We start from the raw sequence: 57,671 nt of genomic DNA on the forward strand, positions 1-57,671 counted from the left end.
ATAATAGAGCAAAATATAGCAAGTAAAATAATTTTCCATATTGGACTCAAACTAAAACATATGGAATATATAATTAATAAAAAAACCGTACCAATTATACCACCAATGGAACCTTCTATTGTTTTCTTGGGACTGATTTTAGGGCATAACTTTCTTTTTCCAAATAAATTTCCTGCTATATATGCAAATGTATCAGTACCAAACGCTATAATAAAAACTAACCAAATATACTTAGTTTTATCTAAATATATTATGTGAAAAAGTAAAAATGGAATATATATTATTCCTAAAATTGTTACGGAAATATCTTCTATAGTTATATTTTTATTAAACATTAATAATATAAGTAAAGTAATAATAACTATACTAAAAAAAAGACCCAAATAATCATTTTGTAAAATTGTATTTATAAAAAATCCTGTTGCTCCTAAATAGCCTGCAGTATAAATAGGATTTATATCAATTTCTTCTATTGCTTTATAAAATTCTCTTAAACCAATAATTGAAACTATATAGACAGCAAAAGATAATAAATATCCCCCTTTTGATACAATAAAAATTAATAGGACTAAGCCAATTAGACCACTAAAGAATCTCTTGCTTAAATCTTTCACTTATATTCCTCCAAATCTTCTATTTCTTTTTTGATAATCAATGATAGATAATAATAAATGTTTCTCTGTAAAATCTGGCCATAATATATCAGAAAAATAAAATTCTGTATAAGCAATTTGATATAGCATGAAATTACTAAGTCTAAGTTCCCCACTTGGTCTAATAAGTAAATCAGGATCAGGTTGACCTTTTGTATAGAGATAGTTAGAAAAATTAATTTCATTTAACTCATCTATATTAATTTTACCCATTTCCAACTCAATTAAAAGATTTTTAATTCCAAATATTATTTCGTCTCTTCCGCCATAATTTAATCCAATATTCAATATCATTCCAGTGTTTTTAGATGTTTTTTCTATAGCCCTTATTACTTCTTCTTTTGCAAACTGCGGTAATTTTTCAATATCTCCCATAACTTGTATCTTGACATTGTTTTTATGTAATTTATCTAATTCTCGTCTTATATATTGGACCAAAATCTTCATCAAACCTTGAACTTCTTCCATAGGTCTTTTCCAATTTTCTGTTGAAAAAGCATAGAGAGATAGATGTTGTATTCCCAAACTTGATGCAGCACCAACAATTTCAACTACTCTCTCCATCCCTTCTTGATGACCAAAGTTTCTTGGTAAAAGTCTTTTCTTTGCCCATCTACCATTTCCATCCATTATTATTGCAATATGCTTGGGAAGTTTTGTCATATCAATTTGTTTTTTTATTTGTTCTATAGTTTGATTAATATCTGCCATATATATCACCTCATCACTAAAAACCCCTTCCTATTAAGAAGGGGTTTTACTATATTTCCATTAGTTCATCTTCTTTTTTCTTTGTTACGTCATCTAGTTCTTCAATAAATTTATCTGTTATTTTTTGTATTTCTGCTTCAGCTAATTTTTTATCATCTTCACTAATTTCTTTATTTTTTTCCATCTTCTTTAGCTGCTCATTTAAATCTCTTCTTATATTTCTAATGGCAATTTTAGCATTTTCTCCATTTTTCTTAACTACTTTCGTTAACTCTTTTCTTCTTTCTTCTGTTAATGCAGGAATAACCAATCTTATTACTTTGCCATCATTTGAAGGATTTATACCTAGATCTGACTTTAATATTTCCTTTTCAATTATAGGAATCAACTTTACATCCCAAGGCTGAATAACTAATAATCTTGGTTCTGGCGCTGAAATACTTCCGACTTGTTTTAAAGGTGTTATTTGTCCATAATAATCCACTGTAATTTTATCAAGCAATGTCGGATTTGCTCTACCTGCTCTAATACTTTGTAATTCTTCTTTGTAAACCGAAATAGTTTTACCCATTTTTTCTTCTGCTTCCTTGTAAAGTCCAGTAAACATAATTAATCCTCCTTTACATGTGTTCCAATTTTTTTACCTAAAACAACATTAATAATATTATTTGGTTCATCAATTCCAAATACAATTAGGGGAATCTTATTATCCATGCATAATGAAGTTGCAGTCGAATCCATTATTCCTAGTCCTAAGTTCAATATATCTATATATTTTAATATGTCAAATTTTTTGGCATTCTCATTTAAATTCGGATCCGAATCATATACTCCATCTACACCTTTTTTAGCTAATAAAATTACTTCTGCCTCTACCTCAGCAGCTCTCAGGGCCGCTGTAGTATCTGTTGAAAAATAAGGGTTACCTGTACCTGCTGCAAATATAACTACTCTACCTTTTTCCAAATGTCTAACAGCTTTTCTTCTTATATATGGTTCGGCTATCTGTCTCATTTCTATTGCAGATTGTACCCTTGTATCTACTCCCAATTGCTCAAGAGCATCCTGTAATGCTAATGCATTCATAGTTGTTCCAAGCATTCCTATATAATCTGATGTAGTCCTATCCATTTCATTAGTTGATCTACCACGCCAAAAATTTCCTCCACCTACTACTATAGATACTTGTACACCTAAATTGTGTAATTCTTTGACTTCCATAGATATTTGATTAATTGTATCTATATCAATTCCAGTACCCTTAGAACCTGACAAGGCCTCGCCACTTATCTTTAAGACTACTCGCTTAAATATTGGGTCCATTTAATTCACTCCTAATATTAAGTTTAGTGTTATTTAAATGGAGAACAATATTTGTTCTCCATTTAATTACATATTAATTTGCTTTGCAACCTCGTCAGCAAAATTTTCTTCTCTCTTTTCGATTCCTTCACCAACTTCGAATCTTGCAAATCTTCTAATTTTTAAATTTTCACCTATTTTAGCAATTTTCTCGTTTAATAAATCTTTAATCTTAACATCTGAATCCTTTATAAAATTTTGATCTAATAAACATATTTGTTCGAAGAATTTTTCTAATCTTCCTTCTACCATTTTAGCAGCAACATGCTCAGGCTTACCTTCATTAATAGCTTGCTGAGTAAGTACTTCTTTTTCTCTAGCTATTTCTTCCTCAGGTACTTCTTCTCTTGAAATATATTTAGGATTTGAAGCAGCTATTTGCATAGCTATATCTTTAACAAATTGTTTAAATTCATCAGTTTTAGCAACAAAGTCAGTTTCAGAGTTAACTTCTACTAAAACTCCAATTCTGCCGCCATGGATATATGCTTCTACTAAACCTTCTGCTGCTACCCTACCTGATTTTTTTGCAGCCTTTGATAATCCTTTTTCCCTTAATAAATCAATAGCCTTTTCTATATCTCCATTTGTTTCTACCAAAGCATTTTTACAGTCCATCATTCCAGCGCCTGTTCTCTCTCTTAATTCTTTCACTGTTGAAGCACTTATATTCATTCTATCCCTCCTATATTGTTAAAAATGGTAAGAGTATAAGGGAACAACCCTTTTAACCCTTACCCTTTTATTTACTCTTCTGTATTTTCTATTTGTTCTCCTTGTCTTCCTTCTAAAACTGCATTAGCCATAGTTTCAGTTAATAGTTTAACCGCTCTTATTGCGTCATCATTACCAGGTATAACATAATCAACTTCATCTGGATCACAGTTAGTATCTACTATAGCAACAACAGGAATTCCAAGAATTTGAGCCTCTTTTACTGCTATTCTCTCTTTTCTTGGATCTACAACAAATAGAACATCTGGTATTCTATTCATATTTTTAATTCCACCTAGGAATTTTTCTAATCTTTCTGCTTCATGTCTCAATTTTATAACTTCTTTTTTAGGTAATAAATCAAAGATACCATCTTCTTCCATTTTAGCTAACTCATGAAGTCTGTCAACTCTATTTCTAATAGTCTTATAATTTGTTAACATACCACCAAGCCATCTTTGATTTACAAAATGCATATTGCATCTCTTAGCTTCACTTTCAATAGCTTCTTGTGCTTGTTTTTTTGTACCTACGAATAAAATCTCGCCACCATCTGCAATAACATCCTTTATAAAATCATAAGCTTCTTCTACTTTCTTAACTGTTTTTTGCAAGTCAATAATGTAGATACCATTTCTCTCAGTAAAAATATACTGAGCCATCTTAGGATTCCATCTTCTAGTTTGATGTCCAAAATGAACTCCCGCTTCTAATAAACCTTTCATTGTAATTACTGACATACTGCCACCTCCAAGTTTTTTTCCTCCATTCCCTTCATACATTAAAGGAACCTATAGGCACTACCTTCAATGTCTAGGAATGTGTGTAATCACTATAGTAGTATAACATACGATTAATTTTAAAGCAATCATTTTTATACAAATTTACCTATTTTTTATTTTCATGCATCTTCAATATAATTTCTATTTCCCTAATACCTTTATCTAATTTTCTAGCAATTTCTTCTTTTGTTAATCCAATACTTTCTAATTCTATTATCTTATTATGGAGTGGGTTTATATTAAAATTGTTTAAATTATCTTCCTCTATATTATGCAATTGTCTCTCAATACTTTTTTTATTTTCCATGTTTATTATTTCCAGCTTAGAATGAATTATTTCACTAAATTCTTCAACCATATTTTCAGTTAAATTATAATACTCTTTTACTCTTTCTTCTATTAAGTTTAGATCATTATTCTTATCCTTACTATTTATTAAATCTTTTCTTATTATATGAATTGAATAAATAATTAAAATTAAACCAATTGTACTTAAAATGATAGATATCATCTCACACCTCAATTATATACGTATATCAATTTTATTTCCTATATTTTTATCTTGGGATATATCTTCATTAGAAGACTCTTCTGATTTTTTCCGTTTATTATATTGTGAATTGTTTTGTTTTTTAGAATTATTATTGTTATAAATTCTAGACTTATTGCTTTTTTCTGTATTCATAACCTTTTTTTTATTTTTGTTTATAGTTTTCTCTTGTTGAACAAATCCACTTTCTACTATATTTCTATTTTTAATATTTTCTATATATTTTGCACTTGATACTTCTTGGGTTTTTGGAAGCATAACATTATAATCAATGGGTTTAATAGACATACTATCACCTCTTAATATGATCCAATTCTTATATCTCCATCTTCCTTATAAAATGTGCATCTTTTCATTTCATCCCTTATATACATAAAACTATTTCCAATAATAATTTTTACTCCTGGATAAATAATATCTGCCACCTTTATTTGTCCTCTTGATAAAGTATTCATTTGATTTTTCAATTCTTCCAATTCTCTATCCATCTTGCTAACCTCTAGAGTTAATGATAATTGTGCTTTACTAAGCTCATTATATAGTTCCTCTTTTTTAACATCAAGCTTATTTGCTCTTTTTAATACTTCCAATACCTTAAGAGATTGATTTATTTTTTCTAAATTCTCTTTAGACACCTTAAATTTTTCGTCTATTTCATCATATTTTTGTTTAATATATGTATCAACCCCTACTTCCAAAACCGTTGTTGTGGCCATTGTAGAACCAATTACTCTAGCTCTAATTTCATATCTAGCTCTGCAGATCCCACCTACTATAAGTCCCTTTTTTCCAAGAACAAGTATATTTGATCTAGAAGACACCTCACTATGCATAATAGCTTCTGCAGTTATATTTGCTCCAACATTCACTACAGAATTTTCAATAAATTTAGTAGATAAATTCCCTTTAGTATTTATGGTTAACCTGTTGTAACCTTGAATTCCTTGACGAATTAAAACGTCTCCTTCGGATTGAATTAATCCACCTTCTATTGCACCTTTTACCTCAACAGAACCTCCTGTAAGTAAAGTAAATCCATTTAAAATATCTTTATTTACAATTACATTACCTTCAAATCTAACATTTCCAGTGCTACCATCAATATTTTCTACAACTAATAATTCTGAAACACTAATCTTTCCATTCTTAAACTCAATCAATCCATTAATGTCTGATTGTAAGAACATTCCATCAGATGAAACCTTAACATTCTTCCCATATTTAAATTTAGGTGTTCTTCCTTTAACATATGGAATTACATCTCCATTAACTTTTATTCCTTCTTCACCTTCAGTAGGAGATATAATTTCTGCTAAAATATCATCCTCCTTAGTTGTATTGATGGAATCTAGCTCTTTATAATCTACTGTACCATCATCATTTAATTTTGGTAATAGTGGTTTTTCTAAATCAAAATGATATTTAATACTTCCATCTTTCCCAGGTACTGGTTGTTTTCCTTCAGCTATACAAAGTTTTTCGCCAGCTATTTTATTCTTTAAAAAACTTATTAATAAGTTTTCATTTAAACCGTATTTAATATATTGCTTTACTTTATCTAATATATCTTTAACATTGAATTCAATTTCATTTTCATCTTCATCTTTCAATAGAGTAATATATCCATATAGTCCATCTTTACTAATTTCAAGTATTATGTTATCACCTATATTGTACATATTCCACCTCCTAAGATCCTTTAACTATGCCTTCTCTCTCCAAAAAAATTTTAATATTTAAAATGGCTTTGCTATGTATTTGTGAAATTCTCGATTCAGATAATCCCATAATATTTCCAATTTCTTTATAGGTCAATTCTTCATAATAATACAAAGAAATTACTAATCTTTCGTTTTTGTTTAATGAATCAATTGAAATAGCTAGAATGTTCTTTATTTCTTCTGCCTCATAAATTTCTTCTGGAAGATTTGTATTGGTTTGGCTTTCTAAAAAATAATCACCATTTGTCAATAACAATTCTTCTAAAGAAGAAACATTGAAGGTTGATATATCAGATAATATTAATTCCAATTCATTTAATGAAATATTTAAATGGTTAGAAATTTCATCATTTGTTGGACTTCTACCTAGTTTGTTTTCAAGAAAAGATATTGAGTTTTGAATGTCTTTAGACTTTTTTCGTAAAGACCTAGGAATCCAATCCAGCTTTCTAATATTATCAATAATGGCACCTTTTATTCTTATCTGAGCATAAGTTTCAAATTTAATATTCTTTGTTATATCAAATTTATCAATGCTATCTATTAGCCCAAGAACGCCATATCCTAACAAATCGTCATATTCTATTTTACTTCCATAAAAATTATACATCCTTCCAGCAACGATCTTAACCAAATTTATATAATTTTCTATTAATATTTTTTTTAATTCCTTATCTTTGGTATTATTGTATTTTATCCATAAATTCTCAATATCCATTTTATTCCCTCCCATGGAAATTATATTGTCTTTTCTCCATGGCCAATAGTTTTCACCTGCAATAATCCATCAATAGAATTCAATATTATGGTTCTACCAAAATTTCCTCCCGTATCTTCCGAAACAATTTTTATATTTAACTCTTTCAGTTTATCCTTTGTTGCAATTACATTTCTTTCACCAATTTTTAAAATACTGTTGTTTGAATTAAAGTTAAACATTTGTGACCCGCCAGCTATCTTGGCAACCAAATTAGTTTTATTTGCACCAGACTTCAGCATTAAATCTAATAATTCTTCAATTCCAGTATCGGCAAATTTAGCTTTGTTATCATTATTTTTTATTTCTCTACTTGAAGGTAACATAATATGAGCTAGTCCAGCAATTTTATTGATTTTATCATATAACGTAATACCTACACAAGAGCCTAGTCCCAATGTGGTTAATAAATTAGGTGCTTTTGTTATATTTAGATCAGCCATTCCAATTTTAATAATTTTAACATCCATTTCATTTTACCCCTAACGCTATTAATATTTTATCGAATGAAGATAAATCTGGAAGGAAAAATAAATTTCCAGCAACAAGATTTTCTTCCTCTTCAAAAATTGTTTCTATCATCAATGCGTGATCTGACACATGACCATATTGAATTGCTGGCACACTAAGAATAGCACCTGCCATATCTATTGAAATAGATGGAATAGAAATAAATACCTTTAATCCAGTAAGGGCAGACAAGGAATTCGCATATGAAGATGCTATAATATTGCCGACTTCAGACAGTGCTGATATATCCATATCATCAAGTTCTTTGTTTTCTTTCTTTCTATTATATAATATATTAGTCAAGTTTATTGCAGAATCAATATCTAAAGCAAACATCATATTTCCAACTACATCTTCCATCAGCTCAAAATAGATCCCTATTACTAAGTTTTCTTCTCCACCTAATATTTCAGCCACATCTTTAAATTCCATTATACGAACATTTGGAACTTTCATATCAATTTTCCTAGATATCATTCCTGCTAAAGCAGTAGCTGCATTTCCGGCTCCTATATTTCCCAATTCTTTAAGTATATCTATCATAAAATTATTTAAATTATCAACATTTATTGTCATTTTATTGCCCCCTAATTCTCAAAAACCTTTGACAATTCAAGTAGTATTACTAATCTATCTTTGATTTTCCCAATTCCTTGAATATAGTATAAGTATTCATTTTCATAAGAAGTAGGCGGAGCATCGATATCCTCATTGTTTATTTCAATAACTTCAGATGAAGAATCAACTATTAATCCAGATACAATGTCATCATTTGAAACAATTATAATACGAGAGTTGTTATCTATCTCCTTAGGCTCCATATTAAATTTCAACCTTAAATCAATTAAAGAAATAACCTCACCTCTTAAGTTAATAACTCCTTTAACATAATTTGGAGCATTAGGTATCCTAGTTGATTCTTGCATTTTTTCTATAGATATTACCTTATTAATAGGAACTCCATAATATTCTTTGCATAATTTAAATACTACATATTTATTATCTATTACCTCCGACACTTTAACCCCTCCTTATATTAGAGAATTAATATCTAAAATCAATGAAATATTACCATTACCAAGAATTGTAGCACCTGATAAATATTTAATACCAGACAAATATTTTCCTAAGCCTTTAATAACTATTTCTTGTTGTCCAATTAGGTTATCAACTATTAAACCAGCCTGTTTATCTCCTTTTCTAACTACAACTACGATCAATTCATCATTTTCTCTATTATCGTTAATACCTAATATATCTTTTAATCTTATAATTGGTAAAGTCATATTTCTATATAATACAACTTCTTGCCCTTGGACATCAGTTATTTGATTACTTGAAATATTGATTATTTCAGTAATAGAACTTAAAGGGATTGCATATATTTCTTCGCTTAATTTTATAAGTAAAGCTTGAATTATAGCTAATGTTAATGGAATCCTAATTATAAACTTGCTTCCCTTACCTTGTACACTTTCTATTTCTACATTTCCATTTATTGATTCTATTTTACTCTTAACAACATCTAGTCCAACCCCTCTACCTGAAACATCAGATATAGTGTCTGCTGTACTAAAACCAGGTTTAAATAGTAAATTAATACTATCTTCTACTGACAAGCTTTCTGCTTCTCTTTCATCTATTATTCCTTTTTCAATTGCCTTTCTTCTAATTAAATTAGGATCCATTCCTTTCCCATCATCTTCTACTTCAACTACAACATTATTACCGTCTGGATAAGATTTAAGTATAACTGTACCAGTTTCAGATTTTCCTGCCTTTATTCTATCTGCGGGAAGTTCTATTCCATGATCTATGGAATTCCTAATCATATGGATTAAAGGGTCTCCTATTTCGTCAATAACAGTTCTATCTACTTCTGTTTCCTCTCCGCTCATTTGTAAATCTATTTCTTTCCCTAACTCTTTAGATAAGTCTCTCACTAATCTTGGGAATCTATTAAACACCCTTTCAATTGGAACCATTCTAACCTTCATTACTGCATCATGTAAATTAGTAGTTATTCTCTCTAAATATTCAATTGCTTCTGTCATATTTTCACCAGTTGATTTCTCACTTAAATCATCCATTCTGGTTTTTATTATTATTAATTCACTAACTAAATTCATTAAATTATCTAATCTATCTATATCCACTCTAACCGTTTTACCTATTTTACCTACATTTCCTTGAGTTGTTTTTTGACCTTTATCATTATTTTCATTTGTCAAAACCTTAGATTCGCTAGACTTCTCAAACTCATCAGAAATAGTTTTGCTATCAGAATCAATTTTACTATTAGAATCAATACTTATAAAGTCCGATAAATTAATTTTTTCTAATTCAGATATTTGATTTAATTCTTTTAGAATATTTGATTTATCATAACCACTTACTAACACAACAGAAAATTCTAAATCAAATTTCTCGTCTTCAATATCTTCTACCGATGGATTGGAATAGATTATTTCTCCAAAGTTTTCTAAAGTATTAAATATAATAAATGCCCTTGCTGATTTTAGCATACATGATTCATTTAATATGAAATCTATACTATAAATATTCAATCCATCTTCTCTAGCTTTATCAACTACTTCTAATACAAATTTATCTATGTTTAACTCTTTTGAATCACCATCATTATGTTTTGTATTTTTCTCCCTATTTAATAAATTTGTTAATTTATCTATTAATATTTGATTAGTATCATCATCCTCTGCTCCATAATCAATGATATGGTTTACTGAAGAATCTAAAGCATCAAAACATTCAAATAAAATGTCAATTATATCCTCTGATAATTCTATATCATTACTCCTTGCAGCTTGTAAAACATTTTCCATCTCATGAGTTAAATTAGCCATATTATGAAATCCCATAGTACCTGACATACCTTTTATCGTATGGGCAACTCTAAAAATTTCATTTATATTTCCCAAGTGAGAAGGATTTTTTTCTAATTCTAATAGAACATCATTCATACTCTGTAAATGTTCCTTCGCTTCTTCAACAAATATATTTATATATTGACTAATATCTAAATCCATAACTACACCCCCACTTTATCTATTATTTTAGTTGCAATTTTATCTATAGGCAATACTATATCTATACAATTTGTAGCACTAGCCGATTTAGGCATGCCATATACAACTGAAGTTGATTCATCTTGAGCTATAGTATAACTTCCAGCTTGTCTCATTTTAGCTATACCCTTCGCTCCATCTGACCCCATACCTGTTAAGATAATACCAGTTTTAGAATATCCATTTATTTTTGCTACTGATTCCATCATTTTATCAACAGTCGGTCTTAATCCCATAACTTGAGGCTCTTTATTTAATCTTATTATTAGATCTTTCGATTCCTCAATTACAGTCATATGATAATCTCCTGGTGCAATATACCCCCATCCTTTTGAAAGTATATCGCCATCTTCTGCTTCTTTTATCCTTATATTTGAAATAGAGTTTAATCTATCAGCCAAGGATTTAGTAAACTTAGGTGGCATATGTTGTACTATAAGAATAGCAGCATTAATATTAGCTGGTAATTCTGGTATTAAAGTTTGCAGTGCCCTTGGTCCACCAGTAGAAGTTCCAATAGCTACAATATTGTCAAATTTCTCCTGACCTATAGTAGACCTATCTTCAAATTCTTTCACTGCATTTACCTTTTTAATAGGTTGTCTCACATAAAATTTTGATTTTGCACCTGCTTTGATTTTTTCTATAATTTCTTTCTTTATATCCCCTTGACTTAGACTAAAAACATTTGTAGGCTTAGGTAAAAAATCAACCGCTCCTTCATCTAATGCTTTTAATGTAAGTTCTGCACCTTCTGAAGTTAAAGAACTAATCATAACAACTGGCAACTTACTATATTTTGATACAATATGTTTTAATGTTGTTAATCCATCCATTAGAGGCATTTCTATGTCTAATGTTACTATATCAGGCTTCAAAACCTCTATCTTTTCTAAAGCTTCTTTTCCATTCCTGGCAGTACCTACAACTGATATTTCTGTATCTGATATAAGTATGTCTGTTAAAATCTTTCTAATTAAAGCAGAATCATCTACTATTAAAACCTTTATCATTTAAATCAATCCTTTTAATCTTAAGATTCTTTGTCTTTCAAAAATATATTTGATAATTACATCCCTATCTTCTTCTTTTATTTCTAAAAATGAAATTCCAATACTAAATTTATAATTAAAACTATTTGTTTCTTCGACTCTTACAACTAATGCTTTTGCTCTTATAAAAGAATCTCCTATTTTAAGTGAGCAGATTACTTCATCACCTACCTTATGCTCATAATTGCAATAAAGTTTCATTCCTCCACCTGAAATATTGTTAGTTTCACAATGTTCTACTAACATTTCAGCATTATTTCCTTTAATAATTGAATGTTCTTTATCCACACTTAATGCTGTTAAAAGTCTATAATAGTTTCTTTGCTGAATTTTTCTAACTTCTGATATTCTTGATACTTTTAAAGAATATACTGGCGAATTATTTCTAGATAACACCTTAGCAATAAAATAATATTTCCCTATATTTTCAACATTATAACAAATGTCTATTTCTTCACCATTATGTATAAAAACTAAATTATTTTGTTTAATTGGACCACTAATTACTAAGTCTTGAGAATCAACTATATCTAAAACTTGTGATGGGTAAGAAATCTCCTTATCACCCCTTACCCTTATAATATCTATCTTTGTACCTATGCTTAAAGACTTAAAATCAAAATCCATTTAATCACCTCTCTTAAAAAAAACCTCTAATATTTTTTTAGCAAAACTTGTTTTTTCTTTTTCTTCCATAACTCCTTCTCCTAAGTAATCCATTGCTATAATATTTATTCTCTTTGAAATAGAATTATTAGGATGTGAAACTATAAATGGAGTTTGATTTCTAACAGCATAATTAACTAAATCATTTTTTTCTATATATCCTAAATATTCAATTTGAATCTTTAAAAAATTATTTGCTGCATTATATAATCTATCAAAGATTTCCATACCCTCTTTTCTATCCTTAACCATATTACAAACAACATTGATCTTTCCACTAAAACCAGTATAAACTATGGACTTAATTAATGTATAAGAATCCATAAGTGATGTTGGGTCTGGTGTACAAATAACAATTACTTCATTAGAAGTCATAATAAAATCAATTACAGAACTTGAAATACCTGCTCCAGTATCTATTATGATATAATCAGAAGAAACTTGCAACTTTTCAATCTCTTTAATTAATCTTGGAAAATTTTCATTTTTCAATAAATTCAATTCTTTTAAACCAGAACCTCCTGAAATAATCTTTATTCCCTCAGGGCCATTATTCATTATTTCAAATATATCTTTATCTGAATATATTATGTCTGATATTCTGTTTCTAACATTAGTACCAGTTAATATCTCAATATTGCTTAATCCTAAATCAGCATCAATTATAACAACCTCGTATCCCAGTCTTTTAAGAGATACTGAAAAATTAACAGCAAAATTCGTCTTACCAACTCCGCCTTTGCCACTAGATATTGCAATAACCTTTGCCTTATCTTCAGATGACATCATAATTTCATTATCTAAATCCCTTGACTTCATAATTTTTCTTAAGTTTTCTGCCTGATCAGTCATTTTTATTCTCCTCAATAAGCTTTTCAGCAATATTTTCAACATTAATAGTTTCAATATCATCTGGCACATTTTGACCTATAGTAAAATATGAAAGTTGCTTATTGGTAATATGCTTAATATTTAAAATATTCCCATAACTTTCAGTTTCATCAACTTTAGTAATAATTATTCTATAATCTTCTAAAAAATCATATTTCTCTATTAGAGTTTTTAAGGCTCTACAATCTATATTTGCATTAATTAATAAATAAATTTCTTTTGATTTAGTTGTATTGAGTATATCTTTAAGCTCTTGTAACTGTTCTATATCATTATGATTTCTTCCTGCAGTATCAACCAAAATAATATCTTTACTACTAAAATGATCAATTGCCTCAAGCATCTCTTTTTTATTATATACTATTTTTAAAGGTAGTTGCAAAATATCACTATAGATTTTTAATTGCTCAACTGCAGCAATTCTATATGTATCGGAAGTAATCAACCCAATATCATGTTTATTTTTAAGAACAAAATTTGCAGCTATTTTAGCTAAAGTTGTAGTTTTTCCTACACCTGTAGGTCCAACGAAAAAAACAATTTTTTGATTATTATCTAGAGCAATTGGCTCAGAACTTCCTAAATTTTCAATTAGATTATACTTTATTATATTTCTAATTGTATCATAATCTTTACCATCTATATCTATTTGATTTTCAATTTTTTTTAGTAGTTCTACAGAAATTTTAGAATCTACCCCATTTTTTATAAGTATGCTATGAAATCTCTTTAAAATAGGTGGGAAAACTTCCTCATCTATTTTATTTACCGGAAAATTCATCATAAATTTTTTTAGTTCAATTAGCTCTTGATTAATATCATTTAGCTTACCTTCATAATAATTAGTAATATTCTTATCCACTAAATCCTTATCTTCAAAAGCAGCTGTAATTTCAACTAAAGGTTTCTTAAAATATCCAAATAGCCCTTTATGTCTAATTGTTTTTGTATTCAACACAATTGCATCAGACCCTAATTCCATCTTTAATTTCAACATAGCTTCATGAGCTGTTTTTCCTACATACTTTTTAATTTTCATTATATACCTACCACCCCAACTGATTGAACCTCCACAGAAGACTCAAGCTCATTATAAGATATTACAATTACATCTCTAGTCATTTGCTCTGTTAATTTTTTAAAATATAATCTAACAATTGGTGCCGTAAGCACTATAGGCTGTTCACCAATAGAAGTAAGGTTTTGAATTGTCTTAAAAGTATTATTTAAAATTGTCTGTGCTTTATTAGGCTCTATTGATAAATAGGAGCCAGTCTCCGTTTTGTTAATTGAGTTCATAATAAGTTCTTCAACCTGATTATCCAAGGTTACTACGTTTAAATTATTATTTTCAACATATTTATTAGTAATATACCCAGACATTCTTTGTCTAACATATTCTGTAAGTAAATCTGTATCACTAGTAATACTTCCATAGTCTGCTAGAGTTTCTAATATTGAAACCATATCTCTTATACTTATTTGTTCTCTAAGTAAATTGGATAAAACTTTCTGGACTTCGCCAAGAGATAGAAGTTTTGGTACTACTTCTTCAACAACAGCAGGATATTCTTCTCTAACATTTTCAACTAAAGTCTTAACATCTTGTCTTCCAATAAGTTCGTAAGCTTTTTCTTTTATTACCTCTGTTAAATGAGTAGCTATTACAGAAGGTGGATCAACTACAGTATATCCAAATATTTCTGCCTTTTCTCGTTCTTTTTCTGTAATCCATTTAGCAGGTAGTCCAAACGCAGGTTCTATAGTATCTATACCCTCAATATTCCCTTCACCTACACCTGAATCCATTGCTAAATAATGATCAAAATAAACTTCACCTTTGGAAACCTTAACACCTTTTATTTTAATTATATATTCATTTGGATTTAACTGAATATTATCTCTCAATCTAACTATTGGAACCACTAATCCTAACTCCATGGCAATTTGACGTCTAATCATTACAATTCTATCTAATAAATCCCCGCCTTGCTCAACATCAGCCAATGGTATAAGACCATATCCAAATTCAAGTTCAATATCATCAACCTTTAGTAAACCTAGTACGTTCTCAGGTCTCCTTAACTCTTCTGCTTCTGATGTTTCTATTATTGGTTCAATTGTTTCAGATTTCATAACCTTTTTCGTTTTTAATCCAGCAGCAATAAATATACACCCTAATAAAATATTTGCAAGCTTTGGTAAAGGTGTAGACACCCCTAGTATAATCATAACTCCACCAATTATATATAAAATAATTGGATTATTAGAAAACAACTGTTTAATTAGGTCTTGTCCCAAATTTGATTCTGACGCTGACCTAGTAACCACCAAACCAGTAGCTGTTGAAATTAATAATGCTGGAATTTGACCTACTAATCCATCTCCAACTGTAAGCAATGTATATCTTTGAAGAGCTTGACTAAATGGCATGCCCTTTCCAATAATTCCAATAAGGAAGCCAGCACCAATATTTATTATCGTAATAATTATTCCAGCGATAGCATCTCCTTTTACAAATTTACTAGCTCCATCCATGGCACCATAAAAATCTGCATATCTTTGTACATCTTTTCTTCTTTTCTTTGCATCTTCTTCAGTAATTAGTCCTGAGTTTAAATCAGCATCTATTGCCATTTGTTTACCAGGCATTGCATCTAAGGTAAATCTAGCAGCTACTTCTGAAACACGTTCAGCACCCTTGGTAATTACTAAAAAATTTATAATTACTATTATAAAAAATATTATAAAGCCAACAACATAATTTCCTCCAATTACAAAATTTCCAAAAGCTTCTATAACTTTACCAGCATTAGCCTGTAAAAGAATACCTCTTGTAGTAGAAATATTGAGAGCAAGCCTAAACAGTGTTGTTAGTAATAATAAAGATGGAAAAATAGTTATCTGCAATGCATCTTCGGTATACATGGATAATAACAAAATCAATAAAGATAAAGCAATATTCAAACTTAATAGAAAATCTAGGAACCCTGTATTTATAGGTATTATAATAATAAGTATTATTCCAATTATAGCTAAAGCTACTAATATATCTCCTAATTTCATTTCCTATCCTCCTAGAATTCATCTTTTAAACTATAAACATATGCCAGAACTTCAGCAACAGCCTCATAAAGATCCTCTGTTATAACCTGACCTATTTCAATAGAATCATATATAGCACGAGCCAAAGGTTTATTTTCTACAATGGGTATCATGTTTTCTTTAGCTACCTTTTTTATATTTTGAGCTATTATATCTGCTCCTTTACCTAAGATATAAGGTGCATCAAATTTATCTTTATCATACTTTATAGCTACAGCATAATGAGTAGGGTTAGTAATTATTACATCTGCCTTAGGAATATCCTGCATCATTCTACTCATTGCTATTTTCCTTTGTTTTTCTTTTATTTTACCTTTGACAAAAGGATCCCCTTCTGTTTGTTTATACTCTTCTTTTATTTCTTGTTTACTCATCATAAGATTTTTCTCATGTTCTCTCCATTGGAAAAAATAATCCAAAATTGATAGAACTAAAAGTACTCCTAATATTCTTATAACAAAACTATAAATCAAATTAGAAAAATTTACAAATGATTCAATAGTTCCCATGCCAGAATATTTAATAACCCTAGTCATCTGCTTATTTGCATATTTAAAAGCAATATATCCAACTAAGGTAAGTTTTAAAATAGATTTAACAAGCTCTTTTAAAGCCCTCTTAGAAAATATTTTTTTGAAGCCTTCTACAGGATTTAATCTATTTAGTTTTATCTTTAATGTTTTAGTAGTAAATAAAAAACCTACTTGAAAATAGTTGATAAATAAAGCAGATAAAAAGGCAACTATTAGAATAGGTGAACTTATTATTATAAAAACCATTGATATTTTTAAAAAATTAATCATTAAATTATTATTATTAAAAAAGGCTTCAATATTACTTATTTCATTAAACATTTCAATCATAAACTTTTTTAATTGTGTATTCATTATCCCGCCAAAAATCTTTAATCCTAAAAAGCAAGAAAAAAGGATTATAACCGTATTAACTTCTTTACTTTGAAGTATTTGTCCTTCTTCCCTTGCATCTCTTCTTTTCTTTGGAGTAGGTTTTTCTGTCTTCTCAGAAAATAATTGCAAATTCATTTTTAATATCATATTATCAACCTTATGTCTTAATAAATTTATAAATATCGTTAATCATTAAATCAAAGATACCATTTACTGCAGTGAAAAAAATTGGCATACTGATTAGAATAATTAATAATCCAATCAATACCTTTAATGGCATACCAACAACAAAAACATTCATCTGAGGAATAGTTTTTGATATAATGCCCAAAACTAAATCCGTAAGAAATATTATAGCTACTATTGGTGTACTTAATTTAAATCCTATTTCAAAGGATTTAGATAAAGTATTTATGAGAATATTCACTGTATCTTCTGTATATTTAAATTCACCAATGGGTAAAAATTTATAACTATCAACTAAGGCTGATATAATAAAATGGTGTCCATTAATACTTAATAGCAAAAGAAATGATAGAATATAATAAAAATTTCCCATCAAAGGAACTTGTGTCCTGTTTTGAGGATCTATTACATTAGCCATTCCAAATCCAATTTTCATGTCAATAATTTGTCCCATTACATAGAAAGCTGAAAAAAAACCATAGGATATAAATCCTATTATTATTCCAACCATCAATTCTTTTATTATAAGTAATATTAATACCTCATTATTAATATTAGCAGGTACTGGTAATATTGATGTAATTATTAAAGCTGTTGAAAAAGATAAACCTATTTTCATTATATTAGGTATGTTTTGAGAACTAAAGAAAGGCGAGAAAATAAAAATTCCCGATGTTCTCACCATAGCCAATAAAAGTAACTGATACTGGCTAAAAATCAAATCTATAATCAAATCCATAATAGCCACCTTAATAAATATAGTTGTTAATATTTGTAAGTAATCCTGATGTAAACTGGATTATTAGTTTAATTATCCATGGACCAAATAAAAGTAATGATAAAAATACTGCTATAATTTTTGGTACAAAGGCAAGAGTTGCCTCTTGTATTTGGGTAACGGCTTGAATAACACTAACTATTAACCCTACAGCTAAACTAATTACCAACATAGGAGCAGACATAAAAAGTACAGTTCTTATAGCATCCTGTGCAAGTTTTAACATATCTACATTGTTCATATAAACACCCCTATTTAAATCCAAGTACTAATGATTTTACGATTAAATTCCATCCATCAACGAGTATAAATAGTAATATCTTAAAAGGCAAAGATATTATTACTGGTGGTAACATCATCATTCCCATTGCCATTAAAGTACTGGAAACTACCATATCAATAACTAAAAAAGGAATATATATAATAAATCCTATTTGAAATGCTGTTTTTAATTCACTAATTATAAAAGCAGGAATTAATACATGCGTTGGTATTTCATTTAAATTACTTATATTTGCAGTTCCCTTCATACTTAGAAACAATCCTAGATCTTTATCCCTAGTTTGTTTAAACATAAAGTTACGAATTGGGTTCATAGTCTTATTAATAGCTATATCTTGAGTTATCTCTTCCCTAATATAAGGTTGAATAGCTTCATTATTTATCTCAGTTGCAATAGGCGCCATAACAAAAAACGTTAGAAATAGTGCTAATCCTATAATTACATGGTTAGGGGGAGTTTGTTGAAGCCCTAGTGCATTTCTGATAAATGATAAAACAATAAGTATTCTGGTAAAACCAGTCATCATTATCAATAATGATGGTGCTAAGGTAAGAATCGTCAAAATAAAAAGTAATTGAATAGAAAATACATAATTTCCCGGATTATTATTGTTTTCTAAAGTAATAGATTTACCAAACAAGGATACAGATGGTTCTGCAAAGGCAATATTCGCAAATATAATTACCAAAACCATAGCTGAAATAATTATTTTAATGTTTTTCTTCATCTTTCTTGCCTTCCTTATCCTTTAAATTACTAAATAAATTTTCTAATTTTCTATTAATTTTATAACCATTCCTATTTTTACTTAAGCAACTGCTTAAGTATTCGTTAAACTTCTCTTCATGAATAGGAAATTCATCTACTTTAATTATATCAATAATATTAGTATTGTTATTTGTTACAGCTAAAATATATATCTTTTGATTTATCCTAGTTATAACAATTTTGCATCCACCAGTAAGATTCATTACATCTAATAAATCTATGTATTTACTAGATGTAAATCCCTTATAATTCTTCGCAACAATTTTAGTTCCCCATATTGTAAGAAATATAACCACTGTAAACATTGTTATATAAAATATTAATTGGAAAACTATTTTAATTGGACTACTTTCAATGGATTCCATAGCATAAACAGGTAGTCCATATAAATTTAAAAAAATTAACATCACTAATATATTGGTCTTTTTATTCATTCCCTAACTCAAAACCTTTTTTACAGCTTCAACAACTCTATCAGCTTGGAATGGTTTAACTATAAAGTCTTTTGCTCCAGCTTGTATTGCTTCTATTACCATTGCCTGTTGCCCCATTGCGGAACACATTACAATTTTTGCATTGCTATTTATCTTTTTTATCTCTTTTACCGCTTGAATTCCATCCATTTCAGGCATAGTTATATCCATAATAACTAAATCAGGATTTAATTCCTTATATTTTTCTACAGCCTTTAATCCATTCTCTGCCTCTCCTAATATTGTAAATCCATTTTTAGATAAAATATCCTTTATCATCATTCTCATAAAAGATGCATCATCTACTAATAAAATTCCATTTGCCATTTAAATAAACCTCCTATTAAAAAATATTAGATAATTTTTCTACTTGAACTTTCAATTTCTGTTACCCTAACACCAAAGTTGTCATCTATAACTACAACTTCCCCCTTAGCAATATATCTACCATTAGCATAGATATTTAAAGCCTCACCTACAAGCTTGTCTAATTCTACAACAGTTCCCTGCCCAAATTCTAGTATTTCACTAATCTTCTTATGAGTTCTACCTAATTCTACTGTTATTTCAACTGGAATATCTCCAACTAAGTCAATTGAGCCACTATGTGAAGAAGTAAAAGATGTATCAAAACTTTGGAATTCTGGCTTTTTAACAATAATTTTCTCCTCTTTTACATTGCTAATATCATTATAATTCATATTCTCAGTTCTAGCAATATCATTTGCTGGTATTTGAGGTATATTGTAAACCTCCTCTTTTGTTTTGTTCACTGGTGTTTCAATATATTGTTCTATAACATTATTTGGTTCAACAGAAACTCTACTATTTACAGGAGTTTCTTCTTGGGTACTAGATGAGCCCATTAATTTTTCAACCATAGATTTTCCAAACTCTAGTGGAACTAATTGCATAATATTGCTGTCGATTAAATCTCCTATTACCATTTTAAATGATATTTTAATAATGGGTGAAGAGGAATTTAATAAATCAATTTTGTTTTTTCCTTCAGCAAAAGTTATTTCCAAAGATTTTGGAGGTTCAATATCTATTTTTCTCATAAGCATCTCAGATAAAGAAGTTGAAGATGAACCCATCATCTGATTCATAGCCTCACTAACAGCACTTAAATCAAGCTCTGTTAGTTCCCTATCTGTATCAAAGCTATCTTTACCCATCATAAGATCAGTAATTATTTTAGCATCATCTGTATTAAGTATTAAAATATTTGAACCTTCTAAACCTTCCTTATAGCTAACATCTATTGCTACAAGAGGTAATTTATAATCATCTGCTAATTCATCAACAGTAGTTAGTTTTACTCTAGGAGTAGTAATATTTACTTTTCTATTTAATAAAGTAGATAAAGTTGTAGCAGCTGTCCCCATGCTTATATTTCCAATTTCCCCTAAAGCATCTATTTCAATATCTGACAATAAATCTTCATGATCATCTTCAAAAAAATCGTGTGTAACTTTGTCGGCTGAACTACCTGATAATAGAGCATCTATTTCTTCTTGAGATAACATATCACTTGTCATTTATTATTTCACCTTCCTTTAGAACTTCAACTATCTTAATAGCCATTTTTTTATTGATTACGCCTATTTCACCTTTAAATTTCACATTGCTTCCAATCCTAATTGGAGCCATTTTATTTTCACTATTCTCTAATTTAATTACATCTCCAACTTGTAAATTTAATATATCCCTTATAGAAACTTTTGTAGTTCCTAACTCCGCTACCAAAGGAACTATAGTTTGTAACATTCGCTCCTTTATGGCTTTTAGTTCCTCATTAGAATGTTCTTTTGTAGATGTTGTAAACCAAAACTTGGTATTTAATTTATCTAATATTGGCTCCAACAATATATACGGAATACAAACATTCATCATTCCCTCAATAGGTCCTATTTCTATATTCATAGTTATCAAGGCAATAGTTTCGTTAGGTGGAACTATTTGTGCAAATTGAGGATTGGTTTCAATTTTTTCTAATGTTGGCTTTAACTCAATAACATTACTCCATGCCTCTTTAATATCTCCTGCTATTTTTTGCATCATGTTTTTTAAAAGAGATAGTTCAATTTCTGTAAAGGCTCTTATTTCCTGCTTATCATTTCCATCTCCACCTAATAATCTATCTATTATTGTATAAATAATATTTGGGGAAATATCTATTAATATTTGCCCATTTAGTGGATTAAAATCTATAATTGTCAAAAAAGCAGGGTTAGATAATGCATTACTAAATTCACTATAAGCAAATTGATCTACCGTCAGTATATTTATTTTAGCCGGTGCCCTAAGATATCCGGTTAAGAATGTTTGCATATGCCTTGCAAAGTTTTCATGTATAACTTCTAGTGTCCTTAACTGTTCTTTAGAAATTTTTTGGGGATTTCTAAAATCATATTTCTTTATTTTCTTGGAATTATCAACTTCCTGAATTTCCTCGACATCCACCTCACCAGAACTAAGTGCATTGAGAAGGGCATCAATTTCAGATTGTGACATTACTTCAGACAATAGAACCCCTCCTCTACTGAATTATAAAATCATTAAAATATATATTTATAATACTTTGATCATTAAATAATTCTACTATATTAGTTTTTATTTGATTTTGTAAATTGACTTGTCCTTCCTTTCCTCGCAACTCATCTTCTGTTAAATTTGCTATTATTTTATTAACTTCATCTCTAATTAAAAATTGCTTTTCTGTTAATTTAGCAAGACTTTTTTCGTTGGTTGTTTCCAAAGTAACTCTTATCTTTAGAATTCTCTTGCTTTCTTTGATATTACAATAAAGGTCTTCTAATGTTATTGAATAAGTTTGAATTTCCTTTTCTCTTTTTTCTCCAGAACTATTTGAAAAGAAAAATATGCCTACAGCTATACCTGCGATTAATGCTAATAACAAAATAATGACTATTATTAAAATGGTTTTTTTAGACATATTATCACTCCATTCTATTTTACTATGGCTCTAATTCTTCATAGGAATCTTTCAATATAACAATATCTACTCTTCTATTTTTAGCTTTGTTTTCAGGAGTATCATTAGGTAAAATTGGTCTATAATAACTATATCCCGAAGAAGATACCCTATTCCCTTCTATATTTTCAACTTCTACTAAGTATCGTAATACATTAGTAGCTCTAGCAGAAGATAATTCCCAATTTGTTGGGAACTTTGACGATCTTATTATCTGATCTGAATCCGTATGACCTTCTACTTTAATCTGTCTATTTGAAAATTCTTGTCTATTGAGCATCTCTGCTACAGATTTTAATATCTCCAAAGACTGAGGTTTAATTTCTGCACTTCCAGAATCAAATAGTACATTATCCATAAACCTAATAACAATTCCTCTCTCCTCAGGTTTTATCTCTAGTCTTTCCCCCAATCCCAAAGTTTCAGCATATTCATCTAAATGTTCAATAAGGCTTTTAAGGTCTGCTTCTATATCAATATAATCTTCTATAGTATTTATAGGAATATCAAGCGAAGTACCTCCTTCTAGAACTCCTGACCCCCCTTGAAAACTAGCCATTATACTTCGGAACTTTTCAGCATCTACATTTGAAAAAGAAAATAAAAGAATAAAAAAGCACAGTAATAGTGTAACTAAATCGCTATAAGTGGTTAACCATTCAGGTGAACCTCCACCTGATTCTTCTTGTCTCCTACGCCTAGCCACTATGCCTCCTCCTTCCCAAATTCTTTTTTAATAGAAACTCTCATTTCTGGCGGAATAAAAGTCTTTAGCTTTTCTTCAATTATTCTAGGATTTTCCCCTGCTTGAATAGACAATAATCCTTCTATCATCAATTCTTTAACTAATACCTCTGATTTACTCCTAACTTTTAGTTTCTGAGCTAAAGGTAAAAATATAATATTAGCCAATGCAGAACCGTAAAAAGTAGTTATCAGAGCTACAGACATATTTGGACCTATTGCCTTTGGATCATCCATCTTTTGAAGCATGTTTATTAAGCCTATTAAAGTTCCCAGCATACCAAAGGCTGGTGCAAATGAACCCATAGCTTCTAGGGTTCCTTGACCTTGTCCATGCCTTTCTTCCAAAAACATAAGCTCAGTTTCTAAAATGTTTCTAACAAGATCCGGGTCTGTCCCATCTACAATTAGCATAATTCCTTTTTTTAAAAAATCATCTTCAAGTTTAGAAGCATATTCCTCTAAAGAGAGCAATCCTTCTTTTCTAGCCACATTTGCAAGATTAATTATGTTTTCAATTATTTCATTAGCCGATGTAGCTTTATGAGTAAATGCCTTTTGAAGAACTCTTCCTATATTGGATATATCTTTTAATGGATATGCCAAAAATGTAGCAGCTACTGTACCTCCTAATACGATAATAACTGAGGGAAAATCCCAATAATCTGATAAACTTCCTGATTGTAAAATTCCCCAGATGGTAAAACCAATTCCGAGAAACAAGCCTAAAATTGTTGCAATATCCAATCCTTACACCTCGTTTCCATTATATCTTCTTTCGAACATATGTATTTTAGCCTTATATCTTATTACTTTATCTATTATTTCATCAACAGAATCTGAAACTACAATTTTTTGTCCGTTAGTTAGTGTAATAACAGTGTCTGGAGTGGCTTCTATGTAAAGTATAAGTTCACTATTTACTACAAATTCTTTATCGTTTAACCTCTTTACCTTTATCATAATTATCCCACCTTTTTTATTAAATAGGGTAGATAAGTCTACCCTATTTAAATAGATTATCTCTTCATATTAACTAATTCTTGTAGCATTTCATCTGAAGTTGTTATAATTCTTGAATTCGCTTGGAATCCTCTTTGGGTAGTTATCATTTCAGTAAACTCAAGAGATATGTCTACGTTAGACATTTCAAGGTTTCCTGGACTTATTGCCCCAAATCCACTAGTGCTTGCCTTGCCAAGTTGTGGTTCTCCAGAGTTTCTCGTATCTACAAAGAAATTTCCACCAAGCTTCTGAAGCCCCATTGGATTATCAAATTTAGCAAGCATGATTTGACCTAAATTCTTTCTCTCACCATTAGTAAATACTCCTACAACAGTTCCTGTGGCATCTATGGAAAATCCTTCTAATGTACCAGAGGCATTCCCGTTTTGAGCATATGGTTTAATGTCCATTTCATTTGCATATTGATGTAGGTTTTTATAAGAATCTTGATTTTCTGAATCAAATAAAGTTATTTCTTTAAAAGTAGCTGATAGTGGGATAGATTCCTCAGTTCCAGTTGAATTTTTTATTTTTTCACCATCTTTATTTAAATCAAATTTAATACCATTTAAATCTAATTTTACTCCCTTAACAGTATTCGCAGTATCACCAATTGTAATTAACTTACCTTTATCATCAAACTCTAATTTTAATAAATTATTTGCAGCATCTAATGGATTATTGAATGTTTCAGTATAGTTTCCCGTTGCTTGATCCGTTACTCTCTTTAAAGTCATTTCCCATTTATGAACAGGCGGATTCGCAGTAGTTACTTCTTTCTTCGTCATTTCAAATGTTACTTTATATGAATTGCCAAGTGAATCTTTTACTACTGTATCTATAGGGTGTCCTTTATCTAATTCAAAGTTAGAATCTAAATTGCCTTTAAAATAAATCTTTTCAGTCGCAGTAGGTGCCTTAGTTTCTGATTTGTTAATTTTTATATTAGTTACATCTGACATTATATTTCCATCAGGATCTGCTGCATATCCTAATACTTTAAACCCATCAGCAGTAACTAAATTTCCATCCCTATCTAAAGAAAAGTTCCCTGCTCTTGTATAATATCTATTGTTAAAGCTTGTATCATCTGATACTACAAAAAATCCTTCACCGTCTATCATTAAATCTGTAGGGTTATCTGTTCTTTGTCCTGGTCCCTTAGTGTGGATTGTATTTATTGAGCCTACTGCTGCACCCATACCTATTTGTTGGGGGTTTGTACCACCTTTTCCACCTGTTGGTGCAGAAGCTCCCCTTGTTACTTGACTAAATACTTCCTGAAAGGTAACTTGTCCTTTTTTAAATCCCACTGTATTTACATTGGCTATATTATTACCAATTGTATCCATCTTACCTTGATGTATTCTCAGTCCTGATACGGCTGAGTACATTGACCTCATCATATTTCATTCCTCCATTTTTCTGAGCAATCATAGACCATCTATCAGTCCGGTCTATATAACCTCCTATAAGGTCCAGTTATATTATTACTGCTCCATCAATATTAGTAAATATACTTTCTTTCAATTGCTCTTTGTTAACTGTTGTAATTATTGTTTTATTGTTAATATTGGCTATGAAAGCTTTATCATCCATCAAAATTAAAGCATCTTTTACTCCTTTACTTTCAGCTTTATGAAATGCTGATTTTAACCTGTTAATTTCATCTATGGTTAAATTCATTTCTCTGCTATTTAACCTTTCAGTTGCATGCTTTGAAAACTTAATTTCTTCATCTTTATTTTGAATTTTTTCTAATATTTGATCAAAATCTTTATTTAAATTTACTTGTTTTCTTCCTGTGGATTTCGATGAATTAATTAATTGATTTTCAAGTTGCCTAATATCTATTTTATTCATAAAAACAACTCCATACTAATCTTCTATTTCATTCTTTTCTCCTACGTCTTTTGGTTCTTCTTTTACAGGCTCTTCACCTTTATAAGCTTCCATGGCTTTTCTTATACTTGTTAATTCCTTTAACATCTCTACATTGGCTTCTATTTGATTTAAGTTCATTAATTTTAACATTTCATTCATCTCTTTTGAATTATCAGCAAAAGTTTTATTTAAGTTTTGCATCTGCTCTAATGAACTAAACTGTGCCAGCTGTGCAATAAACTCTCTATCTTCTATTGGATTAAGAGGGTCTTGGTTAGCTAATTGTGTAGTTAACAATCTTAGAAAAGCATCTTTATCTAAATCATTAGTTTTTTTAGATCCTGTTTCTTCTTTTTTCTGGTCTTTAAATTTATAGATATATTCTTTATATTCTGTCTTAACTTCCATTTATATCCTCCTCTCTAGGCAAATAAATTCAATCCATCTTCCAAACCACTAATATTTCCCGTATTTTCTACAGTTTGCTCATCATATCCTTCTGCCACTTTTCTGTCCTGAGATTTTACTTTTATTCTTTTATTATTTTGCTTTAGATTAAATTGTCCAGAGCTATGTTTGTCAAAATCACTATTATTTCCTACGAAAACTTCAACTGTCTTAATTTCAAGTCCTGTGTCTTTTATACCTTCCTTAAGCTGTATTAAGTTTCCTTCAATAATTTCTTTAGCCCTTTGATTATCAACCATAATCTTGGCTGTAACAGTCCCCTTGACTACTTCAATATTCATAGTCATTTCCCCTAATATCTCTGGCTTCAGCTTGATTCTCATTTCATTCTTACTATCTGACAAGTTAAATTTAGCTTTTTCAACTATTTGTTGAATTACCTCTTTGTTATTTATTGTATCTAAATCCTCTAATTTAATCAGATTGTCTTTTTCGAATCTAATATCATTTTTATTCATTGAAATAAAAGACTCTATATCTAGTTCAGTATCTTTATCAGTTTTTTCTACTTCAGTAATATCAAAATTTTCCTTGGGGGAAGATGCACTATGATTATTGTTTTGCTCTAAATTAAATTCCATTTTCTCATCTGACTCTTTTACATTTACTAAATTATTTTCATTTAATATAACCATATTTTCATTATTTTCTTCCTTGCCTTCTTTTGAAAATAACTTAAAATTTGATTTTATCTCCTTATCAGATAGTTCATTTTTTTCAACATTGTTATCTACTACATTTTCTTTATAGGCTAATTGAAATTTATTAGTGTAATCAATTTCTATATCTTCTTTTATTATAGTATCTGAAATCTGATTTTCTATAATTACTTCTTTGTTTTCATCTAAATTATTTCCTAAAGTTTCTTCAAATTTCATTGGTTTTGTATCAATAGAAGTTTCTAATTCTATTACTTCACCATTTATAGAATCATCCACTGTACTGATTAATTTATTGAAGAAAAGAGGTATATTTCCATATACTAAAGAGTAATCATCTTTAGCATCTTCTTCTATTTCAATATTTTGATCTACATCTTTATTTTCCTTAGATACATCCTTATTCTTAGATATAGTATTTTTACTTTCGTTAGATTTTGACATATTGTCAGAAGAAATTTTACTATTTGTTTTATTATTTACGTTTTCTAAAGTAGATGAAAAATTTTTATTTTTTGACGTTTCTTTTCTAGTATTTTGATCAGAGCTTGTCTTTAATGAATTTTTGAAATCAAAAACTATAGCTTCCACTTTACTCACCTCCTTAATTACTATTTTTAGGCTTAGCTAAAAGCCTTGTAATTTGTGAAGCCTTATCTGGCTCCATAAAATCTAAAACCTTTGATAAGGTTTGATTTTTCATTTTAGATAGTACATCAATTATAATAATTCTATCAGATAATTCATAAGTTTCTTCTGAATTAAGCTCAATTAACGTTATAGTCTCATTATTCTTTATCATTTGTTCAGCAATCTTAGCTACTTTTTCTGAAGACATTTTTTCATAGACAATAACTAAGTTTTTTATCTTACTTCCATATTCATTTAAAAACTCCATGGCTTTACTAATATCACCAGTGATATTAGTATCAGATTTTGTCAATTCTTCTTCACGCATTATTGATGCAAATAATTCTTCTATAAAAGCCTCATCCTTTATATTTGACAATATCTCTGCCGATTTTATAACAGATAAATTCTTATATATAATCCCTAATTTATATAATGTATAGTTATCAGTATTTCCTATTGCGTTTATTGTAATATCTATTGGCTTTGTTTCAAACACCTTAGCTACATCTATTAAAGTATTCACTTCATTTGTTTTTTCATAAATAATTCCTTCTATTAATGTTCTTTTATCTTCTTTAAATGTGTCTAATATATAGTTTCTTATATCAGAATCTACATAATAAAGTATTTCACCCAATTTATCTGTATTTATTTCAGATATTATTTTTAAAAACTCCCTATCAGCAAATTTCTTTTCTATTTCCAATAAGGATTTTAAAACATCTTGCTTTTCAAACCTAGATACTTCTGATAATAGTCTTTCTTGCTCCTCTTTTTGTGCATCATCGTATATAGAAAATAATAAATCCTTCCTTAGTTCCATATTTCGAATTTTAAGTACTATTTCCTCTGTTTTAGGTACGGAAATTGAATTCATACCTCTAACAATATCTATATAAAGCTTTTCATCGTCTTTTTTTATTATATACATTTTATCAGCAGCCATATTTGGATCAAGATTTATAAAATAATTTGATAAATAATTTATCTTTTCATTTTTTTCTACTTCTGTAGGATAATGTTTAAAATGTTCTCCTATAAAACCAGGCATTTTTGATAATAATTTATTAGTATCATTCTTAAATTGTTTATTGCTATTGTAAATAAGACTAACAATAAATAAAGGAACTACAACCAAACTAATAAAAACTATGCCTATCATCTTAAATTTCTTATTTTTTTTATCCTTTTGTACTATATTCTTCTCGTTTTGTACTGTAGTTGTTTCCATAGATCTGCCCCCTATTTTTGGGTAGTACTATTAAATGTAACTATTCCATCAATAATTTTATCCTCATTTTTTTTAACTTCACAAAGAAATTCATTATAATCATTTTCTTTTAACTTTTCAAACACTTTTTTTTCCCTTACTGCAAAAAGTAACTCTTCTTTTGTTTTTTCAAGTTCTTCTTTAATATCAGAAATTACATTTTCTTGTTTTTTTATGCTAAAAGATATATCTTGTAAATAATTATTATATAATTTTAAATTTCCGACACTAGTATTTTTGGTGGATTCATTTTTTTTAACAAGTAAGTTTTCTTTATGGATATTATAATTTACTAACTTTTCTTCTTCTTGATTAAGCCTTCTATTAACATCTCCATATTCAGCTTTTTTTAAATTTTCCACATTTTCTTTATAATTTAAAACTTTTTCCAGCCTAAAACTATAACCCATCAATTAAAATTACCCCCTTTACTACTTATTTTATTTCACTGATAATTTCATTCATAGCATATAAAGTTTCCTCAAAAGTTGAAACTTTATATGTTTCTTGTTTTAAAAACCCTTCTATATCTTCCATTAAATCAATGGCAATATCAATTTTTTTATTTGATCCTCTTTTGTAAGCGCCAATATTTATTAAATCTTCTGATTCCCTATATACTGCCATAATATCTTTTATAGCATTGGCAGCCTTTAAATGTTCTTTACTTGATATATTAGGCATTACTCTACTAATACTAGCAAGGACATCTATAGCTGGATAATGATTAGCATTTGCTAACTTTCTAGATAAAACAATATGCCCATCTAATATACCTCTTACAGTATCTGTTACAGGTTCAGTTAAATCATCTCCATCTACTAATACAGTATAAAGTCCTGTAATAGTTCCTTTATCTGACGCTCCTGTCCTCTCTAGTAGCCTTGGCATAGTTGCAAAAACAGAAGGTGTATATCCCCTAGTTACAGGTGGCTCTCCTATAGCTAGTCCAATTTCACGTTGTGCCATAGCAAACCTTGTTAAGGAGTCCATTAACAGCATTACATTTAACCCTTTATCCCTGAAATACTCAGCAATGGCCGTAGTTACCATAGCTCCTTTAACCCTTATTAAAGCAGGTTGATCTGAAGTTACAACAACTAATACCGATTTTTTTAACCCTTCTTCTCCTAAATCATTTTGGATAAATTCATTAACTTCTCTTCCTCGCTCTCCTATTAATCCTATAACATTTACATCAGCTGTACTATTTCGCGAAATCATACCCATTAAAGTGCTTTTCCCTACTCCTGAGCCAGCAAATATACCAACTCTTTGTCCTTTTCCACATGTTAATAGTCCATCAATTGCCTTTACACCTATAGATAAGGGGTCCTCTATTACTTTTCTATCCAATGGACTTGGTGGAGCATTAGATACAGGATAATATTTATTTGACTTAATTGGTCCTAAGCCATCAATAGGATTCCCTAGGCCATCAAGAACTCTTCCTACTAATTCTTCACCTACATTTACTCTAAGACTTTTACCACTTCCCACAACTACACTTCCACTAGCAATCCCCTCCATTTCTCCAAGGGGCATAAGAAGTATCTTATCCTCTTTAAATCCAACTACTTCTGATAAAATTGGATTATTACTTCCATATGGATATATATAACATAATTCACCAATGGTAGCCATAGGTCCATTAGATTCAATAGTTAGACCAGTAACTTCGGTTATTTTACCAGTATATTTCATAAATCTTTTTTCTTTTACAGCAGAAATATATTTTTTTATATTAATCGTATTTTCCATATAATCACTCATTATTTAATATTGTTGTCAATAACTCTCTAACTTCAGCTAGCTGATTTTTAAGACTCACATCAATATTCCCCTTTGAAGTTTCCAAAATACAATCACCTTTTTCTAAAGAAATATCATATTTAATATCTAATTCAGAAATCATACTAGCCTTAGCCAATATTTCATTTTTAGCCATTTCTAATATATTAAAATCCTCTTTAGAAGTAATAATAGTTAATTTATCTGTTAAGTCTAAACTATTAATTCCACTTAAAACCAAAGAAATTATCAACTCACTATCTTCTTCATTTTTTTTATTTATTAATTTTTCATAAATACTTATGACTAATTCAATAATATCTTCTTCTAGCTCCTTTAATAGACTTTCTCTCTTGTATATATACCCATCCTTTATCTCAACTGCTTCATTTATTAAAGAATCAGATTTGATTTTCCCTTCATTATATCCTATTTCATGCCCTTCATTATATCCTATTTCATAGCCTTCACCATAACCTGTTTTTTTAGCTTCTTCTAAAATCTCCTTTGTCCTAGCATAGGCCATATTTATCATGGTTTCCTTCTGATTCTCAGCATCTTCTATTATTTTTAAAGATTCTTTTTTAGCATTATCCATGATTTCTTCATACTCTTTTTGTCCTTTAATTTTTACTTCTTCAATAATTGATTCTATAATACTTTCATCCAAATATGTTTTTTCATTATCTAAGTCATTTGTTGGTTCTATAATTTCTGATTCTATTACTCTAAAGGATTTTATAACATTAGACAATTATTTCATCTCCTCCTCTAGGAGTAATTATTTCTCCATCTTCCTCTAGTTTTCTAATAATATTAACTATGTTTTGCTGTGCATCTTCTATATCTCTTATACGAACAGGCCCCATAAATTCTATATCTTCTTTTATCATTTCAACTAACCGTTTTGACATATTGGCAAATATAAGATTTTTAACCTCTTCACTAGCACTCTTAAGAGCAATAGCCCATTGAGAATTATCAATTTCTCTAATAATCCTTTGAATACTTCTATTATCAAGTGTGATAATATCTTCAAATACAAACATACGCCTTCTAATTTCTTCACTTAATTCTACATCTCTAACATCTAAATCTTCCATTATATGTTTTTCTGTACCTCTATCCACAGAGTTAAGAATATCAACAACTGCTTGAATTCCACCAGTAGTTGTATAATCCTGAGCTAAAATATTTGAGAATTTACTTTCTAATATAGCTTCTATTTCTCTTACCACTTCTGGGGATGTCCTATCCATTATTGCTATTCTTCTCATTACATCTGCTTGCTTATCCTCTGATAAAGATGCTAATATCTGACCTGCCTGTGTAGGTCCTAAATAAGATAATATCAATGCAATAGTTTGTGGATGCTCATTTTGTATATAGTTTAAAAGCTGATTTGGATCAGCCTTTCTTACAAATTCAAATGGTCTTACATGTAAAGAAGAGGTTAATTTATTAATTATATCAAAAGCCTTATCAGAACCTAAGGCTCTTTCTAGTACATCCTTAGCATAATTAATTCCACCTTCTGATATATACTCTTGAGCTAAACATATTTGATAAAATTCCTCAATAACTATTTGCTTTTCTTCTGGAGAAACCATCCTCATGTTTGCAATTTGTAAAGTTAATTCCTCTATCTCCTCTTCATTTAAATGTTTAAATATCTCAGCAGATTTTTGAGGACCTAATGCTATAAGTAATATTGCTACTTTTTCTTTTCCACTGAATTGCCTCTTAGACATATTAACTCGCTCCTATTCATTTAACCAATTTCTAAGCAGTTGAGCAACCGATTCTGGCTTCTTTTCAATAAATTTATCAATCTGGGCCTTCATTTTTGATTCTTCTGCTTCAAAATCAAGATCTGCAACTTCCAATTCTATCGAAGACTTTTCTTCTAATATCCTTTCTAATTCATCAGCCGCAGATTTATTGTTCTTTGATCTAATATAAATAATTATAATTATACCTATTATTATTAATATTAATAAACCCATACCTATATATACCCATTTATTCGGTGTACTTTGAGCTGCATTACTATTTACAACTTGTTTATTGAATCCTACAGCCTTTACTTGAACTTGTTTTGTATCTAAACCAGTTGCTGCAAATATCAAATCAGAAAATTCCTTCTCCCTTTCAGGAGTCATTTCACCATCTACTAAGGCATCTTTATTTATAAGTACTGCCACAGTAACACTTTCCACTTGACCTGGCATTTTTTTAATTTCTTTATTTATTTCATTTAACTCATTATTTATTATTCGACTTGCTTTGTCATATCTACTCGAACCATTATCTATTGTAGCATAATCTTCCACATTGGTATCAGTTCCCGGAACACCACCTATTCCCCCACCTACCATATGCTCCTCCACTTCCTCTAAAGAACGAATTAATCCTTCTTCATTTCCTTCAATAGGGGGAGCAAACTCTACAATAGTTGTATTTTCTATATCCATATTAATCTTAACACTTGACATTACATCAACATTTTCTGGCCCTACTATATTCTCTAAAAACTTCTTTATACTCTCGTTTATCTTACTTTCCAGCTCATGTTTAACTGCAAATTGATCAATAGAAAAAACGTCCTCTTGATTTCCCTCTTCTAAAAGTTTTCCTTCTTCGTCAACTAATTTAACATTTTCTGGAGACATATTAATAGAACCTGCTACCAAATGTTTTATTGCTTTTATCTTTTCATCTGATAATGGTCTACCGTCAGATTTTTCTATAAAAACAGAAGCTGTTGTCTTATTATCATCATCATTATTTAGTACAAAATTAGTAGTTTCCTTTTCATCTATATATACTTGAGCACCACGTATACCATCAATTTCAGATATGGTAGATGCCAGTTCACTTTGTAATGCCATTTTCATCCTTTGCTTTTTATCATAGTCTGTCATAGTCCAACTACTATCATTAAAAGCATCCATATATGTATATCCATCTTTAGGAAGACCATATGTAGCTAATTCAATTTTAATACGATTTTTATTTTCCTGTGGAACTAAAATACTTTTTTGATCTTCTCCAGTTTTCCAAAGCACACCCATCTCATCTAATTTAGATGTTATTTGTCCCATATCCTTTAAACTTAGATTCCCATATAAAATATCATATTTTGTACGTGTTAATGTAAGAATAAGTGCAATTACAGCAAAAATAACAAATAAACTAATAAGCACCAGTCCGATTTTTTTCTTTTTATCCATTCCCTTCCAATATTCAGTTAGTTGTAATCTTACCTTATGTATTGATTCCTGCACAGTCGCACCTCTTCCCTATGAATTACTAAATTTGAATTCTCATGATTTCTCTATAAGCCTCTACGACTTTATTCCTTATGCTCATAGTAATTTGTAAAGCAACATTAGCCTTTTCAGCAGCTATTGCCACATCGTGGAGATTATCAACTTGTCCAAGTACCAACATCTGTTTATAATCATCACTCTCCAATTGCAGTTGGTTTACTTGATTTAAGGCTTTTGTTAATAAATCTCCAAAATTGTTTTTATCATTACTTTCTATGGGGTTAATCGAATTCTTATCAAAATCTAATACTTTCCCATAGCCATTAATTTTATTTATATTCATGACTTTTACCTCCTACCAATTTCTAATGCCTTCATAAGCATTGATTTAGACGCATTCATAGCAGTTATATTAGCATCATAGGAGCGATGGGCACTAATTAAATCGACCATCTCTTTTATTGTATCAACATTTGGCATTTTTACATAACCATTTTCATCTGCATCTGGATGACCTGGCTCATATACAAGTCTAAAAGGTGAATCATCTTCAACTATTTTACTAATTTTAACACCTTTTCCTTCGCTCTTATTCATATGTTTATTTAAATACTCTGAGAAAGAATCTGATTTGTTTTCTTCAAAAACAACCATTTGTCTTCTATATGGCATTCCTCCTGTACTCCTAGTAGTATTTACATTAGCCATATTCTTAGTAATTATATCAATTCTAGTTTTCTCAGCTGTTAATGCAGTAGCTGATGTATTTATTGAATTAAAAATACTCATAATTACTTACTCCCTTCAGTGATAACATTTTTTATTTTTTCAAATTCTCCAATTACTTGTTTAGTTAAGGCATCATACATAATAGTGTTTTTAGCTAAATCTGCTGTTTCAGTATCAATATTTACATTATTACCATCTAATCTATAGGATGTAGATTTGTCTTCTATGACAATAGGGTTAAAACTGCTTGTCCTATGACTAATATGATTTACATGAGTTTTGGTTAAACTAATCCTATTATCCTCAATTGATTGTTTTAATTGTTCCTCAAATGTAACAAACTTCCTCTTATAATTAGGAGTGTTATCATTTGCAATATTATTGCTTATTGCCTTATGTCTTTCCCAAGTTCCATCTAAAGCCTTTTTATAAAAATCAATATTATTATAAATACGATTAATCATTAAATCACTCCCCGTTCCTCGTTATATTAATATAATAGTTAAAAATATATTTATTAATACATTATAATACATAAACCATTAAAATATCTAATAACCTGATAAAACTCTTCTACTTTATATTACATATTTTAACATCCTAATGCAAGTATAAATTCAATCTATTACTTAATTCGCCCTAAAGTCCTATAAAAAAAAGAATAGTATAATACTATTCTTTTGATTTTAAAAGCTCTTCTGTTAGTTTATCATTTAAAATCCTTATATGAGTTCCTTTCATTCCTAAAGATCTAGATTCTATAACACCTGCACTCTCAAATTTTCTCAAGGCATTTACTATAACCGATCTTGTTATACCAACCCTATCGGCAATCTTACTTGCAACAAGCAAGCCTTCATTACCATCTAATTCATTAAAAATATGCTCCATTGCTTCTAATTCTGAATAAGAAAGAGTGCCTATAGCCATTTGAACAACAGATTTTTTTCTTGCCTCTTCTTCTATTTCCTCAGACTTAGCTCTAAGTATTTCCATACCTACTATAGTTGCACTGTATTCTGCTAATACAAGATCTTCTTCTGTAAATTCCTTTCCAAAACGCGCCAATACTAAAGTACCTAACCTTTTACCACCACTATTTATCGGTATAATGGTTGCAATCTTATCTGGATAAGGGCATTCTGAAACTTGGTCAAAAACACAATCTGTAATTTCTCTTAAATTCTCATTGGTTTCATTATATCTTAACAATTCCTCATTATATTTTTTTGGAAATCTCTTTTCCTTAACTATTTCGGCTTGAATTATGTCACAATCAAATCCAGTAGATAATTCGTATCCTAATACTTTCCCACTGGTACTGGCTATATAAACATTTGCTTCCAGCATATCACTTAGTATTTCGCTTAAATCCGAAAAAGAAACGGGTTTTGACCCATATCCCTGTAGTGTTTTATTTAGTTTTCTAGTTCTTTGCAATAAACTTTCCATAACTATTTCCTCCTTATTTAAATAAACTCAATTTATTATCTATAAGATTTTAAATCGATTATTTTTACATTTAGCTACATATATAATTCTACTACAAAAAAATAACATTGTACAGAAAATTTTAATTATTTATACTTTTTTGACATCCGTATATCCACATTCTTTATCCATACATTTCACTATTCTTTCTTTCTTATTCCTTTTTTCTACCATTATACCTCCACACTGAGGGCATTTTTCCTCTACTGGTTCATCCCATGAAACGAAATTACATTCAGGATAATTATTACATCCATAAAAAATCCTACCTTTTTTTGATTTCCTTTTTACAATACTTCCACTACATTTAGGACATTTAACATTGAGTTCATCTACAATGGCCTTAGTATTTTTACATTCTGGATATCCTGGACAGGCTAAAAACTTTCCAAATCTTCCATGTTTAATTACCATATTTCTTCCACATTTTTCACAAATTTCATCTGAAACTTCATCTTTTATTTCAATTTCTTTAATTTCTTCTTCAGCCTTTTTTAGAAATAACTCAAAATCTTTATAAAAATTCTCAACAACTTTAACCCAATGTAACTCTCCTTCTGCAATCTCATCTAAACTTTCTTCCAATTCAGCAGTAAACTCTTCATTTACAATATCCTTGAAATATTCTATCAATAAATCATTAACTAAAATCCCTAGTTCAGTAGGCATGAATGACTTTTTATCAAGGACAACATATTCTCTTGCTAATATAGTTGAAATCGTAGGTGAAAACGTACTTGGTCTTCCAATCCCCAATTCCTCTAATGTTTTTATTAAAGACGCTTCTGTATATCTAGGAGGAGGTTGGGTAAAATGCTGATTTGGAATAGTATTATTTAAAATTAATTTATCATCTATATTTAATAAGGGAATCCCTATATCCTTTTCCTCTTCATCACTAGTAGTATAAACTTTTAAGAAACCATCAAAGATTAACTTTGAACCACTAGATTTAAATAAAATATTATTACTCTCTATTGTTACAGAAATAGTATTGTAAATAGCTGGAGTCATTTGTGAACCTACAAACCTTTCCCAAATCATTTTATATAGTTTAAATTGGTCTTGGGTTAAAGACTCCTTAATCAAACTTGGTACTTTACTAATACTAGTAGGTCTAATGCCCTCATGAGCATCTTGTGAATCCTTTTTAGATTTATTATTATAATCTTTTCCACCATCTGTATATTTTTCTCCATAATTATCTTTAATAAATGAATTAGCCATTTCAATAGCTTCTTTGGAAATTCTTGTAGAGTCCGTCCTCATATAGGTAATTAAACCTACTGAACCTTCTCCCTTAATATCAATACCTTCATACAATTGCTGAGCTATAATCATTGTTTTTTTAGTTGTAAATCCCAATTTTTTTGAAGCATCTTGTTGTAACGTACTTGTAGTATATGGGGGATAGGGATTTCTTTTTTTTGTTCCTTTTTTAACATTCTTTACAACAAAATTGTTCTTATCTATTCTATCTAATATATTATCTACATCTAATTTAGTTTTTAATTCAATCTTTGTTTCTTTTCCATTTATATTTTCCCCATAGAAACTAGCTTCAAAATTCTCCTTATCCTTCCCTAAATTTACTTTTATACTCCAATATTCTGCTGGTATGAATTTTTGAATTTCATTTTCTCTATCACAGATTAATTTAACAACAACAGATTGCACTCTACCAGCACTTAAACCCTTTCTTATTTTTCTCCATAGTAATGGACTAATTTTATAACCAACAAGTCTATCTAATATTCTTCTCGCTTGTTGTGCATCCACTAAATTCAAGTCTATAGTCCTAGGTTTTTTAATAGCATTGGTTATGGAATCTTTAGTTATTTCATTAAACTCTACCCTTACTTTTTGACTTTCTTCTATTCCCAAAATATGGGCTAGATGCCAAGAAATTGCCTCCCCTTCTCTATCGGGGTCAGTAGCAAGAAATATTTTCCTTGACCTTTTTGCCTCATCTTTCAAATCCTTGATAACTGGTCCTTTACCCCTTATTGTAATATATTTAGGCTCAAATTCTTTCTCAATATCAATCCCTAAACTACTCTTTGGCAAATCTCTTATATGTCCTATAGAAGCTACAACCTTATAATTTCTTCCTAAAAATCTTTCGATAGTTTTTGCTTTAGCTGGGGACTCAACTATTACCAAATTTTTTTGCAATATTTACACCTCCACTAAATAAATCTAACAAATGGTAAATACTCTACCAGATAATTCTTTAATAGAACCTTTTAACTCCAATATGGTTAATATACTATTTAAAGTAATTATATCTATATTAGTTTTATATGCGATAGCATCTGAATGCAAAGGTTCTTGTTCTAAAAGTTTGATTATTTTAATTTCTGTTTCGCTATGATTTGAATAGTCTATACCTTTTCTTTTATTTAATATTATTCTTTCTTTTAGTTCATAGACTTCTTCAACTATATCATCAATTTCTAAAAGTGGTTTTGCTCCATCTTTTATTAGTTTATTTGTTCCAGCACTAAATATACTATTGATATTGCCAGGCAAAGCAAAAACATCTTTACCCTGCTCTAAAGCATGATGAGCAGTAATTAATGAACCTGACTTTTCTTGGGCTTCAATTACTATAACTCCTTTAGATAATCCTGATATTATCCTATTTCTCTGTGGAAAATTAAAAGCTAAAGGAGGGGTACCCAAAGGAAATTCTGAAATTATGGCACCATTATCTTCTACTTTCTTATATAACTGTAAATTTGTTTTTGGATAAATAGTATCAATTCCATTGCCTAAAACTCCTATAGTTCTTCCACCATTTTCTAAAGCAGTTTTATGTGCAATTGTATCTATACCAGAGGCTAATCCACTAATAATTGTTACTCCTAAACCTACTAGTTCTTTGGTGAATTTTTCACAAGCCCATTTTCCATATGTGGTCGCCTTCCTAGAGCCAACTATAGCTATTGCAATACTATCTTCCTCTTGTAAACTCCCCTTCATATAAAGTACTTTTGGACTATTATCAATATATTTCAATCCATTAGGATAATTTTCATCATATATAGTTATAATACAAGAATTCTCTTTTTTTATCTTAATAAATAATTTATTTATATATTCTTCATTACGATTTAATATAAGTTTTTCTTTTACTGAATCACTTAAGATCTTTATGGAGTTAATTTGACTATTATCACATTCCCATAAATTTTTTAAATCATAAAAATACTCAATGATTTTTTCTATATTACTATTTCCTATTCCTAGACTACTTAACCAAATTAAAATATTTCTTTCAGTAATATCCAATTTTATCTCCCCCAATACTTACTATCTAAAGTTCTGTATCTAATGGACTCTAAAATATGTCTATCCTGAATAATTTCTTCTCCGTCTAAATCTGCAATGGTTCTTGATACCTTTAGTAGTTTATTATAAGTTCTACCACTAAATTTATATTTCTCAAAAGCCTGGTTCATAATTTTTTCAGAACCAGTTGTAAGTTTACAATATTTCTTTATATCTCTGCTTGCTATCTGTGAATTAGTAAATATATTTTGATCTTTATAGCGATTAAGTTGAATATTCCTTGCTTTTTTTACTCTTTCCCTAATAGATAAAGACTTTTCTTCTTCATTATTTCCTTTCAAATCATTATATTCTACAGGTAATACTTCAATATGAATATCAATTCTATCCAGTAGAGGATTGCTTATTTTACCTAAATATCTATCAATATTACCTTGTGTACAAGTGCATTCATGTAATGGATCACCATAAAATCCACATGGACAAGGGTTCATACTAGCTATTAACATAAACCTTGCTGGATAAGATAAACTTGCATTTGCCCTAGCAATAGTAACAATTCCATCTTCCAATGGTTGTCTTAATACTTCTAATACATTCTTAGAAAATTCGGGAAGCTCATCTAAAAATAAAACACCATTATTAGCTAAAGAAATCTCTCCTGGTTTTGGAACTCTCCCCCCACCAATTAAAGATATAGTTGATGCTGTGTGATGTGGAGACCTAAATGGTCGTTCTTTTATCAGGGAGTTAGTTTTTAGCAATCCTGAAATACTATAAATTTTAGTAACTTCTATAGCTTCTTCAAAGGATAGCTTTGGTAATATAGTAGGTAATCTCATTGCAGCCATGGTTTTCCCAGCCCCAGGAGGGCCTATAATGAGAATGTTATGGGAACCTGCTGCTGCTACCTCTAAGGCTCTTTTAAGGCTAGCTTGCCCTTTTATATCTGCAAAATCCAAAGCATATTCATAATCATCATCAACTGTATTTATATTCCCTATATATGGATCTATATGTAATTGGTCATTTAAAAAATCAACTACATCTCTTAAGCTTCTTACAGGTATTATTTCCATATCTTCTATAACAGAACATTCATCTTTATTGCCATATGGAACTATACATCTTGAAACATTTAGTTCTCTCATGGAAATAATCATTGGCAATGCTCCTTGAATTGGATTTATCTTACCTTCTAAGGAAAGTTCTCCGATGAAAATTGTATCCTTAATATTTTTTTCTAATAAAATACCAGATGACTTTAAAATACCTATGGCAATTGCTAAGTCCATCTGAGAGCCTTCTTTTTTTAAATTAGCTGGTGCTAAATTTACAGTGATTCTACTAAGAGGAAATTCATATCCACTATTTTTAATTGCTGCTCTTACTCTCTCTTTTGATTCTTTTATAGAAGTGTCCGCAAGTCCAACAATATTGAATACTGGTAGTCCCCTAGATAAATCAGTTTCAACTTCAACAATATTTCCATTTAACCCCTGTAATACACAAGTATTGATTCTTGAGTACATAATAGACCTCTTTTCTATATATGATTTATCTACACCCTTTATTAATCCTTTACCCTATTACCTGGGTAATAGTGAAGATTCCCAATTTTCCAATCATTATCAACAAAAAGAATTTTCTATATGGTTTATTTTAATATGTGGTGTCAAATATACTTCTATTATGTCATATCTTATTTGATAATCTATTAAATTTTTTTGCCTTATATATAATTGTGAGCAATAAATAATTTTCTGTTGTTTTTTTCTATTAACTGCCTCATAGGCATATCCAAAGTTCGTACTTGTCCTTGTTTTAACTTCATTAAAAACCAGTATATTTCTATCCATAGCAATTATATCTATTTCTCCAATCTTATTTCTATAGTTCAAGTCCAAAATCCTATAACCTTTTGAAATAAGATATTCTTTGGCGAGCATCTCACCTTTCCTACCTTTTTGTATATTAGTTGCCATAACTTTTTCCTCTTTCCCTATCCAAATTATAGATATAAAAAATTATTTCTGCAACTGCATTATATAACTCCTCAGGTATTTCCTCATTAATTTCTAATCCAATAAGATTTTCTACTAGTTCTTCATCTTTATATACAGTAATATCCTCTTCTAATCCCTTTTCCACTATTCTATCTGCAATAACACCTTTTCCTTTTGCTACAACTTTAGGAGCTGTCTCTTTAGTATTATAAGATAAGGCTACAGCTTTACTTATATTCTTTTTAAATAATCCTTTCCCTTTATCCATTATTACACCTTCAAATCTAAAATATAAATTGGGTTTGAATTAGAAACTATAGTATCAATTATCCGAATACTATTATCTAATATAAAATCAATTCTGTCTAGACTATAACCTATTAATAAAATTTTTTCAATCAATTGTTTTTCTGTTGATTTAAATAATTCCAAATCTTCATTTCGTATATTCATTTTTACTTGTAAAACATTAGATAAAAGTTGACAAGAAACTTTTATATTTCCAAGATGATATGTTTCTACATTTATATAAATATTAGTCTTTCCATTATAATTTTTCTTTTTTCTACCTTCTTTTATTAAAGCTAGCACTCCATCAAGTTCTTTTTCCATATGCTTAATGGGGAAGAAAACAAATGATAAATCTTTATTTACATCTCTTAAAAAATCTATTTTATTGGTAAAATTTTTAATATCTTCTGCTAACTTCAAATCTTTTGTATTTCCAAAATTAGAAATATTCTTTTGTAGTTCAAGAATTTTAGTATCTTTATTAGACATCATATCTTTTATTTCATTATCTTCTAATTGAATTCCATTTATGTTCTTTGGATTATCTTTATTTAGTATCTTGTCTATTAACTCTAAATCCTTTACAAACTCAATAGGATTTTCATTAAGCTCACGTAAATTTTTTATATTATTAAGTGAAGGTTTAATATTATACTTTAAAAAAAAACTAATTATTTTAATATCTTCTTCCAAATCATTATTATCTCCATTTACTACAAATTCTTTAACTAAAGGAGTTATATCTTCACTCTCCTTATCATCAGCTTTGTTAATAACTAATAAGGACCTTATATCTACTTTACCTGGAGACGTATCATCTTCAATTCTATTTTCTTCAATTATTAACTCCCTATTGAACTTTAAATCTGTTTTTATAGGTATTTTTTCTTGAGTATTTTCTATTTTCTCTGATATTGGAGCTTTGTTTACAAGAGATGGATTATTTATTAAAATAACTTTTTCTTCATTTGTCAAATTAGATAGTTGGAATAATTTTTCTAAAGCCTTCATTCCATCAATAAGATTTTCCTCAGTTATAGGCGCATTGTATCTCATTAAATTTTCTACAAGTTTCATTGATATCTTATTCTCTTTTATATTCATATTTTTAAGTAAATTGGAAATAGGGTTGTTTTCCTTAGGAATGGATAATTGAAGCTTTTCTTTAATTGTTGGTCTTAAAATAATTTCATTATCATCTACAGATTTCACTAGAAAGGATACCTCATCGTCAATATTCATTTTTACATTGGTTTCTAACTTAGCCTGTATAGTTCTTTGTCCATCAATTTCAACAAAGATTAAATCATCAATTAATTCTAATACTTTCCCTTTAAAAGTATATCCTTCACGAAGTATATCTTCCTTATTATTTAATATAAAATTATTTAATAAAAGATTTTCAATTCTCAATGAGCTCACCCTTTATTTATTTTAATATATTTTTTAAAAATGACTTTCTATGTATAGGTGACGGACCTAATTTCTGTATATTTTCTCTATGTTCTTTTGTTCCATATCCTTTATGTTTTTTTAAATTATAGCCTTCAAATTCTCTATCCCATTCTAAGCATAATCTATCTCTAAATACCTTAGCAATAATAGATGCACATCCTATACCGTAAGTTCTATCATCCCCCTTTATAATAGATTCTTGTGGTATTTTTAAATCTACTTTTTCTGCATCGATTAGTAAAAAATCTGGATAAACTTTATTTCCCTCTCCGTCTTGTAGATTCTCTACTGCTATTTTCATAGCTAATCGAGTAGCTTCTTTTATATTGATTTTATCTATCATACTAGAATCTACTCTACCTATTCCATATGCTATACATTGAGATAATATTTCGTCATATAATATTTCACGTTTTTTTTCTGATAGTTTTTTTGAATCTCTTACTCCCTCAATTACTGAAGTTTTAGGCATTATTATTGCACAAGCAACTACATCCCCTGCTAAGCATCCTCTGCCAACTTCATCTATACAGGCAATATTATTAAACCCTAGTTTCCAAATACTTTTTTCAATCTCTAACACAATAACATCTCCTATTCCTTGGGAAATTCAAGGGTTATTTTCCCAATTACACCTTTTCTAAATTCATCTAGAATAATATTACTAACTTTGGTATAATCTATTTCTCCACCTTTAAGAATACATCCTCTTCGTTTGGCAATTTCTTCCATTATATCTAAATATGATTTACCCTCTACTTCTATATTGTAACGATTATTTAAAAGATTTGGAAAATAATTTGCAAGTTTTTCTATTAATTTAAGAGCCAAGGTTTCTATATCCAATATCTCATCTTTTATAGCTCCTGTAAAAGCAAGATTCAATCCAACTTCCAGGTCTTCAAATTTTGGCCATAAAATACCTGGTGTATCTAATAATTCCAAATTTCCTTTTGTTTTAATCCATTGGTTAGATTTTGTAACACCTGGCTTATTTCCAGTCTTCGCTCCCTTTCTTCCGGAAAGAGAATTAATCAAAGTCGATTTTCCCACATTAGGTATTCCTAAAATCATAGCTCTAATAGGTCTATTTATTACACCACGCTTTTCATAGGCTTTTCTTTTTTCATCTGTAAGAACATAAGAAATATCTAGTAATTTATCTATACCTTTTCCATTTAATGCTTCTAAAGAAAGGGAAGAAATATTTTTTTTCATAAAATACTCCTGCCATATTTTATTCCCATTGCTACTTGCTAAATCTGATTTATTTAAGATAATTACTCTGGGTTTATCTCCTATTATTGAATCTATAACAGGATTTTGACTGCTCATAGGTATTCTAGCATCAATCAACTCAAAAACAATATCGACCATCTTTAAGGATTTCTGTATAGATTCTTTTGTCTTTTTCATATGCCCTGGATACCAGTTAATATTCATACTTTCACCACCTAAATAAAATTGGGACTATATAGTCCCAATAAATTAGTAAAATCTCTTCTCTTTAACTTTAGCAGCTTTACCTTGTCTATCTCTTAGATAATAAAGTTTAGCTCTTCTTACTTTACCCTTTCTAGTAACAACTAATTTCTCAATTCTTGGAGAATGAATAGGGAAAGTTCTTTCTACACCTACACCATAAGATAATCTTCTTACTGTAAATGTTTCTCTAGCTCCGCCACCTTGAATTTTAATTACTGTACCTTCGTATACTTGTATTCTTTCACGAGTTCCTTCAACAACTTTGTAATGAACTTGAACAGTATCTCCTACATTAAACTTTGGTAAATCATTTCTTAATTGTTCATCTTCTAACATTTTAATTATATCCATTTGTATAGACCTCCCTTCTCCTTAGATGTTCTTACCCTATTGGCAGAGGACCATCCCTAATTCCATACGCTAGGTATTATAGCATATGTATAATTCAATTACAACTAATTTATAATTGTAAACTATCTTTTATTTTTGACAGAATAATCAATTCTTCTTTTGATAGAGTTTTCTTTTTAAGTAAATCAGGTCTTTTTGACAAAGTAGCCTTTAAAGCCTCTTCTTTTCTCCAAGTTTCTATTTTTCCATGATTACCAGATAATAATATATCAGGTACTGAATAGCCATTAAATTCTCTTGGTCTTGTATATTGAGGATATTCCAATAATCCATTATAATGGGATTCATCTGTAAAAGACTCATCTGAACGAAGTACACCTGGTAATAGTCTTACAATAGCATCAATAATTATCATTGCGGGTATTTCTCCACCTGTTAGTACAAAATCACCAATGGATATTTCTTCGTCTATATAATGCTCGATAATTCTATTATCTATCCCCTCATAATGTCCACATAATAAAACTAGATGTTCTTCCTTAGACAATTCATTTGCCAGTTCTTGACTAAACTTCTTTCCTTGAGGTGATAAATAAATTACTCTAGAGTTTTTATCTCTCACACTGTCAATAGCATGGAAGATTGGTTCTGGTTTCATAACCATGCCCGTTCCTCCTCCAAAAGGATAGTCATCTACCTTTTTATGCTTATTTTTGGAAAAGTCTCTAATATTTATACTGTTTATTGACACTTTATTTTCTTCACAAGCTCTTCCTATTATACTCCAACTAAGTAATGGTGAAAAAAACTCTGGAAATAATGACAGAATATCTATTTTCATTCTATCATCCCTTCAATAGGATCAATAACTATTCTCTTATCAGAAATATTAACATCTATAACAAATTGTTTTACAGCAGGAATAAGATATTCCTTAGCTTTTTCCATATCTTTAACTACATAGATGTCATTGCTAGGTCCTTGTAAAACATCTGTTATGATGCCAATTAAATTATATTCAGTATCAAAAACTTGAGAGCCTAGTAAATCATAAATAAAAAAATGGTTTTCAGGTAAAACAACTTTCCCCTCTTCATCAACATAAATAAAGGTATCCTTGAAATGAATTATTTGATTTATATCATTGAATTCTTTAAATTTTAATATAGCTAAATTCTTATGATATTTGACTTTTTCTAATTCTACTTTGATTTTTTTATCACCAATGTATGCAGTTTTCAAATAATTAAATCTATCAAGGTTATCAGTCATTGGATAAACCTTTACTTCTCCCTTAATTCCATGGGTACTAATTATCTTTCCAATTATTGTATAATCCATTTTTTCACCTATCTTTATTATTTAAAGGGATTAGGTCCTCTAATCCCTTACTGAATAATTTCCACAACAACTCTTTTATTATCCTTAATAGCTGCTGCTTTAACTACAGTTCTTATGGCCTTTGCAATTCTACCTTGCTTACCTATTACCTTACCCATATCGTCAGGGTGAACCTTAAGTTCAATAATGATAGATTGACTTCCCTCTATCTCATTTACTACTACCTCATCTGGATTCTCTACAAGAGATTTTGCAATAAATTCTACTAATTCTCCCATTTCTAGCACCTCCTAGATACTCCCTAAGAATTATTCTGTTTCCTTCTCATATAGACCATTTTCCTTAAATAATCTATCTACAGTATCAGTTGGTTTTGCTCCATTCTTCATCCAGTTAATTGCTTTTTCATTATCTATTTTAACTGTTTTTGGTTCAGTTAATGGATTATAATAGCCAATTTCCTCGATAAATCTTCCATCTCTTGAATTACGAGAATCAGCAACAACTATTCTATAGAAAGGACTTTTCTTAGCTCCCATTCTTCTCAATCTAATTTTAACAGCCACTATTTTCACCTCCTTACAAATTTAACTATCTATTTAGAAAAAGGGGAATCCAAATTTCCCTTTTTTCTTCATTGTCTTTTCCATATCTGTAAATCTTTTCATCATCTTTTTAGTTTCTTTAAACTGCTTTAGTATTTTATTTACATCTTGGACTGTAGTTCCACTACCTTGAGCAATTCTTTTTCTTCTACTACTATCTATTATATCAGGATTATCCTTTTCTTTTTTAGTCATAGATTGTATTATAGCTTTAATTTTATTAATATCCTTTTCACTTACATCCAATCCTTTTAAAGCCTTAGAATTCATCCCAGGTATCATTCCTAATAGTTCATCAATTGGCCCTAAATTCTTCATTTGATCTAATTGGTCTAGAAAATCATCAAAAGAAAATTGTTGATTTCTAATTTTTTGCTCTAATTCCATTGCCTTTTTAGCATCTATATTTGCCTGAGCTTTTTCAATAAGACTAAGCACATCACCCATACCAAGTATTCTCGATGCCATTCTATCTGGATGAAATGGTTCCAATTGATCAAACTTTTCTCCCATAGCCGCAAATTTTATAGGCTTATCAGTTACGGCTCTTATGGATAAAGCAGCACCACCTCTAGCATCACCATCAAGTTTAGTAAGTATAACTCCAGTAATACCTAATCTCTGATTAAAAGAATCTGCAACATTAACAGCATCTTGACCCGTCATAGCATCTAGTACCAAAAGCACTTCGTTAGGTTTTACAGCATCATGAATATTTTTAATTTCAGCCATTAGCTCTTCATCAATATGAAGTCTTCCAGCTGTGTCTATAATAATAACATCATTACCATGTTTTTTTCCATGCTCCAAAGCTGCCTTAGCTATATCTACAGGATTTATTTTATCTCCCATAGTAAATACCGGAGCTCCTACTTTCTCTCCAACTACTTCAAGTTGTTTAATAGCAGCAGGTCTATATATATCACAAGCAACTAACAAGGGTCTTTTGTTTTGTTTTTTCAGATTAAAGGCTAACTTCCCAGTAGTAGTTGTTTTACCAGCACCCTGTAAACCACACATAAGAATTACTGTAGGTGGAGTGGAAGAAAAATTTAATTTAGCTTCACTCTTACCCATTAAATTAGTTAGTTCTTCATTTACTATTTTAATAACTTGCTGTCCAGGTGTTAAACTTTCCATTACTTCTGAGCCAATTGCTCTCTCTTTGACTGTTTTTATAAAATCTTTTACTACCTTAAAGTTAACATCAGCTTCTAATAAAGCCAATCTTACTTCTCTCATGGCTAGATCCACATCTTTTTCTGAAAGTTTACCCTTCCCTTTTAATTTTCCTAAAGCATTCTGAAGCTTTTCTGACAAAGATTCAAATACCATTAATCAACAACCTCCCGACTATTATCCAATACTTTTCTGCCAATCTCATTAATAGTCATAGCCTTTTCTTTAATTTCATCATTACCTTTTGCTTTTCCAATCTCTACTATCTCTTCTGAAATATCTATTATAGTTCTAATGTCCTCATGGCTACTATAAAACTTCTTTACCAATCCTAATTTTTCTTCATATTCATATAATTTTTGTTCTGCTCTTCTTAAAATGTCGAATATACCTTGTCTAGTAACACCAAGTTCATCTCCAATTTCAGCTAAAGATAAATCATGAATATAATATAACTCCACTACTGAATATTGTTTTTCACTAAGTAATTTTCCATAAAAATCAAATAATATTCCTATCTCTATAAGTTTCTCAACCATTATATCACCAACAAAATAATACTGTCAAGTATTTTACTTGACAGTATTATTTTATTATAAGAATTCTATTTTGTCAATAACTATTAATCAAAAATCGCTTCCACAAAATCTTCTGCAATAAATGGTTGCAAATCCTCTATTCCTTCACCTACGCCTACTAATTTAACAGGGATTTTTAGTTCAGCCTGTAAAGCTATAATAACTCCACCTTTTGCTGTTCCATCTAGTTTAGTAAGTGCAACACCAGTTATATTTGCTACTTCTTTAAATACCTTTGCTTGGTTAATAGCGTTTTGTCCAGTTGTGGCATCTAATACTAATAATACTTCTTTTGTAGCATCCCCATATTCTCTTTCTGCAACTCTAAATATTTTATTTAATTCATTCATAAGATTAGATTTATTATGAAGTCTACCAGCTGTATCACAAATCAATATATCAGTTTTTCTTGCTTTAGCCGCCTGAATACCATCATAAATAACTGCTGCAGGATCTGCACCTTCACTATGAGATATGACTTCAACTCCTGCTCTATTACCCCATTCTTCTAATTGCTCAATAGCAGCAGCTCTAAAGGTATCACCAGCAGCTATCAAAATCTTTTTTCCCTGATTTTTAAAATTATTAGATAGTTTTCCTATTGTAGTAGTCTTACCAACTCCATTTACACCTACAACTAAAATTAATGCAGGAGAAGGCTCTATTTTCAACTCATTATCTGATACGGACTCTAGCATAAGTTTTTTAATTTCATCCTTAAGGAGTTCCTTTACCCTTTCTGGTTCTAATACTTTTTCTTCTTTAACCCTATCTCTCAATCTATCTATTAACTCCATAGTAGTATTTACTCCTACATCGGCAGTAACTAACACTTCTTCTAAATCGTCAAAAAGCTCCTCATCTATTTTCTTATATGACTTTAAAATTCCGTCAATCTTATTAGAAATATCATTTCTAGTCTTAGTTAATCCACCCATAAGCTTCTCGAAAAAGTTAGGTTTCTTTTTAATTGGTTTTTCTTCTTCTATCTTTGTTTCTTCAACTAATGGCGTTTCAATTTTCTCTATCTCCTTATTTAAAGATAACTCTTCTACTTCTTTCTCAACTTCTTCAGTTTCTTTAATCTCTAAATCCTCTTCCATTAACTCAACTTCTAGATTATCTAATTCTTCTTGAATTTCTTCTACCTTTTCTTGGACTTCTTCTACTTGCTCTTCTTTTTCCAACTCAACTATTTGTTCTATTTCTTCTATTTCTATTTCTTCTTCGACTTCATCTTCAATTAACTTCTCAATTTGATTTTCAGTTAATTCTTCCTTATTTTCTATAATCTTTTCTTCTTGAACTTCTTTTTCATTTTTTTTACCGAATTTTTTAAACCATTTTAACATTTCTTTCCTCCTAACTTGCTATTTCATTAATATTATCTTTTAATTTAACCGATATTAGCTTGGATATTCCTTCTTCCTCCATTGAAACCCCATATAGAACATCTGCTATTTCCATAGTTGTTTTTCTATGGGTAATAAGAACAAACTGAGTATTATCAGATATTGTTTTCAAATAGCTAGTATATCTACTAATATTGGCTTCATCAAGAGCTGCATCAATTTCATCTAATATACAAAATGGTGATGGTTTCAATTTTAATATTGCAAATAATAAAGCTACAGCTGTTAGTGACTTTTCACCACCTGATAACAGGGTCAAACTTTGAAGTTTCTTTCCTGGTGGCTGAGCTTTAATTTCAATTCCAGAATTTAAAATATCCTCATTATTCTCTATGACTAACTCTGCTTGTCCTCCATCAAATAGAATCTTAAATATTTCCTTAAAATTATCATTTATATTTTTAAAATTTAAAAGAAATTGACTTTCCATTGTGTCCTCTATATCCTTAATAACTTCTTTTAGGTTCTCTTTTGCATTTATTAAATCTTTTTGTTGTTTTAAAATAAAATCTAATCTTTCTTTTAAATTCTTATGTTCCTCTATAGAGCTTAAATTAACTGTACCTAGTTCCTTTATCTCCACTTTTAACTTTCTCGCTTCAATTATTGCTTCTTGAATATTTTTTATTTCTATTTCATATCTTAGCGCATCCTCGTAACTTAATTCATAATCATCTGCTAACTTTTTATGATAATTTTCAAGTTGAACAGAAACTCTAGCTAACTTAACCTCATTAGAGTTTATATCTCTTTCAGTCTCCATAATTAATTTATTGATTTCTTTTAATTGTTCTTGTTCAGAATAAAAGCTTTCCATAAATTTATTTTTATTAGATATTAACTTATCTAATTGATTTTTTGTATCGCTTTCCGTAATATTTAAAGTTTTTATTTCCTCATCTAAAATAGCTTTAGTATTTATTATTTCTTCTATCTTATTTTCATTAAATAATATTAATTCATCTTTTTCCTTAAGCAAATTATTAATTTCTTCAATTTCTCTTTGATTTTTAGCTAGATTTTCATGAAAATTATTTATCTTACTATCAATTGAATTAAGATTTATTTTTATATCCGTAAGAATTTTTACTTTATTTTCTCTAATTAATTTTTCTTCATTATATTTAGATGTTAGATTTTTAATTTTTTCTTTCTGATTTATACTATCTTCATCTAATTTTGATAAGATCTCTATCAATTCTTTCTTTTTATCTTCATAGTTGTTTATTTCAATATCTAAACTACTTATTTCTTTCTTTGACTTTTTTATTAATTCTTCTAACCTAGTTGCTTCATTCATATATTTTTCTTTCTGGTTATTTGTATTTATTATTGAATATTCCGTATCTTTAATTGTTTTCTCTAATTCAACCATCCTTACTCTAATATCTTTTTGATCATCTAAAAGTATATTTCTCTCTTCTTCTAATCTTTCATATACTTCATTTAATTTTTTTATATCTTCTGTCAATCTCTCTATTTTACTTTTTCTGCTGATTATACTTATACCACTGGTATTATAACTTCCTCCAGTCATAGAACCACCTGGGTTTAATACTTCTCCTTCTAAAGTAACAATTCTATAGGCATGATTATATTTGTTTGCAAACTTAATACCATAATCAATATTCTCAATTACTATAGTTCTTCCAAGTAAAAATTTAAAAATATTTTCATATTTCTTATCAAATTCAATTAACTCAAACCCTAGACCATGAATTTTAAACTCTTTTCTATCTTGAAGATTTATGTTTAATGTATTACCTTTTATAACATTAAGTGGTAAAAACGTTACTCTTCCAAGCTTATTACGCTTTAAATATTCTATTATATTTTTAGCATCTTCTTCTGTTTTAGTGACTATATTTTGTGAATTAGAACCTAAACCAATATCAATTGCCCTTTCAAATTTTTCATCTACATTTATGAGTTCTGCTACTACGCCCATAAGCCCTTCTTGTAGTTTTGCCTCTCGCTTAGCTACTTTTAACAAAGATTTAACTCCTTTATAATATCCTTCATAATCTTCTTCCATATTTTTAAGTATTCTAAAACTAGATGTTTTAGATTGGACTTCCATATTGCTAGTATTTATCTTTTTATTAATTATATCCAAGGCATTTATATTATCAGATTCCATTTTCTTTGTTTTTTCCAGTTTATTTTCTAAATCACATAATCTTTTTTTTAGTTGATTTTCTGTACTAAATAATTCATCATACTTATCTCTATTTAATTTTTTTTCAATATCCATTGTACTAATCTCTTTATTTAATTGAGATATTCTCTTCTCAATATTTTCATTAAAAGAAATAATGCTATTTAACTCTGACTTTTTATCTGATGAATTATTATAAATTTTAATTATATTATTTTTTTCATCTTCAATAGACCTTTCTCTCTCTTCTAATACTTCGAGTTCTTTTGTTAATTCTAATGTTTTTCCATTATATTCCTCTAACAATCTATCATATTCTTCTTGATATATTTCTTTATCTTTTGCCAAGTTAATATTAGTTATTTGAATATCTTTTAATCTTGAATTCAAATTGTTTTTTTCTTCTTTTAATCTTTCCAAATCCTTATTATAAAATTTATTTTTTTCACCAATTATGGAAAGTTGATTTTGATTTTTATCTAATTCATTTACTATTTCTAAGTTCTTATTTCTACATATTTCAATTTTTGATTCTAAATTATCTATGCTTTCTTTAAGCAAATTAAATTTATCTTCAATTGACTGCCTTTCATCTGTCTTTTTAAGAAATTCATCTTTCAAAATACAATTTTTTCTATTTATCTCTTCTATTTGAACATTGATTTTATTTATATCTTTTATAAATATATTAACTTCCAATTGTTTTAATCGATTATACAATTCAGTAAAACAATTGGCTTTATAAGCTTGAACCTCTAAGGTTTCTAATTGATTAGATAATTCAAATATTAAATCCTTAATCCTTATTATATTAGCTTCTGTTTTTTCTAGTTTTCTTTCAGCTTCTTCTTTTTTTGATTTATATTTTACTATTCCTGCTGCCTCTTCAAAAATACTTCTTCTATCCTCAGGTCTATTACTCAATATTTCCTCTATACGACCTTGTCCAATAATTGAATAACCATCCTTACCTACTCCTGTATCCATAAACAGCTCCCTAACATCCTTTAATCTACAGGAGTTTTTATTTATATAATACTCTGATTCCCCAGATCTAAACATTCTTCTTGTAACTGCCACCTCAGTATAATCAAGTGGTATCTCACCATTTTTATTATCAAATGTAATTGTGACTTCGCAGTAACCTAATGCCTTTCTCTTACTAGTTCCAGCAAATATTACATCTTCCATCTTACTGCCCCTAAGATTTTTTACACTTTGCTCTCCTAGCACCCATCTTATGGCATCAGAAATATTACTTTTACCACTACCATTTGGTCCTACAATGGCTATAATACCATCTTTAATTTCAATTTCCGTCTTATCAGCAAAAGATTTAAACCCTTGTATCTCCACTTTCTTCAATCGCAAGTAAAACACCTCTTCTTATGATTAAAGGTTTCCAACCGTAAGGAAACCTTTTATTAATCTAAATAATGGAATTATCCTTTAGATAGGATACCATCAATAATTTCATATTTATTTTATCATAAAATTCGTCAATTGTAATGCCTATATGATTTATATCTATTTCTTTTGTATATATTTTTATCCTATTAAATCCATATTTATCAATAAAATATTTAATATTACTTGATTTCTGACCAGAAATAGGGGATATGTTTTTACTATTTGAATCTATAATTAAGCTTTTATCATTAGTATTAATCTTATTTATATCAAAATAATATTTAAGTAATAATCTAAATATATTTGACTCTACAATTTGTCTAAAGGCTGGATGAAATGGTCCTGAAACTACATCTTTACCTAATTGTATATTTTCAGTAGGCTGCAACCCAATTCTGATAACATCAATATTATTTATCTCATATAACATAAGAAGTATAGAGCATAAGGCTATTGATTCTTCAAAAGATATGGGCAGATACTCTCCAGCTAAAAACTGTTTTTCTAAATAAGTGTCCTTTATTACCAAGGTTGGATATATTCTTACACAGTAGGGAGATAATCTAATAAATTCTTTACATGTATACATTGCCTTCTCCACAGTATCTCCTGGAAGACCTATCATCATTTGTAACCCAAGATTAAATCCAAATTCCTTTATTAGCTCTGCAGCCTTATATACGTCTTCTGATGTATGACCTCTGCCACTTTTATATAAAACAAAATCATCTAAAGATTGTACTCCTAATTCAATGGTATCTACTGAATAATCTTTTAGATTTTTTAATATATTTTCATCTATGCAATCAGGTCTAGTTGATAACCTAATACCATCTATTCTTCCATTCATCTTATACTCATGGGGAATGGCTAAGAGTTCCTTTTGAATATTTATATCTATTGCAGTAAAACTTCCACCATAAAATGCAACCTCTATAGTAGAACCTGGTTTGAAAGTCATTAGATGCTCTTCAATAATATTTTTTACATCTATTGATGTTACATTAGTAGATAATCCAGTAATTTTCTTCTGATTACAAAAAACGCAATCATGGGGGCAGCCATAATGGGGAACAAATATTGGAATTATATAATGTTTACTCATGATGATCATCCATTATAAGAAGCGCTTCCTTGGCAGCCATTTGCTCTGCTTCTTTTTTATTTCGTCCCGTACCTGTCCCAACAATTTTATCGTCAATCATTACATCCATATAAAATATCTTATTATGATCTGGACCTTCTTCTTTTACGACCCTATATTCTATTTTCGCCCTAGTTATTTTTTGAAGACTTTCTTGCAATTCCGTTTTATAATCAATAAATAAAGCCCCTTTGGCTACAGCATATACAATATCTGCTTCAAAGTTTTCAAGTAATAATTTATTTACAACTTCAAAGTCACTATCCATATAAATAGCACCCACTAAAGCTTCAATAGCATCAGCTAAAATCGAATCCCTATCTCTTCCTCCAGTAGCTTCCTCACCTTTTCCTAATAAGAGATAATCACCTAAATTAATTTTTCTGGCAGCAAATGCCAAAGAAGATTCACATACAACCTTTGCCCTGATTTTAGTTAACTCTCCCTCTGGATAATATGGATACTTTTTATACAAATATTGACTTACTATTAAGCTTAGAATAGTATCACCTAAAAATTCAAGCCTTTCATTATTGTCAGTGATTTTCATTTTATTTTCATTTGCATAAGAACTATGAGTTAATGCAGTTTTTAATAGTTTTATATCTTTAAATTTATAATTTAAATTTTCTTCCAAGGGTTCTAGCCACTTGAACTCTTTAATATTCCCTTTCATACATAATACCTCCATCAATAACAATTAGGGCATTTACGCCCTAACTATTATTCTTCTAATGCATTTGTAATATATTCAACAGCATCTCCAACAGTTTTTATACTATCCATATCTTCATCTTCCATTTCAAGTCCAAATTCATCTTCTAACGCCATTATTAATTCCACTAAATCTAAGGAATCTGCATTTAGAGTGTCCTTAAAAGAAGTATCCTTGGTAATTTCATCCTCATCTACATTAAATTGTGTTGCAATTATTGTTTTTATTTTTTTATAAATCATTATTATCTCCTCCAAAATTAATTAATTAATTATTTATTATCTAGTACATGCATATTATCTTCAATTATTTTTATTACATCTTTTTCCATGAATTTTATTAATTGATTTATTGCATTTTTTATAGCAAAAGCATCAGAGCTACCATGTGCCTTTACCATAGGTTTTCTTATACCTAATAAAGGCGCACCGCCTTGCTCTCTATAATCCATCATAGCCTTTATATTTCTCAATTCAGGTTTAAGTAAGGCTGCACCAATCTTAGTCCTAGAATTTTTTACGAATTCTTCCTTTAAAATTGAAAAAATAGAAATTGCCATACCCTCAGTTAATTTCAAAGCTACATTACCAACAAATCCATCAGATACAATAACATCTACTATACCACTAGGTAATTCTCTAGCTTCTATATTCCCTCTAAAATTCAACTGCGACTTTTTAAGGATTTCATAAGTTTCCTTAGATAGTGTATTTCCCTTTCCTTCTTCTGCACCTATATTTATAAGCCCTATGGTAGGAAATTTCACACCCATAGCTTTTTCCATATAAACTGAACCCATTAAAGCAAATTGATATAAGTATTCTGGCTTACAATCCACATTAGCACCTGCATCTAAGAGTAATGAAAAGCCCTTTATAGTAGGATAAATAACTGTTAGTGCTGCTCTATCTATACCCTCTATCCTCTTAACAATAAAAATTCCAGATGCTAATAAAGCTCCTGTACTGCCAGCTGATATAAATCCATCACCTATGCCATCTGCTAAAGCTTTGGCACCAACTACCATCGACGAATCTTTCTTCCTTCTAATTGCCATAGCCGGATCATCCTCATTGGTTATTATATCATTAGCAACTAAGATTTCAACATTATCCTTTGAATAGTCATATTTTTTTAATTCATTTTGTATTATGTCCTCTTTTCCCACCAATATAACATTAACACCATATTCATTTACGGCATCAATAGTTCCTTTAACTACTTCAATAGGTCCTTTATCTCCGCCCATAGCATCAATAATAATCTTCATAATTACCCTCCAATGCCGTGTATTTTAAGACTACTGATATTTAATATATATTAGACTAAAATAAAATGCAATATTAA

General features: G+C 29.2%; 66 protein-coding genes. All 66 read right to left on the minus strand.

Going from position 1 to position 57,671, the window contains the following annotated elements:
• The coding region (locus RT714_RS05295) for a phosphatidate cytidylyltransferase (RefSeq protein ID WP_313756533.1) at window positions 1-614 on the minus strand (614 nt) is incomplete at its 3' end.
• On the minus strand, window positions 615-1,364 hold the full coding sequence (locus RT714_RS05300) for an isoprenyl transferase (RefSeq protein ID WP_313756534.1): 750 nt from the start codon (window positions 1,362-1,364) through the stop codon (window positions 615-617).
• A gap of 49 nt (window positions 1,365-1,413) precedes the next feature.
• Window positions 1,414-1,971, minus strand: coding sequence for a ribosome recycling factor (frr, locus tag RT714_RS05305; protein WP_313756535.1), 558 nt, complete (start codon window positions 1,969-1,971; stop codon window positions 1,414-1,416).
• Window positions 1,972-1,973: 2 nt separating this feature from the next.
• Entirely contained in the window at window positions 1,974-2,687 is a 714-nt protein-coding gene (gene pyrH / locus RT714_RS05310) for a UMP kinase (protein ID WP_313756536.1), read from the minus strand.
• A 66-nt stretch (window positions 2,688-2,753) separates the two neighbouring features.
• Complete coding sequence (gene tsf, locus RT714_RS05315) at window positions 2,754-3,401, minus strand: translation elongation factor Ts (protein ID WP_072972350.1); 648 nt, start codon at window positions 3,399-3,401, stop codon at window positions 2,754-2,756.
• A 71-nt stretch (window positions 3,402-3,472) separates the two neighbouring features.
• Complete coding sequence (gene rpsB / locus RT714_RS05320; protein ID WP_313756537.1) at window positions 3,473-4,180, minus strand: 30S ribosomal protein S2; 708 nt, start codon at window positions 4,178-4,180, stop codon at window positions 3,473-3,475.
• Window positions 4,181-4,328: 148 nt separating this feature from the next.
• Entirely contained in the window at window positions 4,329-4,733 is a 405-nt protein-coding gene (locus RT714_RS05325) for a hypothetical protein (protein ID WP_313756538.1), read from the minus strand.
• Window positions 4,734-4,745: 12 nt separating this feature from the next.
• On the minus strand, window positions 4,746-5,060 hold the full coding sequence (locus RT714_RS05330) for a hypothetical protein (RefSeq protein ID WP_313756539.1): 315 nt from the start codon (window positions 5,058-5,060) through the stop codon (window positions 4,746-4,748).
• Window positions 5,061-5,071: 11 nt separating this feature from the next.
• Window positions 5,072-6,451, minus strand: a complete 1,380-nt coding sequence (locus RT714_RS05335) for a FapA family protein (protein WP_313756540.1) — start codon at window positions 6,449-6,451, stop codon at window positions 5,072-5,074.
• Window positions 6,452-6,461: 10 nt separating this feature from the next.
• The gene (locus tag RT714_RS05340) at window positions 6,462-7,211 is read right to left on the minus strand and encodes a FliA/WhiG family RNA polymerase sigma factor (RefSeq protein WP_313756541.1); all 750 of its coding nucleotides are present in this window, start codon (window positions 7,209-7,211) and stop codon (window positions 6,462-6,464) included.
• A gap of 20 nt (window positions 7,212-7,231) precedes the next feature.
• A complete protein-coding gene (locus tag RT714_RS05345) occupies window positions 7,232-7,720 on the minus strand; it encodes a chemotaxis protein CheD (RefSeq protein WP_313756542.1) in 489 nt (162 codons plus the stop codon).
• A 1-nt stretch (window position 7,721) separates the two neighbouring features.
• On the minus strand, window positions 7,722-8,336 hold the full coding sequence (locus RT714_RS05350; protein WP_313756543.1) for a chemotaxis protein CheC: 615 nt from the start codon (window positions 8,334-8,336) through the stop codon (window positions 7,722-7,724).
• 11 nt (window positions 8,337-8,347) lie between these two features.
• Window positions 8,348-8,779 (minus strand): chemotaxis protein CheW, encoded by a 432-nt coding sequence (locus tag RT714_RS05355; RefSeq protein ID WP_313756544.1) that lies wholly within the window; start codon window positions 8,777-8,779, stop codon window positions 8,348-8,350.
• 12 nt (window positions 8,780-8,791) lie between these two features.
• Window positions 8,792-10,807, minus strand: a complete 2,016-nt coding sequence (locus tag RT714_RS05360) for a chemotaxis protein CheA (RefSeq protein ID WP_313756545.1) — start codon at window positions 10,805-10,807, stop codon at window positions 8,792-8,794.
• A gap of 2 nt (window positions 10,808-10,809) precedes the next feature.
• Complete coding sequence (locus tag RT714_RS05365; RefSeq protein ID WP_313756546.1) at window positions 10,810-11,859, minus strand: chemotaxis response regulator protein-glutamate methylesterase; 1,050 nt, start codon at window positions 11,857-11,859, stop codon at window positions 10,810-10,812.
• A complete protein-coding gene (locus tag RT714_RS05370) occupies window positions 11,860-12,525 on the minus strand; it encodes a flagellar brake protein (RefSeq protein WP_313756547.1) in 666 nt (221 codons plus the stop codon).
• The gene (locus RT714_RS05375) at window positions 12,526-13,416 is read right to left on the minus strand and encodes a MinD/ParA family protein (RefSeq protein ID WP_313756548.1); all 891 of its coding nucleotides are present in this window, start codon (window positions 13,414-13,416) and stop codon (window positions 12,526-12,528) included.
• Window positions 13,409-14,494, minus strand: a complete 1,086-nt coding sequence (locus RT714_RS05380) for a GTPase (protein ID WP_313756549.1) — start codon at window positions 14,492-14,494, stop codon at window positions 13,409-13,411. The genes RT714_RS05375 and RT714_RS05380 overlap by 8 nt, the downstream gene beginning before the upstream one ends.
• Window positions 14,494-16,521, minus strand: coding sequence for a flagellar biosynthesis protein FlhA (gene flhA, locus RT714_RS05385; protein WP_313756550.1), 2,028 nt, complete (start codon window positions 16,519-16,521; stop codon window positions 14,494-14,496). The genes RT714_RS05380 and flhA overlap by 1 nt, the downstream gene beginning before the upstream one ends.
• A gap of 11 nt (window positions 16,522-16,532) precedes the next feature.
• A complete protein-coding gene (gene flhB, locus RT714_RS05390) occupies window positions 16,533-17,615 on the minus strand; it encodes a flagellar biosynthesis protein FlhB (RefSeq protein WP_313756551.1) in 1,083 nt (360 codons plus the stop codon).
• Between the two features lie 10 nt (window positions 17,616-17,625).
• Window positions 17,626-18,393 (minus strand): flagellar biosynthetic protein FliR, encoded by a 768-nt coding sequence (fliR, locus tag RT714_RS05395; RefSeq protein ID WP_313756552.1) that lies wholly within the window; start codon window positions 18,391-18,393, stop codon window positions 17,626-17,628.
• 10 nt (window positions 18,394-18,403) lie between these two features.
• Entirely contained in the window at window positions 18,404-18,673 is a 270-nt protein-coding gene (gene fliQ, locus RT714_RS05400) for a flagellar biosynthesis protein FliQ (RefSeq protein WP_313756553.1), read from the minus strand.
• Between the two features lie 10 nt (window positions 18,674-18,683).
• Window positions 18,684-19,442, minus strand: coding sequence for a flagellar type III secretion system pore protein FliP (gene fliP, locus RT714_RS05405; protein WP_313756554.1), 759 nt, complete (start codon window positions 19,440-19,442; stop codon window positions 18,684-18,686).
• On the minus strand, window positions 19,426-19,917 hold the full coding sequence (locus RT714_RS05410) for a hypothetical protein (protein ID WP_313756555.1): 492 nt from the start codon (window positions 19,915-19,917) through the stop codon (window positions 19,426-19,428). The genes fliP and RT714_RS05410 overlap by 17 nt, the downstream gene beginning before the upstream one ends.
• A 3-nt stretch (window positions 19,918-19,920) precedes the next feature.
• Entirely contained in the window at window positions 19,921-20,283 is a 363-nt protein-coding gene (locus RT714_RS05415) for a response regulator (protein WP_072972402.1), read from the minus strand.
• A 26-nt stretch (window positions 20,284-20,309) separates the two neighbouring features.
• The gene (gene fliY, locus RT714_RS05420; protein WP_313756556.1) at window positions 20,310-21,497 is read right to left on the minus strand and encodes a flagellar motor switch phosphatase FliY; all 1,188 of its coding nucleotides are present in this window, start codon (window positions 21,495-21,497) and stop codon (window positions 20,310-20,312) included.
• Window positions 21,487-22,485, minus strand: coding sequence for a flagellar motor switch protein FliM (gene fliM, locus RT714_RS05425; RefSeq protein WP_313756557.1), 999 nt, complete (start codon window positions 22,483-22,485; stop codon window positions 21,487-21,489). The genes fliY and fliM overlap by 11 nt, the downstream gene beginning before the upstream one ends.
• A gap of 13 nt (window positions 22,486-22,498) precedes the next feature.
• Window positions 22,499-22,915, minus strand: coding sequence for a flagellar basal body-associated FliL family protein (fliL, locus tag RT714_RS05430; protein ID WP_313756558.1), 417 nt, complete (start codon window positions 22,913-22,915; stop codon window positions 22,499-22,501).
• Window positions 22,916-22,937: 22 nt separating this feature from the next.
• The gene (locus RT714_RS05435) at window positions 22,938-23,660 is read right to left on the minus strand and encodes a flagellar motor protein MotB (protein ID WP_313756559.1); all 723 of its coding nucleotides are present in this window, start codon (window positions 23,658-23,660) and stop codon (window positions 22,938-22,940) included.
• A complete protein-coding gene (locus RT714_RS05440; protein ID WP_313756560.1) occupies window positions 23,660-24,445 on the minus strand; it encodes a motility protein A in 786 nt (261 codons plus the stop codon). Before RT714_RS05440 ends, RT714_RS05435 begins: the two co-directional genes overlap by 1 nt.
• A gap of 3 nt (window positions 24,446-24,448) precedes the next feature.
• Window positions 24,449-24,661, minus strand: coding sequence for a flagellar FlbD family protein (locus RT714_RS05445; RefSeq protein ID WP_313756561.1), 213 nt, complete (start codon window positions 24,659-24,661; stop codon window positions 24,449-24,451).
• A gap of 56 nt (window positions 24,662-24,717) precedes the next feature.
• A complete protein-coding gene (locus RT714_RS05450; protein WP_313756562.1) occupies window positions 24,718-26,109 on the minus strand; it encodes a flagellar hook protein FlgE in 1,392 nt (463 codons plus the stop codon).
• A gap of 76 nt (window positions 26,110-26,185) precedes the next feature.
• A complete protein-coding gene (locus RT714_RS05455; RefSeq protein ID WP_313756563.1) occupies window positions 26,186-26,566 on the minus strand; it encodes a TIGR02530 family flagellar biosynthesis protein in 381 nt (126 codons plus the stop codon).
• Between the two features lie 15 nt (window positions 26,567-26,581).
• On the minus strand, window positions 26,582-26,995 hold the full coding sequence (locus RT714_RS05460; protein ID WP_313756564.1) for a flagellar hook capping FlgD N-terminal domain-containing protein: 414 nt from the start codon (window positions 26,993-26,995) through the stop codon (window positions 26,582-26,584).
• A gap of 14 nt (window positions 26,996-27,009) precedes the next feature.
• Window positions 27,010-28,305 carry a flagellar hook-length control protein FliK gene (locus RT714_RS05465; protein WP_313756565.1) on the minus strand — a complete coding sequence of 432 codons (1,296 nt, stop codon included), beginning with the start codon at window positions 28,303-28,305 and terminating at the stop codon, window positions 27,010-27,012.
• Between the two features lie 13 nt (window positions 28,306-28,318).
• Complete coding sequence (locus RT714_RS05470) at window positions 28,319-29,578, minus strand: hypothetical protein (RefSeq protein ID WP_313756566.1); 1,260 nt, start codon at window positions 29,576-29,578, stop codon at window positions 28,319-28,321.
• Window positions 29,579-29,589: 11 nt separating this feature from the next.
• A complete protein-coding gene (fliJ, locus tag RT714_RS05475) occupies window positions 29,590-30,027 on the minus strand; it encodes a flagellar export protein FliJ (protein WP_313756567.1) in 438 nt (145 codons plus the stop codon).
• Between the two features lie 25 nt (window positions 30,028-30,052).
• Complete coding sequence (gene fliI / locus RT714_RS05480) at window positions 30,053-31,390, minus strand: flagellar protein export ATPase FliI (RefSeq protein ID WP_313756568.1); 1,338 nt, start codon at window positions 31,388-31,390, stop codon at window positions 30,053-30,055.
• Entirely contained in the window at window positions 31,383-32,162 is a 780-nt protein-coding gene (locus RT714_RS05485; RefSeq protein WP_313756569.1) for a FliH/SctL family protein, read from the minus strand. The genes fliI and RT714_RS05485 overlap by 8 nt, the downstream gene beginning before the upstream one ends.
• Window positions 32,155-33,159 (minus strand): flagellar motor switch protein FliG, encoded by a 1,005-nt coding sequence (gene fliG, locus RT714_RS05490; RefSeq protein ID WP_313756570.1) that lies wholly within the window; start codon window positions 33,157-33,159, stop codon window positions 32,155-32,157. The genes RT714_RS05485 and fliG overlap by 8 nt, the downstream gene beginning before the upstream one ends.
• A gap of 12 nt (window positions 33,160-33,171) precedes the next feature.
• On the minus strand, window positions 33,172-34,695 hold the full coding sequence (gene fliF, locus RT714_RS05495) for a flagellar basal-body MS-ring/collar protein FliF (protein WP_313756571.1): 1,524 nt from the start codon (window positions 34,693-34,695) through the stop codon (window positions 33,172-33,174).
• Between the two features lie 25 nt (window positions 34,696-34,720).
• The gene (fliE, locus tag RT714_RS05500) at window positions 34,721-35,023 is read right to left on the minus strand and encodes a flagellar hook-basal body complex protein FliE (RefSeq protein ID WP_313756572.1); all 303 of its coding nucleotides are present in this window, start codon (window positions 35,021-35,023) and stop codon (window positions 34,721-34,723) included.
• A gap of 5 nt (window positions 35,024-35,028) precedes the next feature.
• Entirely contained in the window at window positions 35,029-35,469 is a 441-nt protein-coding gene (gene flgC / locus RT714_RS05505; protein ID WP_313756573.1) for a flagellar basal body rod protein FlgC, read from the minus strand.
• Window positions 35,470-35,471: 2 nt separating this feature from the next.
• Window positions 35,472-35,873 carry a flagellar basal body rod protein FlgB gene (gene flgB, locus RT714_RS05510; protein WP_313756574.1) on the minus strand — a complete coding sequence of 134 codons (402 nt, stop codon included), beginning with the start codon at window positions 35,871-35,873 and terminating at the stop codon, window positions 35,472-35,474.
• Between the two features lie 208 nt (window positions 35,874-36,081).
• The gene (gene codY, locus RT714_RS05515) at window positions 36,082-36,861 is read right to left on the minus strand and encodes a GTP-sensing pleiotropic transcriptional regulator CodY (protein WP_313756575.1); all 780 of its coding nucleotides are present in this window, start codon (window positions 36,859-36,861) and stop codon (window positions 36,082-36,084) included.
• Window positions 36,862-36,990: 129 nt separating this feature from the next.
• Entirely contained in the window at window positions 36,991-39,075 is a 2,085-nt protein-coding gene (topA, locus tag RT714_RS05520; RefSeq protein ID WP_313756576.1) for a type I DNA topoisomerase, read from the minus strand.
• A 24-nt stretch (window positions 39,076-39,099) separates the two neighbouring features.
• A complete protein-coding gene (gene dprA / locus RT714_RS05525) occupies window positions 39,100-40,194 on the minus strand; it encodes a DNA-processing protein DprA (protein WP_313756577.1) in 1,095 nt (364 codons plus the stop codon).
• Window positions 40,195-40,196: 2 nt separating this feature from the next.
• The gene (locus RT714_RS05530) at window positions 40,197-41,726 is read right to left on the minus strand and encodes a YifB family Mg chelatase-like AAA ATPase (protein WP_313756578.1); all 1,530 of its coding nucleotides are present in this window, start codon (window positions 41,724-41,726) and stop codon (window positions 40,197-40,199) included.
• Window positions 41,727-41,825: 99 nt separating this feature from the next.
• Window positions 41,826-42,179, minus strand: coding sequence for a YraN family protein (locus tag RT714_RS05535; RefSeq protein ID WP_313756579.1), 354 nt, complete (start codon window positions 42,177-42,179; stop codon window positions 41,826-41,828).
• Entirely contained in the window at window positions 42,169-42,468 is a 300-nt protein-coding gene (locus RT714_RS05540) for an EscU/YscU/HrcU family type III secretion system export apparatus switch protein (RefSeq protein WP_313756580.1), read from the minus strand. Before RT714_RS05540 ends, RT714_RS05535 begins: the two co-directional genes overlap by 11 nt.
• 2 nt (window positions 42,469-42,470) lie before the next feature.
• A complete protein-coding gene (locus RT714_RS05545; protein WP_313756581.1) occupies window positions 42,471-43,904 on the minus strand; it encodes a hypothetical protein in 1,434 nt (477 codons plus the stop codon).
• Window positions 43,905-43,920: 16 nt separating this feature from the next.
• Window positions 43,921-44,529: a ribonuclease HII gene (locus RT714_RS05550; RefSeq protein WP_313756582.1), complete on the minus strand. Its 609-nt coding sequence runs from the start codon at window positions 44,527-44,529 to the stop codon at window positions 43,921-43,923.
• 11 nt (window positions 44,530-44,540) lie between these two features.
• Window positions 44,541-45,389 carry a ribosome biogenesis GTPase YlqF gene (gene ylqF, locus RT714_RS05555; protein WP_313756583.1) on the minus strand — a complete coding sequence of 283 codons (849 nt, stop codon included), beginning with the start codon at window positions 45,387-45,389 and terminating at the stop codon, window positions 44,541-44,543.
• A gap of 45 nt (window positions 45,390-45,434) precedes the next feature.
• Window positions 45,435-45,782 (minus strand): 50S ribosomal protein L19, encoded by a 348-nt coding sequence (gene rplS / locus RT714_RS05560; RefSeq protein ID WP_072972495.1) that lies wholly within the window; start codon window positions 45,780-45,782, stop codon window positions 45,435-45,437.
• Between the two features lie 109 nt (window positions 45,783-45,891).
• Window positions 45,892-46,623: a tRNA (guanosine(37)-N1)-methyltransferase TrmD gene (gene trmD / locus RT714_RS05565; RefSeq protein WP_313756584.1), complete on the minus strand. Its 732-nt coding sequence runs from the start codon at window positions 46,621-46,623 to the stop codon at window positions 45,892-45,894.
• A complete protein-coding gene (rimM, locus tag RT714_RS05570) occupies window positions 46,620-47,123 on the minus strand; it encodes a ribosome maturation factor RimM (protein WP_313756585.1) in 504 nt (167 codons plus the stop codon). The genes trmD and rimM overlap by 4 nt, the downstream gene beginning before the upstream one ends.
• 47 nt (window positions 47,124-47,170) lie before the next feature.
• Entirely contained in the window at window positions 47,171-47,401 is a 231-nt protein-coding gene (locus RT714_RS05575; RefSeq protein ID WP_313756586.1) for a KH domain-containing protein, read from the minus strand.
• Between the two features lie 30 nt (window positions 47,402-47,431).
• On the minus strand, window positions 47,432-47,689 hold the full coding sequence (gene rpsP / locus RT714_RS05580) for a 30S ribosomal protein S16 (RefSeq protein ID WP_313756587.1): 258 nt from the start codon (window positions 47,687-47,689) through the stop codon (window positions 47,432-47,434).
• A gap of 33 nt (window positions 47,690-47,722) precedes the next feature.
• Window positions 47,723-49,063, minus strand: coding sequence for a signal recognition particle protein (gene ffh, locus RT714_RS05585; RefSeq protein ID WP_313756588.1), 1,341 nt, complete (start codon window positions 49,061-49,063; stop codon window positions 47,723-47,725).
• The gene (gene ylxM / locus RT714_RS05590; protein WP_313756589.1) at window positions 49,063-49,446 is read right to left on the minus strand and encodes a YlxM family DNA-binding protein; all 384 of its coding nucleotides are present in this window, start codon (window positions 49,444-49,446) and stop codon (window positions 49,063-49,065) included. Before ylxM ends, ffh begins: the two co-directional genes overlap by 1 nt.
• Before the next feature lie 83 nt (window positions 49,447-49,529).
• Window positions 49,530-50,837, minus strand: coding sequence for a signal recognition particle-docking protein FtsY (gene ftsY, locus RT714_RS05595; RefSeq protein ID WP_313756590.1), 1,308 nt, complete (start codon window positions 50,835-50,837; stop codon window positions 49,530-49,532).
• A gap of 10 nt (window positions 50,838-50,847) precedes the next feature.
• Window positions 50,848-54,426, minus strand: coding sequence for a chromosome segregation protein SMC (gene smc / locus RT714_RS05600; protein WP_313756591.1), 3,579 nt, complete (start codon window positions 54,424-54,426; stop codon window positions 50,848-50,850).
• Window positions 54,427-54,484: 58 nt separating this feature from the next.
• Entirely contained in the window at window positions 54,485-55,570 is a 1,086-nt protein-coding gene (locus RT714_RS05605) for a radical SAM protein (RefSeq protein ID WP_313756592.1), read from the minus strand.
• Window positions 55,563-56,285 (minus strand): ribonuclease III, encoded by a 723-nt coding sequence (rnc, locus tag RT714_RS05610; RefSeq protein WP_313756593.1) that lies wholly within the window; start codon window positions 56,283-56,285, stop codon window positions 55,563-55,565. The genes RT714_RS05605 and rnc overlap by 8 nt, the downstream gene beginning before the upstream one ends.
• Before the next feature lie 47 nt (window positions 56,286-56,332).
• Window positions 56,333-56,563 carry an acyl carrier protein gene (gene acpP, locus RT714_RS05615; protein ID WP_399326076.1) on the minus strand — a complete coding sequence of 77 codons (231 nt, stop codon included), beginning with the start codon at window positions 56,561-56,563 and terminating at the stop codon, window positions 56,333-56,335.
• A gap of 32 nt (window positions 56,564-56,595) precedes the next feature.
• Window positions 56,596-57,594, minus strand: a complete 999-nt coding sequence (gene plsX, locus RT714_RS05620) for a phosphate acyltransferase PlsX (protein WP_313756595.1) — start codon at window positions 57,592-57,594, stop codon at window positions 56,596-56,598.
• Window positions 57,595-57,671 lie beyond the last annotated feature (77 nt).

This window comes from Tissierella sp. (assembly GCF_032104385.1).
GTDB lineage: Bacteria > Bacillota > Clostridia > Tissierellales > Tissierellaceae > Tissierella.

Excerpts from the sequence above, each read along its gene's own strand:
- RT714_RS05300 (WP_313756534.1), bottom strand. The coding sequence starts at position 1,364 with ATGGCAGATATTAATCAAACTATAGAACAAATAAAAAAACAAATTGAT.
- frr (WP_313756535.1), bottom strand. The coding sequence starts at position 1,971 with ATGTTTACTGGACTTTACAAGGAAGCAGAAGAAAAAATGGGTAAAACT.
- pyrH (WP_313756536.1), bottom strand. The coding sequence starts at position 2,687 with ATGGACCCAATATTTAAGCGAGTAGTCTTAAAGATAAGTGGCGAGGCC.
- tsf (WP_072972350.1), bottom strand. The coding sequence starts at position 3,401 with ATGAATATAAGTGCTTCAACAGTGAAAGAATTAAGAGAGAGAACAGGC.
- rpsB (WP_313756537.1), bottom strand. The coding sequence starts at position 4,180 with ATGTCAGTAATTACAATGAAAGGTTTATTAGAAGCGGGAGTTCATTTT.
- RT714_RS05325 (WP_313756538.1), bottom strand. The coding sequence starts at position 4,733 with ATGATATCTATCATTTTAAGTACAATTGGTTTAATTTTAATTATTTAT.
- RT714_RS05330 (WP_313756539.1), bottom strand. The coding sequence starts at position 5,060 with ATGTCTATTAAACCCATTGATTATAATGTTATGCTTCCAAAAACCCAA.
- RT714_RS05335 (WP_313756540.1), bottom strand. The coding sequence starts at position 6,451 with ATGTACAATATAGGTGATAACATAATACTTGAAATTAGTAAAGATGGA.
- RT714_RS05340 (WP_313756541.1), bottom strand. The coding sequence starts at position 7,211 with ATGGATATTGAGAATTTATGGATAAAATACAATAATACCAAAGATAAG.
- RT714_RS05345 (WP_313756542.1), bottom strand. The coding sequence starts at position 7,720 with ATGGATGTTAAAATTATTAAAATTGGAATGGCTGATCTAAATATAACA.
- RT714_RS05350 (WP_313756543.1), bottom strand. The coding sequence starts at position 8,336 with ATGACAATAAATGTTGATAATTTAAATAATTTTATGATAGATATACTT.
- RT714_RS05360 (WP_313756545.1), bottom strand. The coding sequence starts at position 10,807 with ATGGATTTAGATATTAGTCAATATATAAATATATTTGTTGAAGAAGCG.
- RT714_RS05365 (WP_313756546.1), bottom strand. The coding sequence starts at position 11,859 with ATGATAAAGGTTTTAATAGTAGATGATTCTGCTTTAATTAGAAAGATT.
- RT714_RS05370 (WP_313756547.1), bottom strand. The coding sequence starts at position 12,525 with ATGGATTTTGATTTTAAGTCTTTAAGCATAGGTACAAAGATAGATATT.
- RT714_RS05375 (WP_313756548.1), bottom strand. The coding sequence starts at position 13,416 with ATGACTGATCAGGCAGAAAACTTAAGAAAAATTATGAAGTCAAGGGAT.
- RT714_RS05380 (WP_313756549.1), bottom strand. The coding sequence starts at position 14,494 with ATGAAAATTAAAAAGTATGTAGGAAAAACAGCTCATGAAGCTATGTTG.
- flhA (WP_313756550.1), bottom strand. The coding sequence starts at position 16,521 with ATGAAATTAGGAGATATATTAGTAGCTTTAGCTATAATTGGAATAATA.
- flhB (WP_313756551.1), bottom strand. The coding sequence starts at position 17,615 with ATGATATTAAAAATGAATTTGCAATTATTTTCTGAGAAGACAGAAAAA.
- fliR (WP_313756552.1), bottom strand. The coding sequence starts at position 18,393 with ATGGATTTGATTATAGATTTGATTTTTAGCCAGTATCAGTTACTTTTA.
- fliQ (WP_313756553.1), bottom strand. The coding sequence starts at position 18,673 with ATGAACAATGTAGATATGTTAAAACTTGCACAGGATGCTATAAGAACT.
- fliP (WP_313756554.1), bottom strand. The coding sequence starts at position 19,442 with ATGAAGAAAAACATTAAAATAATTATTTCAGCTATGGTTTTGGTAATT.
- RT714_RS05410 (WP_313756555.1), bottom strand. The coding sequence starts at position 19,917 with ATGAATAAAAAGACCAATATATTAGTGATGTTAATTTTTTTAAATTTA.
- RT714_RS05415 (WP_072972402.1), bottom strand. The coding sequence starts at position 20,283 with ATGGCAAATGGAATTTTATTAGTAGATGATGCATCTTTTATGAGAATG.
- fliY (WP_313756556.1), bottom strand. The coding sequence starts at position 21,497 with ATGACAAGTGATATGTTATCTCAAGAAGAAATAGATGCTCTATTATCA.
- fliL (WP_313756558.1), bottom strand. The coding sequence starts at position 22,915 with ATGTCTAAAAAAACCATTTTAATAATAGTCATTATTTTGTTATTAGCA.
- RT714_RS05445 (WP_313756561.1), bottom strand. The coding sequence starts at position 24,661 with ATGATAAAGGTAAAGAGGTTAAACGATAAAGAATTTGTAGTAAATAGT.
- RT714_RS05450 (WP_313756562.1), bottom strand. The coding sequence starts at position 26,109 with ATGATGAGGTCAATGTACTCAGCCGTATCAGGACTGAGAATACATCAA.
- RT714_RS05455 (WP_313756563.1), bottom strand. The coding sequence starts at position 26,566 with ATGAATAAAATAGATATTAGGCAACTTGAAAATCAATTAATTAATTCA.
- RT714_RS05460 (WP_313756564.1), bottom strand. The coding sequence starts at position 26,995 with ATGGAAGTTAAGACAGAATATAAAGAATATATCTATAAATTTAAAGAC.
- RT714_RS05470 (WP_313756566.1), bottom strand. The coding sequence starts at position 29,578 with ATGGAAACAACTACAGTACAAAACGAGAAGAATATAGTACAAAAGGAT.
- fliJ (WP_313756567.1), bottom strand. The coding sequence starts at position 30,027 with ATGGGTTATAGTTTTAGGCTGGAAAAAGTTTTAAATTATAAAGAAAAT.
- fliI (WP_313756568.1), bottom strand. The coding sequence starts at position 31,390 with ATGAGTGATTATATGGAAAATACGATTAATATAAAAAAATATATTTCT.
- fliG (WP_313756570.1), bottom strand. The coding sequence starts at position 33,159 with ATGTCTAAGAGGCAATTCAGTGGAAAAGAAAAAGTAGCAATATTACTT.
- fliE (WP_313756572.1), bottom strand. The coding sequence starts at position 35,023 with ATGAATATAAATAAAATTAATGGCTATGGGAAAGTATTAGATTTTGAT.
- flgC (WP_313756573.1), bottom strand. The coding sequence starts at position 35,469 with ATGAGTATTTTTAATTCAATAAATACATCAGCTACTGCATTAACAGCT.
- flgB (WP_313756574.1), bottom strand. The coding sequence starts at position 35,873 with ATGATTAATCGTATTTATAATAATATTGATTTTTATAAAAAGGCTTTA.
- codY (WP_313756575.1), bottom strand. The coding sequence starts at position 36,861 with ATGGAAAGTTTATTGCAAAGAACTAGAAAACTAAATAAAACACTACAG.
- RT714_RS05530 (WP_313756578.1), bottom strand. The coding sequence starts at position 41,726 with ATGTACTCAAGAATCAATACTTGTGTATTACAGGGGTTAAATGGAAAT.
- RT714_RS05535 (WP_313756579.1), bottom strand. The coding sequence starts at position 42,179 with ATGGCAACTAATATACAAAAAGGTAGGAAAGGTGAGATGCTCGCCAAA.
- RT714_RS05540 (WP_313756580.1), bottom strand. The coding sequence starts at position 42,468 with ATGGATAAAGGGAAAGGATTATTTAAAAAGAATATAAGTAAAGCTGTA.
- ylqF (WP_313756583.1), bottom strand. The coding sequence starts at position 45,389 with ATGAATATTAACTGGTATCCAGGGCATATGAAAAAGACAAAAGAATCT.
- rplS (WP_072972495.1), bottom strand. The coding sequence starts at position 45,782 with ATGGATATAATTAAAATGTTAGAAGATGAACAATTAAGAAATGATTTA.
- trmD (WP_313756584.1), bottom strand. The coding sequence starts at position 46,623 with ATGAAAATAGATATTCTGTCATTATTTCCAGAGTTTTTTTCACCATTA.
- rimM (WP_313756585.1), bottom strand. The coding sequence starts at position 47,123 with ATGGATTATACAATAATTGGAAAGATAATTAGTACCCATGGAATTAAG.
- RT714_RS05575 (WP_313756586.1), bottom strand. The coding sequence starts at position 47,401 with ATGGGAGAATTAGTAGAATTTATTGCAAAATCTCTTGTAGAGAATCCA.
- ffh (WP_313756588.1), bottom strand. The coding sequence starts at position 49,063 with ATGGTATTTGAATCTTTGTCAGAAAAGCTTCAGAATGCTTTAGGAAAA.
- ylxM (WP_313756589.1), bottom strand. The coding sequence starts at position 49,446 with ATGGTTGAGAAACTTATAGAGATAGGAATATTATTTGATTTTTATGGA.
- ftsY (WP_313756590.1), bottom strand. The coding sequence starts at position 50,837 with ATGTTAAAATGGTTTAAAAAATTCGGTAAAAAAAATGAAAAAGAAGTT.
- RT714_RS05605 (WP_313756592.1), bottom strand. The coding sequence starts at position 55,570 with ATGAGTAAACATTATATAATTCCAATATTTGTTCCCCATTATGGCTGC.
- rnc (WP_313756593.1), bottom strand. The coding sequence starts at position 56,285 with ATGAAAGGGAATATTAAAGAGTTCAAGTGGCTAGAACCCTTGGAAGAA.
- plsX (WP_313756595.1), bottom strand. The coding sequence starts at position 57,594 with ATGAAGATTATTATTGATGCTATGGGCGGAGATAAAGGACCTATTGAA.